The organism is Mesorhizobium sp. ANAO-SY3R2 (assembly GCF_042466635.1).
Lineage (GTDB): Bacteria > Pseudomonadota > Alphaproteobacteria > Rhizobiales > Rhizobiaceae > Aminobacter.
Genome location: NZ_CP159955.1, coordinates 903,687 through 959,743, shown reverse-complemented (window position 1 = coordinate 959,743; position 56,057 = coordinate 903,687). Strand labels below are relative to the sequence as shown.

Annotated in this window: 57 protein-coding genes (2 of these 57 cut by a window edge); 31 read left to right on the top strand and 26 right to left on the bottom strand. The window is 62.4% G+C overall.

Translation table 11 applies throughout. The features are described from left to right. Positions 1-165 carry the start of an aldo/keto reductase family oxidoreductase gene (locus ABSY17_RS09405; protein WP_378949682.1) on the bottom strand. Its footprint begins 756 nt before the window's first position, so only the first 165 of its 921 coding nucleotides appear in the window; its start codon is at positions 163-165; its stop codon lies off the left edge, out of view. Next, positions 166-1,068, bottom strand: a complete 903-nt coding sequence (locus ABSY17_RS09400) for a neutral zinc metallopeptidase (protein ID WP_378949680.1) — start codon at positions 1,066-1,068, stop codon at positions 166-168. Positions 1,069-1,541: 473 nt separating this feature from the next. Between ABSY17_RS09400 and carB the strand changes: the two genes are divergently transcribed. Next, entirely contained in the window at positions 1,542-5,036 is a 3,495-nt protein-coding gene (gene carB, locus ABSY17_RS09395; RefSeq protein WP_378949678.1) for a carbamoyl-phosphate synthase large subunit, read from the top strand. Between the two features lie 95 nt (positions 5,037-5,131). On the opposite strand, the gene ABSY17_RS09390 is transcribed toward carB, so the two are convergent. Beyond that, positions 5,132-6,025, bottom strand: coding sequence for an oxygenase MpaB family protein (locus ABSY17_RS09390; protein WP_378949676.1), 894 nt, complete (start codon positions 6,023-6,025; stop codon positions 5,132-5,134). Positions 6,026-6,168: 143 nt separating this feature from the next. On the opposite strand from ABSY17_RS09390, the gene ABSY17_RS09385 reads away from it, so the two are divergent. Further along, positions 6,169-6,537: a hypothetical protein gene (locus ABSY17_RS09385; protein ID WP_378949674.1), complete on the top strand. Its 369-nt coding sequence runs from the start codon at positions 6,169-6,171 to the stop codon at positions 6,535-6,537. A 15-nt stretch (positions 6,538-6,552) separates the two neighbouring features. Here the strand turns inward: ABSY17_RS09385 and ABSY17_RS09380 are convergent, their stop codons facing one another. The 3 genes from ABSY17_RS09380 to ABSY17_RS09370 all read right to left on the bottom strand — a co-directional run bounded on the left by ABSY17_RS09380 (position 6,553) and on the right by ABSY17_RS09370 (position 9,799). Next, a complete protein-coding gene (locus tag ABSY17_RS09380) occupies positions 6,553-7,710 on the bottom strand; it encodes a branched-chain amino acid ABC transporter substrate-binding protein (protein ID WP_378949673.1) in 1,158 nt (385 codons plus the stop codon). A gap of 535 nt (positions 7,711-8,245) precedes the next feature. Then, a complete protein-coding gene (locus ABSY17_RS09375) occupies positions 8,246-8,725 on the bottom strand; it encodes a GNAT family N-acetyltransferase (RefSeq protein ID WP_378949671.1) in 480 nt (159 codons plus the stop codon). A gap of 9 nt (positions 8,726-8,734) precedes the next feature. After that, positions 8,735-9,799, bottom strand: a complete 1,065-nt coding sequence (locus ABSY17_RS09370) for a transglycosylase SLT domain-containing protein (protein WP_378949669.1) — start codon at positions 9,797-9,799, stop codon at positions 8,735-8,737. 176 nt (positions 9,800-9,975) lie between these two features. Here ABSY17_RS09370 and ABSY17_RS09365 point away from each other — a divergent pair, with 176 nt between their 5' ends. Next, positions 9,976-10,557: a methylated-DNA--[protein]-cysteine S-methyltransferase gene (locus ABSY17_RS09365; RefSeq protein ID WP_378949667.1), complete on the top strand. Its 582-nt coding sequence runs from the start codon at positions 9,976-9,978 to the stop codon at positions 10,555-10,557. Positions 10,558-10,587: 30 nt separating this feature from the next. On the opposite strand, the gene ABSY17_RS09360 is transcribed toward ABSY17_RS09365, so the two are convergent. Further along, positions 10,588-10,917, bottom strand: coding sequence for a hypothetical protein (locus ABSY17_RS09360; protein ID WP_378949665.1), 330 nt, complete (start codon positions 10,915-10,917; stop codon positions 10,588-10,590). A gap of 314 nt (positions 10,918-11,231) precedes the next feature. On the opposite strand from ABSY17_RS09360, the gene ABSY17_RS09355 reads away from it, so the two are divergent. Next, complete coding sequence (locus ABSY17_RS09355; protein WP_378949663.1) at positions 11,232-11,441, top strand: cold-shock protein; 210 nt, start codon at positions 11,232-11,234, stop codon at positions 11,439-11,441. 464 nt (positions 11,442-11,905) lie between these two features. Here ABSY17_RS09355 and ABSY17_RS09350 read toward each other — a convergent pair whose 3' ends face one another. Both ABSY17_RS09350 and ABSY17_RS09345 read right to left on the bottom strand, forming a co-directional pair. Next, positions 11,906-12,745 (bottom strand): EAL domain-containing protein, encoded by an 840-nt coding sequence (locus ABSY17_RS09350; protein WP_378949661.1) that lies wholly within the window; start codon positions 12,743-12,745, stop codon positions 11,906-11,908. Beyond that, complete coding sequence (locus tag ABSY17_RS09345; RefSeq protein ID WP_378949659.1) at positions 12,742-13,650, bottom strand: EAL domain-containing protein; 909 nt, start codon at positions 13,648-13,650, stop codon at positions 12,742-12,744. Before ABSY17_RS09345 ends, ABSY17_RS09350 begins: the two co-directional genes overlap by 4 nt. A gap of 255 nt (positions 13,651-13,905) precedes the next feature. On the opposite strand from ABSY17_RS09345, the gene ABSY17_RS09340 reads away from it, so the two are divergent. From ABSY17_RS09340 to msrP, 6 genes are all read left to right on the top strand, one after another. Then, on the top strand, positions 13,906-15,108 hold the full coding sequence (locus ABSY17_RS09340) for a pyridoxal phosphate-dependent aminotransferase (protein WP_378949657.1): 1,203 nt from the start codon (positions 13,906-13,908) through the stop codon (positions 15,106-15,108). Between the two features lie 279 nt (positions 15,109-15,387). Further along, complete coding sequence (locus tag ABSY17_RS09335; RefSeq protein ID WP_378949655.1) at positions 15,388-15,723, top strand: hypothetical protein; 336 nt, start codon at positions 15,388-15,390, stop codon at positions 15,721-15,723. A 127-nt stretch (positions 15,724-15,850) separates the two neighbouring features. After that, positions 15,851-16,021, top strand: coding sequence for a hypothetical protein (locus ABSY17_RS09330; protein WP_378949653.1), 171 nt, complete (start codon positions 15,851-15,853; stop codon positions 16,019-16,021). 210 nt (positions 16,022-16,231) lie between these two features. Beyond that, on the top strand, positions 16,232-18,118 hold the full coding sequence (locus ABSY17_RS09325) for an MFS transporter (protein ID WP_378949651.1): 1,887 nt from the start codon (positions 16,232-16,234) through the stop codon (positions 18,116-18,118). 220 nt (positions 18,119-18,338) lie between these two features. Beyond that, positions 18,339-20,402: an elongation factor G gene (locus tag ABSY17_RS09320; protein ID WP_378949649.1), complete on the top strand. Its 2,064-nt coding sequence runs from the start codon at positions 18,339-18,341 to the stop codon at positions 20,400-20,402. A 182-nt stretch (positions 20,403-20,584) separates the two neighbouring features. Then, positions 20,585-21,544 carry a protein-methionine-sulfoxide reductase catalytic subunit MsrP gene (msrP, locus tag ABSY17_RS09315; protein WP_378949647.1) on the top strand — a complete coding sequence of 320 codons (960 nt, stop codon included), beginning with the start codon at positions 20,585-20,587 and terminating at the stop codon, positions 21,542-21,544. A 946-nt stretch (positions 21,545-22,490) separates the two neighbouring features. On the opposite strand, the gene ABSY17_RS09310 is transcribed toward msrP, so the two are convergent. Together ABSY17_RS09310 and trxB are read right to left on the bottom strand one after the other, a co-directional pair. Then, the gene (locus ABSY17_RS09310; RefSeq protein WP_378949645.1) at positions 22,491-23,387 is read right to left on the bottom strand and encodes a LysR family transcriptional regulator; all 897 of its coding nucleotides are present in this window, start codon (positions 23,385-23,387) and stop codon (positions 22,491-22,493) included. A gap of 31 nt (positions 23,388-23,418) precedes the next feature. Next, positions 23,419-24,393, bottom strand: coding sequence for a thioredoxin-disulfide reductase (gene trxB / locus ABSY17_RS09305; protein WP_378949643.1), 975 nt, complete (start codon positions 24,391-24,393; stop codon positions 23,419-23,421). A gap of 257 nt (positions 24,394-24,650) precedes the next feature. Here trxB and ABSY17_RS09300 point away from each other — a divergent pair, with 257 nt between their 5' ends. The 3 genes from ABSY17_RS09300 (at position 24,651) to ABSY17_RS09290 (ending at position 27,083) form a co-directional block, all read left to right on the top strand. Next, a complete protein-coding gene (locus ABSY17_RS09300) occupies positions 24,651-25,121 on the top strand; it encodes an Lrp/AsnC family transcriptional regulator (protein WP_378949642.1) in 471 nt (156 codons plus the stop codon). Between the two features lie 97 nt (positions 25,122-25,218). Beyond that, positions 25,219-25,932: a class I SAM-dependent methyltransferase gene (locus ABSY17_RS09295; RefSeq protein ID WP_378949640.1), complete on the top strand. Its 714-nt coding sequence runs from the start codon at positions 25,219-25,221 to the stop codon at positions 25,930-25,932. Between the two features lie 20 nt (positions 25,933-25,952). Further along, entirely contained in the window at positions 25,953-27,083 is a 1,131-nt protein-coding gene (locus ABSY17_RS09290; protein ID WP_378949638.1) for a hypothetical protein, read from the top strand. On the opposite strand, the gene ABSY17_RS09285 is transcribed toward ABSY17_RS09290, so the two are convergent. From ABSY17_RS09285 to greA, 7 genes are read right to left on the bottom strand one after another with little or no spacing between them, the layout of a single operon-like run. After that, positions 27,070-27,795, bottom strand: a complete 726-nt coding sequence (locus tag ABSY17_RS09285; RefSeq protein ID WP_378949636.1) for a class I SAM-dependent methyltransferase — start codon at positions 27,793-27,795, stop codon at positions 27,070-27,072. The two genes, ABSY17_RS09290 and ABSY17_RS09285, sit on opposite strands and share 14 nt — an antisense overlap. 9 nt (positions 27,796-27,804) lie before the next feature. Next, positions 27,805-28,632 carry a glycosyltransferase family 25 protein gene (locus ABSY17_RS09280; RefSeq protein ID WP_378949634.1) on the bottom strand — a complete coding sequence of 276 codons (828 nt, stop codon included), beginning with the start codon at positions 28,630-28,632 and terminating at the stop codon, positions 27,805-27,807. A 22-nt stretch (positions 28,633-28,654) separates the two neighbouring features. Then, the gene (locus ABSY17_RS09275; protein ID WP_378949631.1) at positions 28,655-29,461 is read right to left on the bottom strand and encodes a glycosyltransferase family 2 protein; all 807 of its coding nucleotides are present in this window, start codon (positions 29,459-29,461) and stop codon (positions 28,655-28,657) included. Further along, positions 29,458-30,222, bottom strand: coding sequence for a glycosyltransferase family 2 protein (locus tag ABSY17_RS09270; protein ID WP_378949629.1), 765 nt, complete (start codon positions 30,220-30,222; stop codon positions 29,458-29,460). Before ABSY17_RS09270 ends, ABSY17_RS09275 begins: the two co-directional genes overlap by 4 nt. A gap of 30 nt (positions 30,223-30,252) precedes the next feature. After that, positions 30,253-31,305: a glycosyltransferase gene (locus ABSY17_RS09265; protein ID WP_378949626.1), complete on the bottom strand. Its 1,053-nt coding sequence runs from the start codon at positions 31,303-31,305 to the stop codon at positions 30,253-30,255. Beyond that, complete coding sequence (locus tag ABSY17_RS09260) at positions 31,253-32,338, bottom strand: glycosyltransferase family 4 protein (protein WP_378949623.1); 1,086 nt, start codon at positions 32,336-32,338, stop codon at positions 31,253-31,255. The genes ABSY17_RS09265 and ABSY17_RS09260 overlap by 53 nt, the downstream gene beginning before the upstream one ends. Before the next feature lie 45 nt (positions 32,339-32,383). Further along, complete coding sequence (gene greA, locus ABSY17_RS09255; protein ID WP_378949620.1) at positions 32,384-32,857, bottom strand: transcription elongation factor GreA; 474 nt, start codon at positions 32,855-32,857, stop codon at positions 32,384-32,386. Positions 32,858-33,140: 283 nt separating this feature from the next. On the opposite strand from greA, the gene ABSY17_RS09250 reads away from it, so the two are divergent. Beyond that, positions 33,141-34,286, top strand: coding sequence for a PQQ-dependent sugar dehydrogenase (locus ABSY17_RS09250; protein ID WP_378949617.1), 1,146 nt, complete (start codon positions 33,141-33,143; stop codon positions 34,284-34,286). A gap of 120 nt (positions 34,287-34,406) precedes the next feature. On the opposite strand, the gene ABSY17_RS09245 is transcribed toward ABSY17_RS09250, so the two are convergent. Both ABSY17_RS09245 and ABSY17_RS09240 read right to left on the bottom strand, forming a co-directional pair. Further along, positions 34,407-34,940 carry a tetratricopeptide repeat protein gene (locus ABSY17_RS09245; RefSeq protein ID WP_378949614.1) on the bottom strand — a complete coding sequence of 178 codons (534 nt, stop codon included), beginning with the start codon at positions 34,938-34,940 and terminating at the stop codon, positions 34,407-34,409. A 62-nt stretch (positions 34,941-35,002) separates the two neighbouring features. Further along, positions 35,003-35,353, bottom strand: coding sequence for a DMT family protein (locus ABSY17_RS09240; RefSeq protein ID WP_378949611.1), 351 nt, complete (start codon positions 35,351-35,353; stop codon positions 35,003-35,005). 149 nt (positions 35,354-35,502) lie between these two features. On the opposite strand from ABSY17_RS09240, the gene ABSY17_RS09235 reads away from it, so the two are divergent. The 5 genes from ABSY17_RS09235 to ABSY17_RS09215 all read left to right on the top strand — a co-directional run bounded on the left by ABSY17_RS09235 (position 35,503) and on the right by ABSY17_RS09215 (position 40,312). Further along, a complete protein-coding gene (locus ABSY17_RS09235; RefSeq protein ID WP_378949608.1) occupies positions 35,503-35,928 on the top strand; it encodes a DUF3775 domain-containing protein in 426 nt (141 codons plus the stop codon). Positions 35,929-36,291: 363 nt separating this feature from the next. Continuing rightward, the gene (locus tag ABSY17_RS09230) at positions 36,292-36,876 is read left to right on the top strand and encodes an extensin family protein (RefSeq protein WP_378949605.1); all 585 of its coding nucleotides are present in this window, start codon (positions 36,292-36,294) and stop codon (positions 36,874-36,876) included. Between the two features lie 101 nt (positions 36,877-36,977). Continuing rightward, positions 36,978-38,000, top strand: a complete 1,023-nt coding sequence (locus ABSY17_RS09225; protein ID WP_378949602.1) for an extensin family protein — start codon at positions 36,978-36,980, stop codon at positions 37,998-38,000. A 104-nt stretch (positions 38,001-38,104) separates the two neighbouring features. Continuing rightward, entirely contained in the window at positions 38,105-38,812 is a 708-nt protein-coding gene (locus tag ABSY17_RS09220) for an LssY C-terminal domain-containing protein (RefSeq protein ID WP_378949599.1), read from the top strand. A 189-nt stretch (positions 38,813-39,001) separates the two neighbouring features. Continuing rightward, on the top strand, positions 39,002-40,312 hold the full coding sequence (locus ABSY17_RS09215) for a hemolysin family protein (protein WP_378949596.1): 1,311 nt from the start codon (positions 39,002-39,004) through the stop codon (positions 40,310-40,312). Positions 40,313-40,379: 67 nt separating this feature from the next. On the opposite strand, the gene ABSY17_RS09210 is transcribed toward ABSY17_RS09215, so the two are convergent. After that, positions 40,380-40,985: an NADPH-dependent FMN reductase gene (locus ABSY17_RS09210; protein ID WP_378949593.1), complete on the bottom strand. Its 606-nt coding sequence runs from the start codon at positions 40,983-40,985 to the stop codon at positions 40,380-40,382. An 88-nt stretch (positions 40,986-41,073) separates the two neighbouring features. Between ABSY17_RS09210 and ABSY17_RS09205 the strand changes: the two genes are divergently transcribed. Further along, positions 41,074-41,442 carry a winged helix-turn-helix transcriptional regulator gene (locus ABSY17_RS09205; protein WP_378949590.1) on the top strand — a complete coding sequence of 123 codons (369 nt, stop codon included), beginning with the start codon at positions 41,074-41,076 and terminating at the stop codon, positions 41,440-41,442. An 11-nt stretch (positions 41,443-41,453) separates the two neighbouring features. Further along, on the top strand, positions 41,454-41,807 hold the full coding sequence (locus ABSY17_RS09200; RefSeq protein ID WP_378949588.1) for a hypothetical protein: 354 nt from the start codon (positions 41,454-41,456) through the stop codon (positions 41,805-41,807). Positions 41,808-41,810: 3 nt separating this feature from the next. Here ABSY17_RS09200 and ABSY17_RS09195 read toward each other — a convergent pair whose 3' ends face one another. Next, on the bottom strand, positions 41,811-42,203 hold the full coding sequence (locus ABSY17_RS09195) for an acyl-CoA thioesterase (protein WP_378949585.1): 393 nt from the start codon (positions 42,201-42,203) through the stop codon (positions 41,811-41,813). A 187-nt stretch (positions 42,204-42,390) separates the two neighbouring features. On the opposite strand from ABSY17_RS09195, the gene ABSY17_RS09190 reads away from it, so the two are divergent. The 3 genes from ABSY17_RS09190 to ABSY17_RS09180 all read left to right on the top strand — a co-directional run bounded on the left by ABSY17_RS09190 (position 42,391) and on the right by ABSY17_RS09180 (position 45,611). Then, on the top strand, positions 42,391-44,007 hold the full coding sequence (locus ABSY17_RS09190; RefSeq protein WP_378949582.1) for a GMC family oxidoreductase: 1,617 nt from the start codon (positions 42,391-42,393) through the stop codon (positions 44,005-44,007). 40 nt (positions 44,008-44,047) lie between these two features. Next, positions 44,048-45,262: a mandelate racemase/muconate lactonizing enzyme family protein gene (locus ABSY17_RS09185; protein ID WP_378949578.1), complete on the top strand. Its 1,215-nt coding sequence runs from the start codon at positions 44,048-44,050 to the stop codon at positions 45,260-45,262. Positions 45,263-45,389: 127 nt separating this feature from the next. Beyond that, entirely contained in the window at positions 45,390-45,611 is a 222-nt protein-coding gene (locus ABSY17_RS09180; protein ID WP_378949575.1) for a DUF6500 family protein, read from the top strand. A 10-nt stretch (positions 45,612-45,621) separates the two neighbouring features. Here the strand turns inward: ABSY17_RS09180 and ABSY17_RS09175 are convergent, their stop codons facing one another. Next, positions 45,622-46,560, bottom strand: coding sequence for a diacylglycerol/lipid kinase family protein (locus tag ABSY17_RS09175; RefSeq protein ID WP_378949571.1), 939 nt, complete (start codon positions 46,558-46,560; stop codon positions 45,622-45,624). Between the two features lie 245 nt (positions 46,561-46,805). Between ABSY17_RS09175 and ABSY17_RS09170 the strand changes: the two genes are divergently transcribed. Next, positions 46,806-47,225: a hypothetical protein gene (locus ABSY17_RS09170; protein ID WP_378949568.1), complete on the top strand. Its 420-nt coding sequence runs from the start codon at positions 46,806-46,808 to the stop codon at positions 47,223-47,225. 128 nt (positions 47,226-47,353) lie between these two features. On the opposite strand, the gene ABSY17_RS09165 is transcribed toward ABSY17_RS09170, so the two are convergent. Further along, positions 47,354-47,596 carry a DUF1344 domain-containing protein gene (locus ABSY17_RS09165; RefSeq protein WP_378949565.1) on the bottom strand — a complete coding sequence of 81 codons (243 nt, stop codon included), beginning with the start codon at positions 47,594-47,596 and terminating at the stop codon, positions 47,354-47,356. Between the two features lie 474 nt (positions 47,597-48,070). On the opposite strand from ABSY17_RS09165, the gene ABSY17_RS09160 reads away from it, so the two are divergent. Beyond that, positions 48,071-48,328 carry a SemiSWEET transporter gene (locus ABSY17_RS09160; protein WP_378949563.1) on the top strand — a complete coding sequence of 86 codons (258 nt, stop codon included), beginning with the start codon at positions 48,071-48,073 and terminating at the stop codon, positions 48,326-48,328. Positions 48,329-48,382: 54 nt separating this feature from the next. Here the strand turns inward: ABSY17_RS09160 and ABSY17_RS09155 are convergent, their stop codons facing one another. After that, positions 48,383-49,519 (bottom strand): CapA family protein, encoded by a 1,137-nt coding sequence (locus ABSY17_RS09155; RefSeq protein ID WP_378949560.1) that lies wholly within the window; start codon positions 49,517-49,519, stop codon positions 48,383-48,385. Positions 49,520-49,658: 139 nt separating this feature from the next. On the opposite strand from ABSY17_RS09155, the gene ABSY17_RS09150 reads away from it, so the two are divergent. From ABSY17_RS09150 to ABSY17_RS09135, 4 genes are all read left to right on the top strand, one after another. Then, positions 49,659-50,168: an SH3 domain-containing protein gene (locus ABSY17_RS09150; protein WP_378949557.1), complete on the top strand. Its 510-nt coding sequence runs from the start codon at positions 49,659-49,661 to the stop codon at positions 50,166-50,168. Positions 50,169-50,277: 109 nt separating this feature from the next. Then, positions 50,278-53,268 carry an excinuclease ABC subunit UvrB gene (gene uvrB / locus ABSY17_RS09145; protein WP_378949554.1) on the top strand — a complete coding sequence of 997 codons (2,991 nt, stop codon included), beginning with the start codon at positions 50,278-50,280 and terminating at the stop codon, positions 53,266-53,268. A 119-nt stretch (positions 53,269-53,387) separates the two neighbouring features. Further along, on the top strand, positions 53,388-53,861 hold the full coding sequence (locus ABSY17_RS09140) for a nuclear transport factor 2 family protein (RefSeq protein WP_378949551.1): 474 nt from the start codon (positions 53,388-53,390) through the stop codon (positions 53,859-53,861). 185 nt (positions 53,862-54,046) lie between these two features. After that, positions 54,047-54,478, top strand: a complete 432-nt coding sequence (locus ABSY17_RS09135; RefSeq protein WP_378949548.1) for a VOC family protein — start codon at positions 54,047-54,049, stop codon at positions 54,476-54,478. A gap of 48 nt (positions 54,479-54,526) precedes the next feature. On the opposite strand, the gene ABSY17_RS09130 is transcribed toward ABSY17_RS09135, so the two are convergent. Beyond that, complete coding sequence (locus ABSY17_RS09130; RefSeq protein WP_378949545.1) at positions 54,527-55,012, bottom strand: Lrp/AsnC family transcriptional regulator; 486 nt, start codon at positions 55,010-55,012, stop codon at positions 54,527-54,529. A 99-nt stretch (positions 55,013-55,111) separates the two neighbouring features. On the opposite strand from ABSY17_RS09130, the gene ABSY17_RS09125 reads away from it, so the two are divergent. Then, on the top strand, positions 55,112-56,057 hold the 5' portion of the coding sequence (locus tag ABSY17_RS09125; protein WP_378949542.1) for a diaminopropionate ammonia-lyase. The gene runs 266 nt beyond the window's last position; 946 of the gene's 1,212 nt are visible here — the first part of the coding sequence; its start codon is at positions 55,112-55,114; the stop codon falls past the right edge of the window.

Here is a 56,057-nt window from a genome sequence, read left to right as displayed (position 1 = left end):
ATGATCGAAACTGGTGATGCCGAGATCGACAGCCGTGCCGATGAGCCGCGCCACGTCCTTGGGGCCAGGTTTCTCCGCGCCGTTCAAGAGCCGCCATGCGCCGAACACCAGTCGCGACAACGACAGGCCGTCAGGTGTCAGCGCTATGCGGGTCGCCGCGCCCATTCAGATCGGATTGTTGAAGGTGTCGCAGTCCGACAGCTTGCCGCTCTTGAAGCCTGTAGCGAACCAGCGCTGGCGTTGCGCCGACGTACCGTGGTTGAAGCTCTCAGGCACGACATAGCCCTGCATGCGCTTCTGCAGCGTGTCGTCGCCGATCTGCCGGGCAGCATTGAGCGCCTCTTCCACGTCGCCCTGTTCGAGCAGGCCCTTCTGGTCGGTGTAGTGTCCCCAGATGCCGGCAAAGCAATCGGCCTGCAATTCGACGCGCACCGACATGGCGTTGGCCTCCGCCTCACTCATGCGCTGCCGCATCTGGTTGAACTTGGGCAGGATGCCGGTGAGGTTCTGCACATGGTGGCCGACCTCGTGGGCGATCACATAGGCCTGGGCGAAATCGCCCGCCGCGCCGAATTTCCTGGCCAACTGGTTGAAGAAGGCGGTGTCCAGATAAACCTTGCGGTCGCCGGGGCAATAGAAGGGCCCCGCCGCCGCCGAGGCATAGCCGCAAGCTGACGCCACCTGTCCCGAAAACAGCACCAGCTTGGGATCCTGGTACTTTAGCCCTTCGGCCTGAAAGATGCCGCTCCAGGTGTCTTCGGTCTCGGCCAGCACGGTGGCGACGAACTGGGTCATTTCGTCGTTTGACCGGGGCCCGGTCTGGGTCACCTGGCCGCCGCCGCCCGACATGCCGCCCTCCTCAAGAATCTGCAACGGATCGATGCCGCAGGCGCGCAACGCAAAGAACAGGATGACGAGGATGATGATGCCCGACAGGCCGCCGCCGCCGGTCACGCGGCCCATCGGCAGGCCGCCATTGCCGCGGCCAAATCCGCCCGGCATGCCCGTGCCGCGCTCGCCGCGGACATCCTCGATGTTGTCACTCTGGCGGCGGCCTTTCCATAGCATCTATGCATTCCTCGATCTGTTGGTCGAAGGCTCGACCGTGCCGTCCGCTTCAACAGAAAACTAGCTTAATGCAGGTGGCGAGTCACAGGCTTTTTTGGTGTGAACCGGGACTGCAGAACACGTCGGATCAGCATTTGTGCTTGCCCTCGCGCGACATTCTTCCGCGCCTGTGGAGCGTTCCTCAAAACGCCTTTTGCCTCGCCGACCCGATCCAGCCACGACGCTAACGCGGGTTGCCAGCGCTGGTTCCGGCCGCCAAGCGATCGAGCCGTGACGGGCGGTTCACGCTCCGGTGCGTCATTTTGCGTGTCGATCGCTAAGATGCTGGGGGGATTCGCGAATTTTCGGGGTTCCCCCCTCCCCGTCCTTCCCCTATAAGGCCCGCCTAGCCTGACACTTGAATCTCCCTTGCGCACCGGCCCGGGCATGCCCCGTCCCGGTTCTTCGCGCAGGCCTAATGACGGACCGAACCCATGCCAAAACGCACCGACATCAAGTCCATCCTGATCATCGGCGCCGGTCCCATCGTCATCGGCCAGGCCTGCGAGTTCGACTACTCCGGCACCCAGGCCTGCAAGGCGCTGCGCGAGGAAGGTTACCGCGTCATTCTGGTCAACTCCAACCCGGCCACCATCATGACCGACCCGGAGCTGGCCGACGCCACCTACATCGAGCCGATCACGCCCGAGGTTGTCGCCAAGATCATCGCCAAGGAGCGCCCCGACGCGCTGCTGCCGACCATGGGCGGCCAGACCGCGCTCAACACCGCCCTTTCGCTGCGCCGCATGGGCGTGCTCGAACGCTACAACGTCGAGATGATCGGCGCCGACGCGCACGCCATCGACAAGGCCGAGGACCGCGCCCTGTTCCGCGAGGCCATGGCCAAGATCGGGCTTGAGACGCCCAAGTCGATGCTGGCCAATGCCACCGACGTCAAGGACGCCGACCGCAAGCGCCACGAGGCCGAGCGCGCCGCCCTCAAGCTCGAAGCACCGGCCAATCTCGACGCAGCGCTCGACGCGCTCGAGACCCAGTGGAACCTCGGCGAAGGCGACCGCAAGCAGCGCTACATCAATCACGGCATGGCTGTTGCCGCCCAGGCGCTCGACCATGTCGGCCTGCCGGCCATCATCCGCCCGTCCTTCACCATGGGCGGCACCGGCGGCGGCATCGCCTTCAACCGCGAGGAATTCTTCGCCATCGTCCAGTCCGGCCTCGACGCCTCTCCCACCACCGAAGTCCTGATCGAGGAATCGGTGCTCGGCTGGAAGGAGTATGAGATGGAGGTCGTGCGCGACCGCGCCGACAACTGCATCATCATCTGCTCGATCGAGAACATCGACCCGATGGGCGTGCACACCGGCGATTCGATCACCGTTGCCCCTGCGCTGACCCTGACCGACAAGGAATACCAGATCATGCGCAACGCCTCGATCGCGGTGTTGCGCGAGATCGGCGTCGAGACCGGCGGCTCCAACGTCCAGTTCGCCGTCAACCCGGCCGACGGCCGCCTCGTCGTCATCGAGATGAACCCGCGCGTGTCGCGCTCGTCGGCGCTGGCCTCCAAGGCCACCGGCTTCCCGATCGCCAAGATCGCCGCCAAGCTCGCCGTCGGCTACACGCTCGACGAGCTTGAAAACGACATCACCGGCGGTGCGACCCCGGCTTCCTTCGAGCCGTCGATCGACTATGTCGTGACCAAGATCCCGCGCTTCGCCTTCGAAAAGTTCCCCGGCGCCGAGCCGACGCTGACCACTGCCATGAAGTCGGTCGGCGAGGTCATGGCGATCGGCCGTACCTTCCAGGAATCGCTGCAGAAGGCGCTGCGTGGCCTTGAGACCGGCCTAACCGGCCTCGACGAGATCGAGATCCCCGGCCTCGGCGTCAATGGCGACAATGGCGACGACCGCAACGCCATCCGCGCCGCACTCGGCACGCCCACGCCCGACCGGCTGCGCATGGTGGCGCAAGCCATCCGCATGGGCACCTCGCTCGAAGACGTGCACGCCATGTGCAAGATCGACCCGTGGTTCCTCGAACAGATCGCCGGCATCATCGCCACGGAAGCGCGCATCCGCGAGCACGGCCTGCCGCAGGATGCCGAAAACCTGCGCATGCTGAAGTCGATGGGCTTCTCCGACGCCCGCCTCGCCTCCCTGACGAAGTCCGAGCCGGAAGCGGTTCAGAAGGCGCGCCAGAAGCTCGGCGTGCACCCGGTCTACAAGCGCATCGACACCTGCGCTGCCGAGTTCGCCTCGCCCACCGCCTACATGTATTCGACCTACGAGTTGCCCTTTGCAGGAGCGCTCGCCGATGAGGCGCAGGTCTCCGACCGCAAGAAGGTCGTCATCCTCGGCGGCGGCCCCAACCGCATCGGCCAGGGCATCGAGTTCGACTATTGCTGCGTCCACGCCGCCTATGCGCTTCGCGAGGCTGGCTATGAATCGATCATGGTCAACTGCAACCCCGAGACCGTGTCGACCGACTACGACACCTCGGACCGGCTCTATTTCGAGCCGCTGACGGCGGAAGACGTGCTCGAAATCTTGCGCGCCGAGCAGGCCGCAGGCACGCTCCACGGCGTCATCGTCCAGTTCGGCGGCCAGACCCCGCTCAAGCTTGCGGATGCGCTCGAAAAGGCCGGCATCCCGATCCTCGGCACCTCGCCCGACGCGATCGACCTCGCCGAGGACCGCGACCGCTTCCAGAAGCTGCTCAAGAAGCTCGACCTGACCCAGCCCAAGAACGGCATCGCCTACTCCGTCGAGCAGGCCCGCACCGTCGCCGGCGAACTCGGCTTCCCGCTGGTCGTGCGCCCGTCCTACGTGCTCGGCGGTCGTGCCATGCAGATCATCCACAACGAGGGCATGCTGCAGTCCTACCTGCTCGACACCGTGCCGGGCCTGGTGCCCGAGGACATCAAGCAAAAGTATCCCAACGACAAGACCGGCCAGATCAACACCTTGCTCGGCAAGAACCCGCTGTTGTTCGACACCTATCTGTCGGGCGCCATTGAGGTCGACGTCGACTGCCTGTGCGACGGCAAGTCGACCTTCGTCTCCGGCATCATGGAGCACATCGAGGAAGCTGGCATCCACTCGGGCGACTCGGCCTGCTCGCTGCCGGTGCATTCGCTGTCGTCAGAGCTCGTCGACGAGCTCGAACGCCAGACCGCGGCCATGGCCAAGGCGCTCAATGTGGGCGGCCTGATGAACGTCCAATACGCCATCAAGGACGGCACCATCTACGTGCTCGAAGTCAACCCGCGCGCCTCGCGCACGGTGCCTTTCGTGGCCAAGACCGTCGGCAAGCCGATCGCCAAGATCGCCGCCCGCATCATGGCCGGCGAAGAGTTGGACGCCGCCTTCGCCCACTACGGCGCCAAGCCCGACCCGCGCAATCCCGGCCATATCGCCGTCAAGGAAGCCGTGTTCCCGTTTGCACGCTTCCCCGGCGTCGACACGCTGCTTGGGCCAGAGATGAAGTCGACCGGCGAGGTCATGGGCCTCGACCGCGATTTCGCGCTGGCTTTCGCCAAGGCCCAGCTCGGCGCCGGCGTCGACCTGCCGCGCTCGGGCACGCTGTTCGTCTCGGTCCGCGACGAGGACAAGGCCGGCATCCTGCCCGCCGTCAGGCGCATCTCCGAGCTCGGCTTCAAGGTACTGGCCACCTCAGGCACCGCGCGTTTCCTCAATGAGAACGGGGTGCCGGCGGAGAAGATCAACAAGGTGCTCGAGGGCCGTCCGCATATCGAGGACGCCATCCGCAACCGCCAGATCCAGATCGTCTTCAACACCACCGACGGCCAGAAGGCGATGTCGGACTCGAAGTCGATCCGCCGCGCAACGCTGATGCAGAAGGTGCCCTACTACACCACGCTGTCGGGCGCGGCAGCGGTGGCCGAAGCCATCGCGGCGCTCAAGGCCGGCAGCCTCGAAGTCCGTCCGCTGCAGGATTACTTCAAGTAAGGCGACGACGCAGATTTAAGACCCCGCGGAAGGCGCCTTTGGGCGCCTTCCTGCTTTTTGTGGCTCCCTATGGGTCGTCCAGACGGCGCCGCCCCTCACCGATACAGAAAATCCGGGCCCAGCCCCAGGCGCACCGAGGCCTGCGCCGGCGGAGCCTGCTTGAGCGGGATGCGGTCGGCGGCCTTCGCCACCAGTGCCACCATCGCGCGCTGCGCCGGCAGCAGGCCGGCCTCGCGCAACCCCAGCCTGTCGCGCAGCGGCTGCGGCACCAGGTCGACCGCCGCGCGCACCAGCATGCGCTGCACCGGGCGCGCGGCCCGGGGCCCGACCGGCACATTGCGCATGATGTCGAGGAACTCGATCAAGATGTCGGAGCGCCCGAGCTGTGGCTCGGTATCCCTGAACAGCCGCTCCCAAGCGTCGAGCGAGGCTGGCGCCCCGAGCGCACCGTAGAGCCGCGACGTCGCCGCCCCTTCCGCGAAACCCTGCGAGCGCTGCTCGCGCGACAGCGGCGAAACGAAGCGACTATAGGCCTCGATGAAGCCATAGGAGGCGGTCGCCTGCACCCAGTCGAGCAGGCGCTGGTCGCTGGCGCGGTAGGGCGTGCCGTCGGGCGTGGTGCCGGCGATGCGGTCATGCAGGCGCACCACGCGAGCGATCATTTGCTCGGCCGCGCTCTTTGGCCCGTAAACCGTCATCATGGCCGCCGCTCCCGTCCGCCGCAACCGCGTCAATGCGTCCTTGCGAAACGTGCTGTGGTCCCACACGCCATGGCGCACCGAAGGTTCGGCCAGTTCCAGAATCACGGCCGCCACCCCGCCGACAAACAGCGACACCGGATTCTTGAAGATGCGCCAGGAGACGGAGCGCGGCCCGACCAGCGCTGGCTCGCCCTTCGGCTCGGAGAAATCGAAGTCCATGCCGGGCGGCGGCGCGATCAAAGGGCCGGCCGCAGCGGCGACTCGGTCGGCGATTGCAGCCGTGAACATGACACCTCGCAGCAACGGTTGCGATCAGGGATCATGTAGGGACACAGGGCCGATGCGCAAGCCTTCGCGACCGGGGCCGTCTTCCGCACCCTCGTCATCTCCACCCTACCCCGCTACCCTGCCCGCAAAGCAGGAATCGCCGCATGCCCATCCCCTACGACCCATTCGACGAAATCCGCCGCGAGGCTTCGGGCATCAGCCTCGTCCCGCCGCAGGTGGTCGCCGACAACGCCGCCAAGGGTCTGGCGCTCAGGAAAAAGTTCGGGCGCGGCGGCACCGAGATAGGCGTCGGCCGCGCCGAGGAACTGGTCGCCCGCACCGAGCTTACGCCCCACACCATCAAGCGCATGGTCAGCTACTTCGCCCGTCACGAAGTCGACAAGCGCGGCAAGAACTACGGCAACGAACAAAACCCCTCTGCTGGCTACATCGCCTGGCTTCTATGGGGCGGCGACGAGGGCCGCGCCTGGGCGCTGGAGATGAAGGGGCGGATATGCGCTCCTACCGACTAGAGATTATTTGCGCGGCTACTCCTGCATCGCAGGGGAGTAGCCGCCAGTACCATCCGCCTTCCACACGTACCAAGCGACATCTGGCTCACGGCGATCGCCATTGGCGTCGAAAGTCAGCGTCCCCAGTACTGTCGGAATCGGAGCGCCTGAGCGAATAGCCTTGGCGACGGCCTTCGGATCACACTTGCCGGCAATTTCAATGCCCTTTGCCACCACCTGCACAGCCGCGTACGCTTTGAGCGTGTAGGCTTCCGGCTCGAAGCCTTTCGCCCTGAATCGCGCAACGACGGATTGCGCATCCGCGTGCTGGCGATCTTCTAGCGAGAACGCAAACATCGTTCTGGCCACACCAGCGCCTGCCGCATGGGGAAAATCGGCTGTAAAGATTCCATCTCCCGCGATGAACTGCGGCGTGAAACCGGCCTCGCTGGATTGGCGCACAAGCGTTGCCATCTCATTGGCCAGACCGCCGAAGAAGACCACATCGATCTTCTTATCGTTCATGCTGGCAATCAACCGAGACATATCCTTCTGTCCGACCTTGACTTTGGACATCAGCTTCTCTGCTTGCCCGGCCGCGTTCAAAGCGGCTTTTGCCTTGATGGCCAGACCGTCGCCGTATGGGGTACCGTCGCTCAGGATGGCGGCATTCCTGCCGGCAAATGCCTTGGCGATGTACTCTCCAGCCAGACGGCCCTGAACATCGTCTCGCCCCGCTGTCCGGTGCGTGTTCCAAAGGTTTTTTCCCTTGCCGCTGCGCTCGGTTAAAGATGGATTGGTCGATGCTGGACTGATCATGAAGACGCCCATCTTGGCGTACACTTCCGAAGCAGGGATCGACGCCCCGGAATTGAAATGGCCGACCACGAACCGCACGCCAGACTTGGCAAGATTCCTAGCCACCGCTTTCGCGGTCATGCCATCTCCCTTGTCGTCCACAACATCGATCTGGAGCTTCTGGCCGCCAATGCCCCCACTGGCGTTGATATCTTCGATCGCCAATTCCGCTCCTTGACGTATCTGTTCGCCCATTTGAGCAAACTGACCGGACATCGGAGCAGCGACGGCGATCCTTAAAGTAGCCTTTTCCTGCGCTATGGCGGGGAAGACCAACGCGCTAAGGATTGCCAGTATCACAGCAATCCACGCCCCGAATCTGTGCGAAAAAGTCATAGATCTCTGCTGCACTTCCATTGCCCCCAAGCCTTTGACGCGCCATCCAGAATAGACAGTCTGATATCGTTCTGCTTAGTTGTCTCATTTCACCATCGCCATTGTTGTCTGTCACCACCTGTCAGCATCCTGCGTGGGAAGACCGACCCGTTTTTCCACGCTCCCAAAACCTCCCGTGCAATCAATGCCAGTTCCTCCCGCGACGGCGATCTATTGGGAGGAGCCGGCGCCTCCGATCATGGGCTAACGTGGCTCATGGTCAGGGAAGATTCCGTCCGAGGGGTGAGAGCGGTTAGCGAAGCGGACGAAAAGCCAATTGCTTGGCTTTTCGAATGACGAACACCCGGAGGGTCCCTCCGGGCAATACAGCCCGAGTGCGATGTTTTTTGCCTCCCCTACCCCTCGACCGGTGAAGCCAGGTCGAGAAGGCGAGTCATGAGCACTTAAAGAGGGAGCGTTCCCTGACAAGGCCGGGCGCAAAGCTCGGGTGTGGCAAAGGAAAGGCACCGGCTATCCGGGTCGCCTGCGAAGAAAACTACCCGGCCCATCCGACCTCGACCATGCCGAGCTTGCGGTACAGCCTGACTGCGGCGGCACTGTCGACCAGATTAGTCTTGAGGTCGACATGCGCAGCACCGCGTGCCCTGAAGGCGGAAAAGACCTGCCGCAGCAATGCCTCGGCGATGCCCCTGCCGCGAAAGTCGGGATGCACCGCCAGATCCTTGATGAAGGCGCTGGTCCAGCATTGCGCCGCCCCGGCAAGCCGGCCGTCTCGGTCGAAGACCAGGAAACAAAGCGCTGGATCGAACTCCTCGTCGCCCGACAGCCAGCGCCACCATTCGTCTAAGGGCTGGTCGAAATCGTCGAAAGCAGTTTGCCAGAGCGCATGCAGCGCCGGCGCGTCGGAGGCTTGCAGCGTCCGCATCGAAAATCCGCCGGGCCATTCGGGCGCCTTGAGCGCAGCGCCGAGCATCATGCGCAGGCGAACGTCGTTTTCGCCCGGCGCCGAAGTCATCCTTGCGTCTCAGCCGCGATGGCGGGCGCGGTCGCGCCCCAGCCCGGTCTCGTCGAGCAGGCCCTTGCGCTTGGCGTGGTAATAATAGCCGCTCTGATAAAGCTTGTCGGCGCGGTCTTCGTCGCCGTCGGCGACCAGCCAGGCGCCGCGGAGATATTTCACGGCGAATTTCAGGTTGGTTTCGGCATCGAGCAGGCCGTTGGCCGGGCCATCATAGCCCATGCCGCGCGCGGTGGAGTGCTTGATCTGCATCAGGCCCCAATGGCCCCTGCTATAGGCTTGCGGGTTGAAGGTGCTTTCGCGGCTGACCACGCGCCGCACCAGTTGCTCCGGCACCTCGTAGAGCGCCGCATATTTCGAAATGAGCTCGTCGATCTTGCCGCGCGAGGCCAGGGCCGGGCTGTCGGGAGCGGCAAAGGACGCAGGCGAAAAATCCTCAAGCGCGACATTGCCCAGCGAGGCGACCTGGTAGCTGCGCGGCACCGGCGCCTTGGCCGGCAGGGCATATTCGGCGATCGTCGGTGCGGGCGGAAACTCGCCCTCAAGCTTCGGCGCATCGGCAGCGGCAACGACCTCGCCGCCGGCCATCGGTGCATCGAGGCCGGAAGCCGAGGATTTGGCTGCGGCAGCGGTCGCACCCGCCGCTGGCGCGGCGACGGCGGCAGCCACGGTCGATGGCGCGGTGATGGTTTCAGTTGCCTGGGCAGCCGGTGTCTGTGCCTGAGCGGTGGCGACCGGCGCTGCGGCAGCGGCTGCCGGAGCCTCGGGCGCAGCGGTGGCGGCAGCCAGGATCGCGCTCGCTGGCGCGCTCTCGGTGGCTGCATACGAAACCGGCACCACCGCCACGGTTTCGGGCAGCGCGAGGTCGGCTTCGGCCACCAAAGCAACATTGGTTTCGGAGGCCGAGGCAACGTCGGTTTCGGCGACCGAAGTTGGGTCACTGGTCGCGTTCACCGCGACATCCGTGCCGGTGGAAAGGTCGGTGCTGAGCACGGCCGTATTGGTCTGGCAGCCCGAAAGAAGGGCCACGGAGAAAGCCGCCGTGATCAGCAGTTGGGTCTTTATAACCGGCAAATCCACCCTCTGGTTAACGATTTTCGTCCCGCCCGTCCCTCCTTACAACAAGGACCCCGTCAGGGGCAATCCACAGACGAATGCACGTTTCGGGTGGAATATGGTCGTATTTCGTGCGAAAATGTTCATGTTTCGTACTAGTTTTGCACCAAAAACCGCGAATCGAGGAGACAGCCATGGACACCGCTATCTCCATCCCGCTGCCCGGAAATGCGGTCTTCGAAACCGCCCTCGGTTTCATGGCGCTGGCCTGGAGCGAAGCCGGCCTGACCCGACTATGCCTGCCCGAAAAATCCTGTGCCGCAGCCGAGCGCCGCCTGCTGCGCCTGACAGACGGAGCAGAGACCTTTGGCGGTCGGGTTTCACCCGACTGGATTGTCCTGCTCGTCGCCGACATCCGAAGATATGCCGAAGGAGCGAATATCGATTTCTCGGCCGTGCCAATCGATCTGGCCGGCGTCGATGATTTCCGCCGCGACATCTACGCCGCCGCGCGCAGATTGCACCATGGCGAGACCACCACCTATGGTGGACTGGCGGAAATGGCCGGGCACAAGGGGCTTTATCGCGAAACCGGATCGGCTTTGGGCAGCAACCCGATACCGCTCGTCATCCCCTGCCATCGCATCCTGGCGGCCGGGGGCAAGATCGGCGGCTTTTCGGCGACCGGCGGCGCAGCGATGAAGGAAACGATGCTGGACCTCGAAGGCGTCCGCCTCGGCCCACCCCCGTCGGCTCAGGCTTCTTTTGGCTTTTGAGGCATTTCCTCCGCCTCAGTTTCCTCCGCCTCAATAGTGCCAGAACAGCCGCCGCCTGTATGGAAACCAATCCCGTTCGATCTGCTTGCAATTGTAGACAGGGCAGGATTTGGCGTCGGAAGTAGGCACCGAGGTGATGTTTGCCTCCTCCCCCGCCTCGCAGAAGCCGTCATTCCTGACAAAGCGGTCGTAGCGCTGCACGCCCGAGCCTGGGGATTTCCAGCGCAGGATCACAGCGCCTTCGTTTCGAACGGCACGCTGGGCCTGCGCACAGCTCATGCTCGTCGAGTTGTAGCGCGAGATGGCCTCAGCCTCGACGGAGAGCATCATCAGGCAGATCGCCAGAAGAATGGTTTTCATCAAGAACTCCGAAGACTACCCGCGAGGGGCCCCACGCCACCTACACTCAACCGACATTCATCGATCGATCCCAATAAAACCGCCTTTGCGCGCCGCGGTTGCATGCCATTGGACCCCATTGAACCATCGTCTATTTGGCAGGGCTTGCATTCTCTGCCAATCACTCATATATGGGGCACGTTGATATTTCGGCCGACAGATCCGTGCCCCGCGACACACTCGCGTTTGCAGACGTCTATCTCCAAAATTTCGATACCACAGATCTGGCATTCACGCTCGATCAAGACCAACTGCAGACGACAAGGATTATCGCAATGGCAACTGGCACCGTTAAGTGGTTCAATGCAACCAAGGGCTTCGGCTTCATTCAGCCCGACGCAGGTGGCGCGGACGTGTTCGTCCACATCTCCGCTGTCGAGCGTTCGGGCATGGGCTCGCTGGCCGATGGCCAGAAGGTTAGCTTCGAGATCGAGCAGGACCGTCGTACCGGCCGCTCGTCTGCCGGAGCTCTCAAGGCAATCTGATTTTAAGGCGCGCGGGAGCGTAAGCTTCAATCGCGCCGCAAGTCACGGATGTACTGGCGGCAGCGCGACAAGCGCGCCGGAACTGAAACCGGGCAGACGATGCGGCAGATTGCCGTGAGCTGCAGGAATTCAGGATCCAGGATCGATTGCTGACAGGAAGGCGGGGTCTGACCCCGCCTTTTTCTTTGCCTGGTGGTTGGTGAATGCTTGGCCCGTTTGCTTTCAGGAAAAGCGGATGCGGGACAGCAAGCGGCAGATCGCCGGGATCGGTGTGGCGGCCCACGCAGAGCCACCAGCGGCCACATCATATGCAAAGCTGGCGCCCAACCATTACCAGCGCCTATGGTTGGCTGAGCTCAGAGTGCGACGCGTCCAATCGGACGCGCAAAGGACGCCCTGCCCATTTGTACCTGCGCAAGATGCGTTCTCTAGAGCAATTCCGATCTAGAGGGTTATGCGCGGGCCTATCCGAACAGCGGGATCACCACGCATTCGCCACGGCGATAGTGGGAAGCCTCGCGCGGACCGTCCTCGAAGAAGCTGCCGACCAGCATGGCCGGCTCGAGCAGGTCGCCCTTGACGAGATCGACGCCTGCGCCAAGCGCCAGTTCGAGGCGGCTTTCATCGTCGATGCCCTCGACCAGGACTTCGGCCCCTTGCGCCTTGAGTTCGGTAACCACCGGGCGCAGCAGCCGCCCGGTCGCAGCGTCGGCACAAAACCGCTCGAACGAGGCCCGGTCGAGCCGGACGATGTCGGCATGGATCCGTCTTGCAGTATCGACTTCAGGCTGGCCTGCGCCGTGATGGCCAAGGGCCACGCGCAGCCCCAGAGCGCGCAGTTCGTCGGCGAGCTTTTCGTCAGTGCCCTCGATCTCGCAGATCAACTGGCCCGCCTCAAAGCCTTCCTGGCCGAGCCTTTCCACCATGAAGCGCAGATCCTCGAGCCGCGGCGCATCGCCGTTGAAATTGTGCGAAAACAATAGCGAAATGCCTTCGACGCCGATGTTGTGGACATTGGCCAAGGGAAGCACTTCGCACATCCGAGCGATCATCACACGATCGTCGGCAGCCACTTGCGCCACAAAATCCGCCTTCGCGACCGGGCGGCCCCGCCGATAGGGCACAACCTCGGCGTCCACGGCCACGGGCGTCAGGCGGCCAGCCTCGTGCCTGAACACCGGCTGGATGACGCAGCGCAAACGGAAGTCGCCGTGAATACCGAACTCCAGGCCCACCTCGTCGGCCACGATCTTTCCGGCAAAATCCACCGGCAACGCACCAAACCCGAAAAACTCGTCACTCATGATAGCGTCCTTTTGCCGAAATTGCGGCTTGATCTCTGCGCGCGGCTCGCCGGTGAAGCTAGCTCGACGGATGCCGTAGTTCTGGTGCGCTGCCGGGTAACAACTTCCGGCAAGGAAGGTTCAAATTGGGTAAAACTGGCCGGAACGATTTGAGGCAAAGCCAACGCGAAGCCCTGCACCATCGAAGCACCTGAGCGTTCAGCCAACTGAACCTGCCAGCTTTCCTCAAGCCCTTCGAAGACGGTGCGAATGCCCTTGCCCTCGAAATTCGCCACCATCTCCTTGAGCAGCGCGAAGCCGGAACCCGATTCCATCAGCCGGCCGATCCAGTGGGCATCGAATTTCACTATGTCGGGCTCGATGTCCCTGATCCGCTTGATGTCGGATTCGTCGGACCCGAAATCATCGACTGCAATACGAAAGCCGTTGGTCTTGAGCACGCTTACGAAGTCGAAAAGCGCCTCCTCGGATGCGGGCTTCTTTTCGGTGACTTCGCAGACGATTCTGCGGGGGTCGATGCCCGCCTCGTTGAGCACCTGTCGCATGTCGCGCAACGCGTGCTCGGAAATCGAACGGTCAACAAAGACCGATGGATCGAAGTTGATGAAGATCGCTGCTTCCCTGGGCAGGAAAAGCGCGGCGTTGAGCAGATGCAGTGTCCGCGTCAGCGTTTCAACCTGGAAGCGTTCCGCAGCGTCGATGGAGTCAAAAAAGGCACCCGGCGCCACCGGTTCCTCATCGCGGAATGCGCGTATGAGGCCCTCGAAGGCGGTGACCAGCAGCTTGCCGGACTGGAAGGCGAAAATTGGCTGGAAGGCGCTACGCAGCGCATGGATGCCCCATACGCCGGACACAGATCCGTCGTCGTGCCGGATGATATGGGCGAGCCCGATGCTCTTCGACACGGTCCGTCCTATTCCGGCATGCTGGCGAGATTGCTCCGCCAAATTCCCACCTAAGATTTGATCGGCGGTTAACGTGACGTCTCAAAATTGATCAATTCTAGCGCAGGCATCAGGTTATGCACAGGCGTCCATCGCAACCGAAATGCAGATGAACCGGCGCCAAAGCGTCAATCCGCTTGCGATTCCCTGCGTCATGCGACAATAGAAGCCCGCGGTCGCGCGACCGCGTATTTTCCGAACCGGAGACTTCCAGTCATGGCCTTTCTTGCCGATGCCCTTTCCCGCGTTAAGCCTTCCGCGACCATCGCGGTCACGCAGAAAGCGCGCGAGCTGAAAAATGCCGGGCGCGACATCATCGGCCTGGGCGCTGGCGAGCCCGATTTCGATACGCCTGACAATATCAAGAATGCGGCGATCGAGGCGATCCGCCGTGGCGAGACCAAGTACCCGCCGGTTTCTGGCATCGCGCCGCTGCGCGAGGCCATCGCCAAGAAGTTCAAGCGCGAGAATAATCTCGACTACAAGCCCGAGCAGACCATCGTCGGCACCGGCGGCAAGCAGATTCTGTTCAACGCGTTCATGGCGACGCTGAACCCTGGCGACGAGGTCATCATCCCTCGCCCCTACTGGGTCAGCTATCCCGAAATGGTGGCCATCTGCGGCGGCACGCCGACCTTCGCCGAGACCAGCATCGACAACGGCTTCAAGCTGACGGCCGAGGCACTGGAGAAGGTGATCACGCCGAAGTCGAAGTGGCTAGTGATGAACTCGCCCTCCAACCCTTCGGGTGCGGCCTATACCGAGGCCGAACTGCGCGCCATCGCCGACGTGCTGCTCAAGCACCCGCATGTCTGGGTGCTGACCGACGACATGTACGAGCACCTCACCTATGGCGACTTCGTCTTCAAGACCATCGCCGAGGTCGAGCCGGCGCTCTACGACCGCACGCTGACGATGAACGGCGTCTCGAAGGCCTATGCCATGACCGGCTGGCGCATCGGCTACGCAGCCGGCCCGATCCAGCTGATCAAGGCAATGGACATGATCCAGGGCCAGCAGACGTCGGGCGCATGCACCATCGCGCAGTGGGCGTCGGTCGAAGCGCTCAACGGTCCGCAGGACTTTATCGCCAAGAACAAGGCGATCTTCCAGGCCCGCCGCGACCTCGTCGTGTCGATGCTCAACCAGGCGCGCGGCATCACCTGCCCGTCGCCGGAAGGCGCCTTCTACGTCTATCCGTCCTGCGCCGGACTGATCGGCAAGAAGACGCAAGGCGGCACCGTCATCACCGACGACGCCGTCTTCACCTCGGAACTGCTGGAAGCAGAAGGTGTGGCGGTGGTCCAGGGTTCGGCTTTCGGCCTCGGGCCCAACTTCCGTATCTCCTACGCCACCTCGGAAGCGCTTCTGGAAGAGGCCTGCACGCGCATCCAGCGCTTCACTGCCTCGCTTTCGTAAGCTCGAACAATATCGCGCGTCCATTCGGCGCGGATGGAAAGAAAAACCCGGCTCCGGCCGGGTTTTTCATTGCCGACATGCCCCGCCCAACGCCAACCGGCATGCAGCAGCGGCGAGGATTCTTTGAATCTCATACGCTGTTATAGATTTGCATGTTGCCGCTTCGGCCCGATTGCTGCTACCTTGAGACCAACTATATCCGCCGTCGGTGGCGGAGATGTGCAGAGGCAGCAATTGTATCAACGTAGACAGCAGCGGCAGGGGCTAAGGAGCACAAACATGCTCGCGCACCTGTTCTTTCTGCTGTTTTCTGCCTTTGCTGTGCTGACCGCCTCGGTTGCATCGGGTCTTGCGCAGCAAGGCATGGCGGACGCGCAAGCACAACTGGCACAGGGCAATTCTGCCGCTTGCTACGACAACCTGCTGGTTTTCCTCGCCGAAGATGACCACCGCCTCGCGCTTGCCGAATGCGACGGCGACGATGGTCCACCAATCCAGTTCCGGCACGACCTGCCGACTGAAGCAATAAATGCCGCCGGCTCCCCGGTCCCGTCGAGCTTCAATCTTCTGCGCGCGCGAACCAGCGCCCCGCGCGCGCCGCCAGTTCAGGTCTGACGGCGCAACGCGCCTTATCTGCGCCGCCTGGCTGGCCGACTAGCGACCAAAGCAAGCAAGACTGTCGCCATCTGCCGCTCATCGTAAACGGGACATGCGCGTCCCGGCACAGTTTCAGGAAATTGCCATGTCGAAGACCCATCCTCTCGGATTCCGGATCGAGCGCGACCTCAAGGAAGCACTCGTCAAGGCGGCCAAGGACGATCACCGCTCGGTGTCGTCGATGGTCGAAATCATCATCGCCCGGTGGCTGCGTGACCGCGGCTACCTCGTCGAAAAGGAAGAAAAGGCGGCCTGAGCCCGTCTTTCACTGAGCCTGGCACCGAGCCCGGCGGCACCGCGAATGCCGCCGCCGGGCGTCCTTCTACGACTAAGGTCATAATCCCAAAGCAGCGATGGATAACGGCCGCCTCCCGGCGTTATCGTTTTCACCGTCGTTAGGTTCGGCGGTTCCTGCCGAGATTCGTCTCCAGGCCCGAGACCGCCGACACTCTGGGAGGAGACATCTATGGCAATCTCGGCAACCGCCGGCGCCTCGCGGCGCGGCATGACGCGAGAAGAGAAGAAAGTCATCTTCGCTTCGTCGCTCGGTACCGTCTTCGAATGGTACGATTTCTATTTGTACGGCTCACTCGCCGCCTTCATCGGCGCGACCTTCTTCGCCTCTTATCCCGAGGCGACACGCAACATCTTCGCGCTGCTGGCTTTCGCCGCCGGCTTCCTCGTGCGCCCGTTCGGCGCGCTCGTCTTCGGCCGCATCGGCGATCTTGTCGGCCGCAAATACACCTTCCTTGTCACCATCCTGATCATGGGCCTGTCGACTTTCTTCGTCGGTCTACTGCCCGGCTCGGCCACCATCGGCATTGCCGCCCCGATCATCCTGATCGCGCTGCGCATGCTCCAGGGCCTGGCGCTCGGCGGCGAATATGGTGGTGCTGCGACCTATGTCGCCGAACACGCGCCGGACGATCGCCGCGGCTACTACACATCATGGATCCAGACGACGGCTACGCTTGGTCTGTTCCTGTCGCTGGTCGTCATCCTGGTCGTGCAGACCTGGCTCGGCAAGGAGGCCTTCGCCGCCTGGGGCTGGCGCGTGCCGTTCCTGCTTTCGTTCGCGCTGCTCGGCATTTCTGTCTGGATTCGTCTGTCGCTGTCGGAATCGCCTACCTTCAAGCGCATGAAGGAAGAGGGCAAGGGCTCCAAGGCGCCGCTCAAGGAAGCCTTCGGCCAGTGGAAGAACGCCAGGATCGCGCTGCTTGCCCTGTTCGGCCTGACTGCCGGCCAGGCCGTGGTGTGGTATTCGGGTCAGTTCTACGCCCTGTTCTTCCTGCAGAACGTGCTCAAGGTCGACGCGCAGTCGGTCAACATCATGATCGCGATTTCGCTGCTGCTCGGCACTGGCTTCTTCGTGCTGTTCGGCTGGCTGTCCGACAAGATCGGCCGCAAGCCTATCATCATGGCCGGCCTGGCGCTGGCGATCGTCACCTACTTCCCGCTGTTCAAGGCACTGACCTGGGCAGCGAACCCGGCACTCGCCACCGCCCAGCAGAACGTGCGTGCAACCGTCACCGCCGCGCCTAGCGACTGCAAGTTCCAGTTCAACCCGGTCGGCACGGCGAAATTCACCACATCCTGCGACATCGCCACCGCCTTCCTTACAAAGAACTCGGTGCCCTACGACGTCGTCGCCACGGCGGCAGCGGGCACTGCGGCCACCGTCAAGATCGGCAACGAAACCGTCGAATCCTATGACGCCATCGCTGCCGGCGATCAGGCCAAGGCCAAGGACGCTGCCTTCGTGAAGGCGGTCAACATCGCCCTTCACGACAGCGGCTATCCGCTGGTCCGGGCGACGGTCAAGGTTGCCGACCCGAAGCTGGATGCCTTCATCGCCGCCAACCCCGAGCTCAAGCTCGACGCTGCCGCTATCCGCGCCGGCGAAAAGGTGACGGTGCCGACGGAACAGGCGATCAAGGACAAGCTGGTCACTGCCGAAGAGGCAGCTGGCGCCCCTGAAGTCGGCTTCTTCAACATCCCCAATGGCGGTGCCTTCTCGATGGTGGCCGACCCGGCCCAGGTCAACTGGACAATGGTCATCGCCATCCTGTTCGTGCTCGTCGTCTACGTGACGATGGTCTACGGTCCGATCGCCGCGATCCTGGTCGAGATGTTCCCGACCCGCATCCGCTACACCGGCATGTCGCTGCCTTATCACATCGGCAACGGCTGGTTCGGCGGCTTGCTCCCGGCGACCGCCTTTGCCATGAGTGCCGCCAAGGGCGATATCTACTACGGCCTGTGGTACCCGATCGCGATTGCGGCAATGACGCTGATCATCGGCATGATCTTCGTCAAGGACACACTCGGCACGGATCTCCACGCCAAGGACTGATCCGCGATCATCAACGCAAGGCCCGGCAGGTGAAAACCCTGCCGGGCCTTTGCTTTTTGGGGCCGCGATCGCCACGCGCAGCCGCGCCCTTGCCCTGACTGCAAAGCCGTGTGACGATGCGGCCAATTGGGAGGAACAGACACGACGACACTGCCCGCGACGGCCGAACAGGCCGGCCGCCGCATTCAGGGAAAAGCGCCTGAGTGGAGGTCAGATCGCCATGGGTACTCGCGCCGGAGGAAGACGCACGGGACCGAAATGCATCGCCATCGTCGGTCCCTATGCCAGCGGTAAAACCACGCTCTTCGAAGCCCTGCTCGCCCGCACGGGCGCCATCGCCAAACAGCAGCCGGTGTCGTCCGGCAACACGGTCTCCGACCATTCGCCCGAGGCCAAGGCCCACGCCATGAGCGTCGAGGCGGTTTTCGCGACCACCGAATTCATGGGCGAAAGCATCACCTTCGTCGATTGCCCTGGCTCAGTCGAGTTCGCCTTCGAGGCAGAACCGGTGCTGGCCGCCTGCGACCTGGCGGTCGTGGTTGCCGAGCCCGACGAAAAGAAGCTCCCTGCCCTGCAGCTCATCATGCGCAAGCTCGACGATCTGGGAGTGCCGCGCATGCTCTTTCTCAACAAGATCGACAAGGCCGATGCCGGCGTGCGCGACACGCTCAAGCTGCTGCAGCCGGTCAGCCGCACCCCATTGCTGCTGCGCCAGATCCCGTTGCGCAAGGATGGCGTCGTCGTCGGTTCGATCGACCTGGCCCTGGAGCGCGCCTACATCTACCGCGAATATGCCGCAAGCGAGATCGCCGAAATCCCCGGCGACGAAAAGGCGCGTGAGATCGAGGCGCGCTTTGCCATGCTCGAGACATTGGCCGACCACGACGACCAGTTGATGGAACAGTTACTCGAGGAGATCGAGCCACCCAAGGACAAGGTCTTCGACGACCTCGCCGCCGATCTGCGCGACGGCACCGTCACCCCGGTGCTGATCGGCGCCGCTGAAAAGGGCCATGGTGCGCTCAGGCTTCTCAAGGCCATCCGCCACGATGCACCCGACATCGAAGCGACGCGGCAGCGCCTCGGCGTCGCCAACGGCAACGGCAACGGCAACGGCATGATCGCGCAGGTCATGAAGACGATCCACACCTCCCATGCCGGCAAGCTTTCGGTGGCACGCATCCTGACCGGCCAGGTCGCCGACGGCACCGAACTATGGCTCAACGCCACCGACACATCAAAGGTCTCGGGCATCTACCGCATGCTCGGCAAGGACCAGTTCAAGCTCGCCTCGGCAGCGGCCGGCGACACGGTCGCCCTCGGCAGGCTCGACAATGTCGTCACCGGCCAGACCTTGACCACGACCAAGGGCGGCACGCAGCAACTGGTCAAGCTTATGCCGCCGAAGCCTGTCTATGCCTTTGCCCTGCGTCCCAAGGAACGCAAGGACGAGGTCAAGATGTCGGCTGCCATCCAGCGGCTTGCCGAAGAGGACCCCTCGCTGACCCTCCACCACAATCAGGATTCCGCCGAGACCGTACTTTCCGGTCATGGCGAAATGCATCTCAGGGTCATCCGCGAACGGCTCGAGGGCCGCAACCAGATCCCTGTCGAGGGCCATGCGCCGGCCATCCCCTATCGCGAAACGATCCGCAAGGGCATCCAGCAGCGCGGCCGCCACAAGAAGCAGTCGGGCGGACACGGCCAGTTCGGCGACGTCGTCATCGAGATCAAGCCGCTGCCGCGCGGCACCGGCTTCGAATTCACCGACAGCATCACCGGCGGCGTTGTGCCCAAGCAGTATATCCCGTCAGTCGAGGCCGGCGTGCGCGAGTTCCTGAAGATCGGCCCGCTCGGCTTCCCCGTCGTCGATGTCACGGTCAACCTGTCGGACGGCTCTTTCCACACCGTCGATTCCTCCGACATGGCTTTCCAGATGGCTGCCAAGATCGCGATGAAGGAAGGCATGGCGGCATGCTCGCCGGTGCTGCTGGAACCGATCATGAAGGTCGAGATCTTCACCCCGTCGGATGCCACTGCGCGCATCATCGCACTCGTGCCGCAGCGCCGCGGCCAGATCCTCGGCTACGACGCCCGCGACGGCTGGCCCGGCTGGGACGTGGTCGAGGCAACCATGCCGCAGGCCGAGATCGGCGATCTCATCATCGAACTGCGCTCGGCGACCGCGGGTGCTGCCACCTACCGCGCCGAATTCGACCACATGGCTGAACTCACCGGCCGTCTCGCCGACGAGGCAATGGTATCGGCCGGCAAGGCGGCCTGAGGGCAGGAGCAGGTCACCGGACGGTGCTGGGCATCATCCGGTGACCGCTTTCACAGACTGTTGATCCCGAGATTTCGATCAAGGCGCAACAACGCGGCCTCCGCATCCGTATATCGCCGCGGGAGTGTTGATTTTGTTTCCCGCAACGTTGAACCTGCGCCGCTCGAGTGGAGAATTCGCCAATGCCCTTTATTCATCGCCGTCCATCCTGGGCGATTGCCGAAACACTAGCGACGCCCGAACAGGTCTTCCTCGACCGCCGCACCATCCTGGCCGGCATGGGACTCGGCCTTGCAGCCGCCGCCCTGCCCCACAAGGCGCGCGCTGAGGAAGCCGACCCAACGGGCGACCTTTATCCGGCCAAGCCGAACACGACCTACAAGCTTGACCGCTCGCTGACCCCGGAGGCGATCAACGCCAACTACAACAACTTCTACGAATACGGCACCTACAAGGAGATTGCGGCCTCCGCCCAACAGCTCAAGACGCGGCCGTGGGAGATCGAGATCGGCGGTCTCGTCGACAAGCCGATGACGATCGGCATCGACGACCTAATCCGGAAATTCCCGCTGGAGACGCGGCTCTATCGCCACCGCTGCGTCGAGGCCTGGTCGATGACCATTCCGTGGAGCGGCTTTCCGCTCAAGTCTCTGGTCGCATTGGCGAGCCCGAAGGCCGACGCCAAATTCATCCGCTTCGAAACCTTCCTCGACCCCAAGATGGCGATTGGCCAGAACGACTTCGTCTATCCCTGGCCCTATGTCGAGGGCGTCACCATCGAGGAAGCCGCGCTCGACCTGCCCTTCCTCGTCACCGGAGCCTATGACAAGCCGCTGGCCAAGCAGTTCGGTGCGCCGATCCGGCTGGCGCTGCCATGGAAGTATGGTTTCAAGTCGATCAAGTCGATCCGCAAGATCGACTTCGTTGCCGAGCAGCCGGTAGGCCTGTGGGAGGCGATCCAGTCGAGCGAATACGGCTTCTGGGCGAACGTCAATCCCGAGGTGTCGCATCCACGCTGGAGCCAGGCCAAGGAGCGCGTGCTGCATACCGGCGAGCTTGTGCCGACCCAGCTGTTCAACGGCTATGCCGCCGAAGTTGCCCACATCTATGCCGGCAAGGACCCAGCCAAGCTCTACATGTGAGCCGGCGGATCAAATCCCGAAAGGCGGAAAACGAAAGCGGCGCTCGGTAGGAGCCCCGAACGCCGCCTCTTGCGGACCGTCCCGCGCCAGGCGGAACGGCAGGTCCGCCGCTTCGTGGCCGAGCGGTGTACCGTCGGCAATCCAATGGACGCGGCGAATTGCTGAGCCTGGCGCGTTCGGGTGATGCCCCCATCTCCCGGCGCGTCATCGCCGCGTCCACGTAAAAGTTAGGCGCGCCAACCTCCGCGAGGAACGTTACCCGAGGTTACATGTCACTGTTACGCGGGTGAGATCAGCTGTTTTTGCGGTGAAACATGCCTGCACATCTGCGGCCGTGATCGAGGCAAGCAGAATTCAGGCAACAAAAAAGCCGGATCCAAGAAGATCCGGCTGAGTTTGATTGGAAGTGCCGATTAAGGCTAACCTCCAGAGGGGAACACTCAGGGGCGCTAATGGGAGGAGGAACGCGCCCCGGAGATGGCTGTTATATGTGCTCTCGCTGCCCAACAAACAAGCATCTATTTTGCAATGCACTCATGCAAAAAGACAAGAGCTGTGGCCCAGCAATGCTTCATTTGCATTAGTGCCACCAAAATTGCCTGCTGTTGGCCAGAATTTGGGCCGAGAAGCGCGTTTGCTGGCGCATTTTGCGTGCAAGGAGGCGAGTTTTCACGCTGCAGTGCAATGACGCCAAGTCGGGCAGGCTCCGCCTGCCTTTGCCGCGAAATCGAGCCGCTGGCCAAAGTACTGGCATTGCGCCGAGGAAACGCGCAGCGCTGGCGCAAAACACCGGCAGCGTCCCGGCCCTTCCCGGAAGCCGATCCGGCGCCCAGCGAGCCCTCGCGGACGCAAGGGATGCGCTGCGCGGCGAGGCATCGCCGACTGGCACTACATGCGCCAGTCGGCTCCTGCCGTTCTCACGACGTGAGGAAGTCTCTGCAGGAGGTCAGTAGGCCCAGCTGCGGGCCTTGGAGATGACGAAGTCACGGAAGGCATGCAGCTTCGCCTGGTCCCGCATCGTGTCGGGATAGGCAAAATAGGTGTCGAACGACGGCACCTCGGTCTCGGGCAGCAGCTGCACCAGCCCGGAATCCTTGCTCACCATATAGTCGGGCAGCATGGCGATGCCGACGCCCGTCTGCACCGCCCGCTTGATCGACAGGATGTCGTTGATCTGCAGCGTCGGCACGCGCTGGCCACCGTCGAAATCGCCCACCGTCTCGAGCCAGTTGAGCTCGCTCAGATGCGTCGGCACAGGCAGGCCGAAGGTCACGATGCGGTGGTCCTTGAGATCGGCGATCGAAGTCGGCTTGCCATACTTGGCGACATAACCCGGCGAGGCGTAGAGATGGAAATGCACGGTGAACAGCCGACGCTGGATCAGATCCGGCTGCTGCGGCTGGCGCAGGCGAATGGCGCAATCGGCTTGGCGCATCGTCAGGTCCAGCTCTTCGTTGGCGAGGATCAGCTGGAGCTGGATGTCGGGATAGAGCTCGAGGAACTCATGCACGCGTTCGGTCAGCCAGCCGGCGCCAAGGCCGACCGTGGTCGTTACCCTCAGCACGCCAGACGGCCGGTCCTTGGTCTCGGTCAGCCGCGACTTGATGGTTTCGAGCTTCATCAGCACGTCATGCGCCGTGCGGAACAGCATCTCGCCTTGCTCGGTCAGCACCAGCCCGCGTGCGTGGCGATGAAATAGCGGCACGCCGATCTCGTGTTCGAGCGCACTCACCTGGCGCGAGATCGCCGATTGCGACAACCTCAACGTTTCCGCCGCATGAGTGAACGAGCCAGCCTCCGCCGCCGCGTGGAACACGCGCAACTTATCCCAATCCAACGCCATATCCCCCTCTTATGTAAGGCGTTTGGCCGGCCTATTCGGCCGCTTCACGGTGTACTTCGATCCCGGCCAGGTATTTCTCTGCTTCCAGCGCCGCCATGCAGCCGAGCCCTGCAGCTGTCACCGCCTGGCGGTAGACATCGTCGGTGACGTCGCCCGCGGCAAACACGCCGGGCACGTTGGTGCGCGTCGAGTTCGGCTCGGTCCACAGATAGCCGTTCGGCTTCTGCTTGAGCTTGCCGACGAACAGTTCGACCGCAGGCGCATGGCCGATCGCCACGAACACGCCATCGGTCGGCATCTCGGTGATGGCGCCGGTGTGAACGTTCTTGAGCCTCACCGCATTGACCGACGGCGGCAGCGGCTTCTGCGCCGGCGCCCCCACGATCTCCTCGACCGCGTGATCCCAGATCACCTTGATGTTTTCCTTGGCGAACAGCCGCTCCTGCAGGATGCGTTCGGCGCGGAAATGGTCGCGGCGATGCACCACCGTCACCGTCTTGGCGAGGTTGGCAAGATAGAGCGCCTCCTCGACGGCCGTATTGCCACCGCCGACCACCACCACGTCCTTGCCGCGGTAGAAGAAGCCGTCGCAGGTGGCACAGGCGGAAACGCCGAAGCCCTGGAACACCTGCTCGCTCGGCAGGCCGAGCCACTTGGCCTGGGCGCCTGTGGCGATGACCAGCGCGTCGGCAGTGTAGAGCGTGCCGGAATCGCCTTTGGCACGGAACGGCCGCACGTCGAGGTCGACCTCGGTGATGATGTCGTTGATGATCTCGGTGCCGACATGCTCGGCCTGGGCCCGCATCTGCTCCATCAGCCAGGGGCCCTGGATCGGCTCGGCGAAGCCGGGATAGTTTTCGACCTCAGTGGTGATCATCAACTGGCCGCCTTGCTGGATGCCGGCGACCAGCACGGGCTTCAGCATGGCGCGCGCCGCATAGATCGCCGCCGTATATCCGGCGGGACCCGAACCGATAATGAGAACTGGCGCATGTTTGGCGGTCATCGAAGAGCCTTCACGGTCAATGGAAAAAAGCATCGCCCCGTCAGCTAGGGCGTAGATCGGCCCTAATCTAGGTGTTCGGCCATGCCCCGCGCAAGGCGACAAGATGTTACTCCCCCGAAAGCTTCGCAGCAGGACGGATCGAGCCCCACCGTCACGCCATCCGCACCGGCATTTTGTCGGCCGCGGGTTTCCCAACGCGCGCGGCTAGTTTAATTACAAGAATACGAAAGATTCTTGCGCGAGCACGCGGAGCGCACATGCCCATCAAGGCCGACATCGACGCCATAGACTGGAAGATCCTGCGCGAGTTGCAGGATGACGGCCGCATGACCAATGTCGAGCTGTCGCGCCGCGTCGGCATCTCGGCGCCGCCCTGCCTGCGCCGCGTCAAGCGGCTCGAGGACGACGGCATCATCCAGCGCTATCGGGCGCTGCTCAATGCGCCCGCACTCGGCATGGATGTCGTCGCCTTCTGTCTCGTCGGCCTCAACCGCCAGTCGGAGGTCGACCTCAAGGCCTTCGCCGACCGCACCCGCAGCTGGCCGATCGTGCGCAGCGCCTGGATGGTGTCGGGCGAATCCGACTTCATGCTCCACTGCGTCGCCTCCGACCTCGGCAGCTTTCAGACCTTTGTCATCGAGGAACTGACGTCCTCACCCAATGTCGACACGGTGCGCACCGCACTCACCATCCGCCAGGTCAAGGACGACGGGCTGGTGGCGATTTAGGGCAGCTTGCTCCGCGGCAAGCAGCTTGACGGATCGCATTCAATTCTGCTGAAAGCCAACACGCATTCGGCATGCATATATGGTTGGGGATACAATTGTGGCGCCTTATAGAAAGCTTCGAGAAACGCTTGGACTTCGCAAGAAAGGTGCACCGGCAGCCCCGGTCCGCCGGGCGACCGCTGAGTATCACCTCCATAACGAGCTGTTGAACCGATCGGTCGCCACATCGGCGGACTTTATCCAGCCGCAACTATCGGATGCCCTCATATTTGCGGACGCTGGAGAAATCAGGCAGTACGCTTTCAAATCGGCGCCACCTGAGGGTCTTCTGCTTGAATTTGGGGTCTATACAGGCGGTTCCATAAACCAATTTTCTCGCAATTTGGCTGAGCGCAATGACACTCGGCACATTCACGGGTTCGATGCCTTTTTGGGTCTCTCGGAAAAGTGGGCCGGCCATTCCTACGACAAGATGGATCGATTCAACCGTGGCGGGCAGGCGCCAGAAGTAGGGACTAACGTAAAGCTAGTGAAGGGTTGGATAGATGACACCCTCCCTCCGTTCCTTGAACGAAACCGTGGCCCGGTAGCCTTTGTTCATATTGACACGGATACGTATTCACCCTGCAAAACCATCCTGACCGCCTGCCGCGACCGCATGATTTCAGGCACCATTATCCTTTTCGATGACATGTTCTGCTATCCGGGCTGGCAACATGGTGAGTTTAAAGCCTTGGTGGAGTGCCTCGACCCCAGCGAATATACGTGGAGTGCCTTCGCTGGCCATTGCGCCATGATTATAATCAAATAAACCTGAATTCCGACAAATAAATGGCAACAATAGCTACAAATATTATTCGACATGCTTTAGCCCCGCTCAAGTTTGCAGCTTTCAGACGGGCTGCGAAAATAAAGCTGGATGAACATCGAGATGCAAAAGTAATGGTAGCTGTGTGCCTATCTCCTGACAAAATGGATATATGTAGGCATATCTGCGGCGACGATACTATGATAGATTTGAGTAAGCTTACATACGAGCGTTTCCGCGCTCGACCTGAATACATTCAGGATTGGCTCCACTCATTGACTTCAAATATACGCGACGTTGGATTCTTAACCGTCGGACGTCGCGATCGTGCATTACTTGGCCTGGATCTGAACACCCTCGGAAACCCAGTTACAAGATTTGAGGTTTGCCTTCTCCCAAATCTCTTCAAAAATTCGCCCAGGCCATTCATCGGCTACATGAAAGACCATATTGGTCCGTACTTTGATGGTAGCGGCAATACTGAACTAGAAAGCGCTCTGAATGATCTCAGCCCTGGCTGGTGGCACGAAGACCCGATCGCGGTCGACTTTCTGGAAGACTATAAGAAGTCACGCATTCAAAAATATCTTCCGATCGACTACGGAAAAGTAACAACATCACTACGTGAAACAGACATAGTCGTACTTGGGCAATGCACCGGCGATCAAGCGCTTGTATACACTGACGGCGTCGCCAAAACAAACTTTGACCTCGTGTCAAGAGTAATTGAAGATTACTCTTGCAAAAAACGACGGATATTTTACAGAGCCCACCCACGAAATCCAAAAAACACTGAAGAGATTGCGCAACTAGCAGCACGGCATCCCAGAGACCTAACGATTCTGGAGCCGACAGTGCCTTTTCTAGACCTCATAGAGAGGAGACCGACCGTTGCAACAATGACATCCGGAGCTGCCCTTGAAGCGGCAATCCGCGGATGTCCGGTTGTCACTTACGCAACCTCTTTCTTCTCGAACTGGGGATTCACCGAAGATGCTCTACATTGCACTCGGCGAACGACTACCCTCTCCGTTGAAGATGTTTTCCTGTATGTGTATACTAAGTATAGCACATACATGAACCCTTATGGTGACGGATCGATCACAGCGCTTGAAGCGCTGAGGGGATTCCTCAATGATTCTAAAAGCCCATAACCTTCGGTTCCGGGCCATAGAAGCGGCGATTTATTCGCGACCCGTCGATACCATGGTAAAATCCGGCAGGGAAAAATTCTGAGAGCATTTCGATGTCCCCTATGTCAAATGACATATTCTCGGGGAGCTCTATTTCCTTTTTTCTTATTATCAAGGTAATATTATAACCGTATTTAAAAAACTCAGCATGCCGACAATCTAAACCAGCCATGATAAATTGATAAAGAAGCATCCCCTGATTCCAAGCAGATACATGCCCGCCAACTATATTGTTCTTGAAGGGCGGTACGGTTACGGCCAGGATGCCCCCTTCCGCCACGAGCGAACCAAGTTTCTTTATACACCTGTTTGCGTCCACTTGGTGCTCGAGCACATGTGATGCCCACACGCAATCCCAGACCCGAGAGGGCTGATATGTCATCAGGTCAGCGACAATGACGTTGTCGCTGTCGGTATCTTTATCAAAATAAGCTGACTTTCCCAAATCTAGGCGCGTTACTTTCTTTCCAACTCCCTCCAAGACGAGCGCATGAGCGCCCTCCCCTGAGCCCACGTCGAGAACCGTGCTAAACCTATAATTATCAATGAGATATTGGAGACCAAATCCCGAACGAGGCAGATGTGAGAATTCGGGACGAGTGACAAGTGACGGAACTATATCCGCCTTACGGGGCGAAAATATACCGTTGAAAACTCTGCTAAACCTTGACATTCTGAACACCTACTGCCCCGAGAAACTTACACTTTCGAATTTTGAACGGTTCGTACGGACCGATATCAGCCTACGCACGGCCGCAGCCAATTGCCGCCCAACCCGGCCCACCTCATGCATCACCTTTGCCGCCCCTCGCCTTCTTGCTGAACGGGGGTCGGAACGGTGAAACTGATGGCGAATCTGGGCGATCTCGCTGACCAGAGCGCCTTGGTCGCTCTGCGGTGTGATCCACACGTCCTGCACGCAAATCGCCGGGCTCATCTGTAGCGACACCAACTCGTGCAGCAAGCCGGCGACAGGAGCGAACAGGATCACGTCGGCTGGCTCAAGATGCCGCTCGGTATGGGCGAGCAATTTGCGTGCGGCTTGGCGTGAGATGAAATAGCCGCCCGAGCCGAACTGTTTCGACTTCATCCTGCGCAGTTCATGCCCAAACGGCTCGCCCCAGATTTTGTACGACATCTCCTGCCGGCGCAGGTCCGTCTCCGCCCGCACGATTTCAGCGCCTGCGGGAAACCAGCGATCGTGCTTCAGGAACTCTGGCGCATCCGCCGCAAAATGGATGTCATCCTCGGCGACGAATCCCCACTCGTCCTCGCCTTCCGCAATGAGCTGCCACACCTTGCGATGACTCAGCAGGCAGCCCATTTCCGCCGGCGACATGGAATTTTTGCCCGAAGTCAGCTTGAGCAAACGATCGAATTCACTCTCGTCCAGAAGCCGCGCATCAATGGCTGGCACGCGCACGACCTCAAGTCCCTTGCCCTCGACCTGGCCCATGAACCATGTGAGGCGCTCTGGCGAACGGTCGAGGTTTATCAAATAGATCTTCATTTAAACTGCACGATCTTCCGCGTCATTGCCGTACTGACTTCTTCATCCGCTCCAGGACGATCTGCCAGTTTCCGTCGGCCTTACTGCGATCTGCCATCTTGTGCCAGATATGAAGCACCTCGGTCGCCCAGGTCCCGGACCGGCGCTCAACGCCTGCCTCATACATCCGAAAGACGAAATCCACGTCCTCATGGCCCCATCCGGTAAGACCTTCGTCATAACCGCCGATCTTCAGCGCGTCCTGTTTCCAGCAACCGATGTTGCAACCCTTCACGCGACGCCAAGTGAATTTCCGATAGTTGCGAAATGATGCATCCGGAAGCCTCACGAACAACGGAATGACCTTAGCGAGATCTCCGCTGGCACGATAACGAAGCGCGTTGCGGCGTAGCGCGCCGAAATCGACCGCTCCACGCTCGCAAAGTGCTGCACTGAGATCGGGGCCGAGCATGATGCGGCTGCCTGTGACCAGATAGGATGGCTTGGCCAACTGACGATGACGACGGATGAAGTCCGGCTGAGTGATGCAGTCGCCATCGAGAAATATCAGGTAGTCACCGCGCGACGCCTGGATGGCTTTGTTCAATATCTGGGTACGCCGAAAGCCGATGTCCTCATGCCACACATGCGTTACCGTAAGGTCAGTCTCCGCCGCGAGACTGTCGACGAGACGCTTGGTTTCGTCTTTGGAACCATCATCTGCGATGACGATCTCGAAGTCACGGTCGGTTTGCCGCATCAGCGAACGAACGGACAGATTGAGCGCTGAAGCCCAGTTATATGTGTTCACTATGACAGTGACGCTTGGTGCACGAGACGTAGTTGTCATTTCGGCGCCTTTGCGCCTTCCTGCCCGCCGTTCCAGATTTTCATATAGCGATAGTAGGTCCCCTGTGCGGCTGAAGCGGCCATGGCAAAGCCGTGAGCACCGTCCAAAAATCCACGTTTGAGCACATAGGTACGGAAAAACATCCAGAGGCTCCGGCCGACGGCCTTGCCAACTGAGGATGTGCGACCATCATCGAGAGCCTGTTTGGCCGACGCAGTCGTATAGCCGTCGATCTTCTTCAGCACATCGGAGAAATTCATGAAGCTGTAGTGCAACAGCTTGCCTTCCAGTCGGCCGACCGGACCGTCAGGCAACAATCGTTCGTGAACCAGATTGTCGGAGAACCGCGCCGTACCGCGCCGGAACAGCCTGAGCACATAGTCGGGGGCGGTGCCGGAGTGACGGAGGAACTTGCCGCAGTACCAAGTCATGCGCGACATTTCGTAGGCGTCGCGGGAAGAATTGCCGCCAACGAATGCAGCGATCGATGCAGCCAATTCCGGCGACACACGCTCGTCGGCATCGAGTGACAGGACCCATTCCTGCGTAGCGAGCGCTAATACCCGATTCTTCTGCACGCCGAACCCTTGCCAGTCGCTGGCAATGTGTACCCTGGCGCCCATTTCGGAGGCGATTTCGCGGGTTCGATCGGAGCTGCCGCCGTCGAGAACGACGACTTCATCGGCGAAGCTAACGCTTTCCAGGCACGGTCCGATGTTGTGCGCTTCGTCCTGGGTGATGATGATGACCGAAAGCCCCATATGCTGGCCCCCCTTATTGTACTTGCGCGATCAGGAATGCGAGATCGCCGGGGTATGCTGCCTTGCCTCATGAGGGGCTTGGATGCTGAGACCCAGATGGTTCGAGATGTTCTGGCTGAAGGATTCGCCGATCTTCTCGTAGCGTTCGCGCGCCTGCATGCCAATCGTTCGTTTGGTCGCGCTGTCCATGGCCAACAAGCCAATGATCGCCGTTTCCAGGGCTTTGCGATCGACGAAGAAGCTCTCGCCAAGATGCCGCCGCTCCGAGCGCTCGACCTCGACCAGCACGCCACATGTCGCATCGATATGCTCGTTCATCGGCGGCCCGTCCGTGGTGACGACAACAGCACCGACCGACATAGCTTCAACGATATGGTGTCCCCAGCCTTCAGCCCGCGACGGGCAAAGATGGATGCCGCAGGCATTCTGCAGGTGCTTCAATTCCCAGTCGTCGATATGGCCGGAATAGAGGGTCACATTGTGAGGCACGGACCTGGGCGCATTGGCTGCTTTTTGCACAAGAAACAGTTGCGGCCACTCAGGATGCGCCCGCCACAGGGCAAGGATATCTTCCGTCCCTTTCAGCGTGCTTCCGCCCGCAAGATGCAGAATGCTGTTCCAGTTCTTCTCGACGGTGATGTCCTGCCGATCTTCCGACGTGAAGCCGATATGGGTCGTGGGCACACCGATGTGGGAAAATATCTGTTCCGCATGTAGCGTCTTGGCCAACACACGATCGATCTTGCGCAGCCGTCCGGCATGCCGGCGCGGAAAGCGTTCCTGGTTCGGTATCAGCCAGTTCTTCGCGCCGGCCGACAGCCAGCGGGGAAACACCCGCTCGATATGAACGATGTTTTGGGCGGCCTGCCGCCGCATCACCCAATCTATCAGCGAACGGTCGCGGATCGTGGCAAAGTCGGCGCTACCGCCGGCCTTGACGATTGCCGCCATGAGCAACTCGACATCGCGCGTCAGCCCATAGTTGTTGTCGCGCGCGACAAATAACCAATCCGGATTCCGCCCTCTCCTGCTAACCATTCGCCCACACTGTTTCATAGACGGCGCGCAACCCAGCGGCCTCATTCTCAAGCCGGAAGCGCTGCGTCACGTCCTTGAGCCCGGCTGCGCCATGCGCCGCCGCCTGCTCGGGATTCTCGAGATAAGGCCGGATCGCCTCGCGCAACGCTGCGCCGTCGCCGGCCGCAACCACAGCACCCGTGTTACCGGGCGTGACGATCTCGGCATATGAGCCGGCGTCGCTCGCGACTACCGCGGTGCTCGACGCCATCGCTTCAAGCGGCGTCAGCCCAAACCCCTCGTTGCGCGACGGCGCGACATAGAGCGTCACCCGCCGATACCATACGGCAATGTCAGGCACCTCGCCGAGGAAAAGGATGCGGTCGGAGAGGCCGGCGGCGGCAATCTTGCGCTCGAGCTCCTTGGCAAACCCTTCGTGTTCGGCCGTCACCCGGCCGGTGATGACCGCCGTCCACTCCGGATGGTCGGGCAAAAGGGCGATCATCGCCTCGACGAAAAGATCCGTGCCCTTTTGGTGGCGGACACGGCCGAAACAGCCGATGGCATATTTGCCCGGCAGACCTGCAGCGGAATATTCATCGTCGGCAGTGCGCGGCGGATGGAACTTCTCAAGGTCCACGCCGTGCATGACCACCTTGTGCGGCACTTCAAGGAAACCGCCAGAAAGCCGGCTCGTCGCGATCACGCCGTCCATGCGGCGGATCAGCCATTTGGTGAATGGCTGATGGTCACGCTGGCCAGCAGACGTGAAAACCAGACGCAAGGGCGCGCGAAAGATTTGGCGCAGTACCAGACCCGCCACCATCTCGACATTGCGCCGGGCATGCCAGATGCGGGCGCGTTTGGAGGCGGGACGCAACAGCAGTGCGGGCAGTTGCCACCACCTGATCCTGGGCAGGCTGTCGGGCAGCCCAGGTCCTACGACGGCAATGCCGAGATCACGCGCCTGCACCGGAACCAGCTGCACGATGGTGCTGGTAACGCCCGAAAGCCGCTTCTTGAGATTGGGCGCAACCACATCGATCTGCGCCATATCGACCGCGCCGGAATCTCTGGCGCGGTTTTTCACTTCTGTCATCTTAGCCAAATCCGGTACCGCGACGGCCAGGGGCCGTCCCGCACCTCAGATGAACTGCACCTGGACGATCTCGTAGCCGCGCGCGCCACCGGGCGCGTTGACCTCGATGGCATCGCCAACTTCCTTGCCGATCAGCGCACGCGCGATCGGCGAGGAGATCGAGATGCGGCCCGATTTCACGTCCGCCTCCTGATCACCGACGATCTGGTAGGTCTTTTCTTCCTCGGTGTCCTCATCGAGGAGAACGACGGTGGCGCCGAACTTGACCTTGTCGCCGTTGAGCTTGCTGACGTCGATCACCTCGGCGCGCGCGATCAGATCCTCGAGTTCGTTGACGCGGCCCTCGTTGAGGCTCTGCGATTCCTTGGCGGCGTGGTACTCGGCATTCTCCGACAGGTCGCCATGCGAGCGGGCCTCGGCGATGGCCTCGATGATGCGCGGACGCTCTTCCTGCTGGCGCCAGCGCAGTTCTTCCTTCAGCGCAGTGAACCCACCGGCAGTCATCGGAACCTTGTTCATAGTCGACCTCTCCTGGCCATTGCCACGCGGCTTTCCTGTTGCAGCCGCGAGGCACAAAAAAGAAAACGGTTCGGTGGCCTGCGCCAACGGAACCGTCTCACCTCGATTTCTGATCAATATAGCAAGCCTGCGGAAGAATTCACGTCAAAAAATGCGGTGCGCCCATCAGCCTGTTGGCAATGAGGCCACAATGGCGCCCCGGTTCACCCGCTTGTGATTGGCTTTGCAACCTTGCGATGCTGTGTGATGGTGGCGAAGGCGACACGAAACCTGTGCGGTACCGATGAGCTTCAGGACATCCCTCTGTGCGATCGCGCTCGCTTTGGCGCTGACACCGGCAGCGGCCGAGAGCCGCAGCTTCGACACGCAAAAGGTGAAACTGCGCGCCGACATCGTCACCCGCGGCCTGGAGCACCCGTGGGGCCTGGCCTTTCTGCCCGGCGGCGACGCGCTCGTCACCGAGCGGCCGGGCCGGATCCGCATCCTCACCAAGACCGGTCTTTCCGCCCCGGTCAAAGGCGTGCCCAAGGTCGCTGTCGGCGGCGAAGGCGGGTTGCTCGACATTGCCATCGCCCGTGATTTCGAGCGCTCGGGCACGATCTTCTTCAGCTATGCCAAGCCCGCTCGGCGAGGCACCGGTATCGCCGTCGCCCGGGCCCGACTGAACCGCGAAGGGGCAAGCCCTCGCCTCGAAGACGTCAAGGTAATCTTCGAGGTTGCACCGAAGTCGAAAACCAAATGGCATTTCGGCTCGCGCATCGTGGTCAACGACGACGGCACGCTGTTCATCACCACTGGCGACCTTAGCCAGGAAATGCGGGCGCAGGACATGCACGACGCGGCCGGCGCAGTAGTCCGCATCAAGCCGGACGGGTCCATTCCCGCCGACAATCCTTCGCCCGACGGCAAGAAGATGGCACCTGAAATCTGGTCCAAGGGCCATCGCAACATCCAGGGCGCGGTCATCGATCCGGTTATGGGCGGACTGGTCACCGTCGAACACGGCGCCAAGGGCGGCGACGAGGTCAACCACCCAGAAGCCGGCAAGAACTATGGCTGGCCGATCATCTCCTATGGCACCAACTACGATGGCACGAAGATCGGCATAGGCACGGCCGCTCCGGGCTATGAACAGCCGCTCTACTATTGGGATCCCTCGATCGCGCCCTCGGGCCTCGTCAGCTACCAGGGCAATATGTTCCCCGAATGGAAGGGCGACCTGCTCGTTGGTGCCCTGAGCTTCCAATTGGTCAGCCGCCTTCACCGGGACGCCAAGGGCAAGATCCTTGACGAGGAGCGCATGCTCGAGGGCGAGTTCGGCCGCATCCGCGACGTGATCGAGGCTCCCGACGGCGCGGTCTGGTTGCTGACGGACGAGGATGATGGCGCCGTCGTCCGCCTGTCGCGGGGTGATAAGAAGAGCGAATAGCGAATAGCGAGTAGTGAGTAGTGAGTAGTGAGTAGTGAGTAAAAATGGGGAGAGATTTTCCCTATTCCCTACTCCCTATTCCCTATTCCCTATTCCCTATTCGCCATTCGCTACTCCCACCTACCCCCTCAGATAAACCTCTATCTGGTGCTCGAGCATGTCGTATTCACGGCAGCCCTTGCCGCAGCGCCTTTCGATTTCGGACAGTTGCACGCGCGCGGCGGCGACGTCACCGAGCATCAGATGCGCCTCGCCCATATATTCGCGCACCAGCGTGTAGTCGGGATTGTTGCGTAGCGCTTCCTGGTAGTAGCCGAGCCCGACGAGGACCCGGCCGGCCTTGCGGTGTGAGTAGCCGAGATAGTTGAGGATGCGCGGATCGGTCTTGTCGGCAGCGAGGGCCAGAACCTTGATTGCCTCGTCATATTTGCCGTCCATGGCGAGCGCCCGGCCGGCTTCGTAAAGGCTGTCGTCGTCGATCATGCCCGCCTTCGGCGGTTCGCACTTCTTGGTCTTCTTGTTGTAGACGAGGCCGTCGGCGCATTTGGTGTCCTGCGCCGGCGGACTGTCGCTGCCTGCGGCAAGAACCGGCGCCACGAACATCGGCAGCGACACCATCGCGCCGGCCAGAAGCTTCACATATCGGGACTGCATCGCTACCTCCTGAGCTTGCCCACGCAGAGGCTAACGCATCGGAAGTGGTATTTCATCCGCAATTACCCGCGGAAGATGAGAGCCGCCCCGCCTGCGATGAGCATGAACCCCAGCGCGTGGTTCCAGGTGATGCCTTCCTTGAGATAAAAGACCGAAAAGATGACGAAGACACTGAGCGTAATCACCTCCTGCATCGTCTTGAGTTCGGCGGCCGAATAGACCTGGTGGCCGACGCGGTTTGCCGGCACCGCAAGCCAATATTCGAAAAAGGCGATGAGCCAGCTGAAGATCACCGCCGCATAGAGCGGGGCAGCCTTGAATCTCAGATGCCCGTACCAGGCGAAGGTCATGAACACGTTCGACGCGATCAGCATCAGAATGGGGAACACCTTCGGCGAAAGCAGCATTGCCATGAAAAAAACCGTCTTGGAGGGAGGAAGGGGCACTTTTTCCGCCTGCTGCACGAGCGTGTCAATCTTCCCGGGCCGTCTGCCGTAACGAGTTCGTGACCTTGTCCGCAAATGCGCTATCATCGCGTAGGGGGCAGAGCAGGAGCGCTATCGTGCAGCAACGGCCCACAAGAGAGTGGGACCTGACCATCGGTCCGGATACCGTTCGACTCTTCATCCTCAAGGCCAAGGCGATCAGCGCCGGCGTCAACGAGGATTATGAAGACGGTGCCGAGCACGAGATCGAATATGACGGCGGCATCCGCGACAACCATCTTCACGACGGGCTTGCCGAGGAAGAGGAAGAAAACCTCACCGAAAAGGAACTGCGCCAACTCATCAACGACCTCAATGTCGATGAGGCCGCCGAGCTCGTGGCCCTCGCCTGGGTCGGCCGGGGCGACTATGACGCCTCGGAATGGCAGGACGCGGTCGCCGAAGCCAAACAGCGCGGCAACCGCCGCACGGCAAGATACCTGCTCGGCATGCCGATGCTGGGCGACTGGCTGGAGGAAGGCCTCGAGGTGCTCGGTGCCTGAGGTGCCTGTTCCATTGGCCACCGTCGCGTGACAGCTCCGTCACCGAAAGTGATGTCTTGATCCCGCCCGCCAGGCAACCGTCGGCGCGCTGTGCCGTTGACCCCGATGATCAACGGTCGCCGTCACGGATCGCTGGCATTTTTCCTCGTCGTCGCGCTGCAGGTCGACACGGCGTTTTCCCAGGAGTTGGTCCTGCCGGCGCGTGCGCCCGTGCCACAGTTCGCACCTCAGCGCACGGAGACGAAAACCTCGCGCTTGAAGCTCCCCGCCGACCAAGCCTCCATACCGATCCCACAGGCCCGCCCTAACCGATCTGTCGAGGGACCGCCCGACAGGGAGATGTTCGGCCCGCCCGCGCCAAAAATGCTCCCGGACAAGCGCTCCACTGCCAAGCGCCCAGCCATCATGCCGCCAGAGGAAAAAGCCTGCCGCGCGCGCCTGAAAGTGCTCGGCGGCGACTTCGAGGAGGCCTCGCCGCAGGCAAGCGCCGAAGGCTGCGCGCTGCCCTTTCCGATCAGGCTCAAGCGCCTGTCGGCAACGATCGACCTGGAACCCGACGCCGTCATCAATTGCACCGCTGCGGAAGCCACTGTCCGTTTTGCCACAACCGTAATCACGCCGACCGCGAAATCGGCCTTCGGGGAAGAGCTGGCGACAATCGACCAGGCCTCTGCCTATGTCTGCCGTCCGCGCAACGGGACGCGCAAACTGTCCGAGCATGCCTTCGGCAATGCGCTCGACATTGCTCGCTTCACCCTCGCAGGGGGCAGCGCCATCGATGTCGAGCCCGCTCCGCCCGGCAAAAATGCAGAATTCCTTGCCGCCATACGCAAGGCGGCTTGCGGGCCGTTCAAGACAGTGCTCGGTCCCGGCAGCGACGCCGACCATTCCCTGCACCTCCATTTCGATCTCGCGCCGCGCCGCAATGGCGGCACCTTCTGCAAGTGACGCCCCATTTCGGCCGCAGCCGTTAACCGTGCTGTGCTGCTGATCTTTCCTTTACCCTTGCCGGCTAGACTCTGCCCCTTCAGGGGACAGGAGCCTTCCGCATGGCCGCAGATTGCCGCGCCGCCATCGCAGCAGCCAACATCGCACGTCAGGTGTCGCACAAGCGCTTCCTGATCGTTGCCGTGGCACTTGCCGCGGCCGGCCTTGGCGTCAGCGCCTGCACCACCGGCGATGTCTTTACGCTCCAGCCAGCCGTCGATGTCGGCTCGCAGACCGCATCGTTGCAGCGTGTCGAAGTGGCGCCGCAATATGCCCCGATGCCTGTGGCCGTCGCACCCCAACCGGACGCACAGATGATGGTTGCTGCCCCCGAGCCGATCGAACCGACACTGGATGCCCAGGCGCAAAGCTTGGGAACGATAACGCCAGCCTCGCCGCCGCCCGTCCAGACGGCCTCGCTCGTGCCGACGCGTGGCCTGCAGGCGCTCGTGCCCTCCAACCCGCAAATGGTCGCCTACCCAAAACTCGACAACCCGTCGAACCTGCCGCAGACCGCTCCCTTGCGCGTTCCAAGCGCCATGCCGGCCGACGAGCTCGACTGCCGCAAGGACCTGAAGAAGCTCGACGTGCAATATAGCGACCTGCCCCCGATCCAGGACGGAGCCGCCTGCGGCATCGACTATCCCGTCAAGGTCTCGGCCATCGGCTCGGTGCAGATGAAGCCGGCTGCCACGGTGACCTGCGCCATGGCGGCCAGCTTCGCCGCCTGGACCAAGCGCGAACTGGTGCCTGCTGCCCGTATGCGCTACTTCTCCGGCGTCAAGACCATCCATCAGGGCTCGAGCTATTCGTGCCGCAAGATCGCCGGCTCACGGACCCTTTCGGAGCACGGCAAGGGCAACGCGCTCGACATCATGCGCATCGAGCTCAACAGCGGCCGCGACATCGAGGTGGAAAAGCCCGGCCTGTTCGCCTTCCGCACCCGCGGCTTCCTGAACACCGTGCGCGCCGACGGCTGCAACTATTTCAACACGGTGCTCGGCCCCGGCTACAACTACGACCACCGCAACCATTTCCATTTCGACGTCAAGCAGCGCCGCAACGGCTACCGCGCCTGCCGCTGAGGTATGGCGCCCAGCCACGCGGCAATGACGGAAAGACAGCCTTTCGTTGCGAGCTCTCTCGAAACGGGATAAAAATATTCTGCATCTAACGGCGATGGCACCCAATGGCTCGGGGGAGACTGCACAGGCAGGCAGCCTTATGGTTCGCCGCCATCTGCGCGGGTTACCTGTCGCTGGCCTATTTTGCTGCCCCCGAAATCTGGTCCTTTCGGATCCTGCGTGACGGCATCAAGCCTGCCGCTTTCGTGACCACCACCCCGCAGGGCATTCCGGGCGACCCCATCAATATCGGCCTGGTCGGCTCCGAGAAAGATGTGACCAGCGCCTTCGCCGCCGCTGGGTGGGACCGAGCCGACCGGCTTTCGCTGAAATCATCGCTCAAGATCAGCGAAAGCGTCGTACTCGACCGGCCCTACCCGGATGCCCCGGTCAGCACCCTGCTGTTTGAAGGCCGCCCGCAGGATCTCGCCTTCGAAAAACCCGATGGGAACAGCCCCGATGTGCGCCACCACATCCGCCTGTGGCTGACTTTTGCCATTGCTTCCGACGGCCGGCCGACCTGGTACGGGGCGGCGACCTTCGACCGCAGCGTCGGCTTGAGCCACGACACAGGTGCTGTCACCCACCACATCGCCCCCGACGTCGACGCCGAGCGCGATTCGCTGATCCGCGATCTTTCACAAGCCGGCCATGTCATCTCGGCCGAGGCGATTCCCGGCATCGGCCTGACCAGGAACGGGCGCAATGGCGGCGGCGATCCCTATTTCACCGACGGGAAGATACTGGTCGCGCTACTTGCCAAGGCACCTTAGAGCGCCGTGCGTCCGAATGGACGCATAAAGGACGCTCTAAATTGTTGAATCTGCGCATAGCGCTTTCCGAAAATCGATTCCGATTTTCGGGCCGATGCGCTAGCGGCAACGCGAGCCCTCGTGACGACAAAACAGTATTTTCGATGCCGTCTTTTCGAAACGCCAGGCGGAATGCTATGAGCGGTCATTATGCTATACGCTGAAATCGGTATCGTGGTCGTCCTCATCTGTGTGAACGGCCTGTTGGCAATGTCCGAGCTTGCCATTGTTTCTTCACGCCCGGCACGCCTCAAGGCGATGATCGACCGCAACGTCAAGGGGGCTGGGCGTGCTCTCGACCTTGGTGCGGACCCCGGCAAGTTCCTGTCTTCGGTTCAGATCGGAATCACGCTTGTCGGCGTGCTTTCCGGCGCCTTCTCCGGCGCCACGCTCGGCGAACGGCTGAGTTCATTTCTGGTCGAGAACGGCATGAGCGCGGGCGCCGCCAACGCCCTGGGCGTCGGCATCGTCGTCGCCATCATCACCTATGCATCGCTGATCATCGGCGAACTCGTGCCCAAGCAGATTGCGCTCCGCGATCCCGAGGGCGTGGCCGTCCGCGTCGCACCGGCAATGTCGCTGCTGGCCAAGGTCGCGCTGCCCCTGGTGTGGCTGCTCGACATCTCCGGCCGCACCGTGCTGTGGCTGCTCGGCCAGCACGGCGAAAGCCAGGAAAAGGTCACCGACGAGGAAATCAAGATGCTCGTCGCCGAGGCCGAGCATCACGGCACCATCGAATCCGACGAGCGGCGCATGATTGCCGGCGTCATGCGGCTCGGCGACCGTGCCGTGCGCGCCTTGATGACACCGCGCACCGAGGTCGACTGGATCAACCTCCAGGCCGACGATGCGGCGATCCGCAAGCTCTTGATGGAAACCCAACATTCGCGCTTGCCGGCCGGCGAAGGATCGGTCGATGCCATGGTCGGCGTGGTGCAAACCCGCGAACTGCTTGCTTCACTGCTTGCCGGCCGCGCGTTCGATGCGCGCAAGCATGTGCGAACCGCCCCGATCGTCCACGACCAGGCCGACGCGCTCGACGTGCTGGCAACGCTGAAGCAGTCTGACGTGCCAATGGCGCTGGTCCATGACGAGTACGGTCATTTCGAAGGCATCGTCACGCCGGCGGATATCCTCGAGGCCATCACCGGCGTCTTCCGCTCCGATCTGGACGAGGACGAGGACGACACGGCGGTCCAGCGCGAGGACGGCTCCTGGCTGCTCGCCGGCTACATGCAGGCCGACGAGATGTCCGACCTGCTCGGCATCGACCTGCCTGACAGCCGCGACTACGAGACCGTCGCCGGTTACGTGCTGTCGCACATGCACCACCTGCCCGCGACCGGCGAATGCGTCGATGCGCAAGGCTGGCGCTTCGAGGTGGTCGATCTCGATGGCCGCCGCATCGACAAGATCCTGGCAAGCCGCCTGCCCGGCTCCCAGCGCGAACCGGTGCGCTGACAGGAACAAAAAGGGCGGCTCCAGGCCGCCCTTGATTCCCTTGGGAGGAATTTCTCTCAGTCTCTGCTCAGGCGGCCTTGGCCTCTTCGGCGAGCACGTCGGCTTCGCGCGCCACCTTCAGCGCCTTGGCCCACCAGGCGATCTCTTCGATCAGCCCGTTGGCAGCCTGGTTGAGATGTTCGATGTCGGCGAGCTTCTTCTCGCCCTGGCGCACCGCCAGGAAATCGGCCCAGACAATATGGACGGCAGCCTTGGTCGGCGCCATCTGCAGCTCCACGGCATGCATGCGCAGTTGCTCGACGGCGCGGGCGCCACCGACACCACCATAGCCGACGAAACCGGCCGGCTTCTTGTTCCATTCCTTGGCGGCGTAATCGAGCGCATTCTTCAGCACGGCGGTCGGGCCGTGGTTGTATTCAGCTGCGGTGAAGATGAAGCCATCGAACTCAGCCACCTTCTTCTGCCAGCGCTGGGCAACTTCGCTCTGGGAGGGCGCCCAGGCGGAGGAGGCGACTTCGTCGAAGAACGGCAGAGGGAAATCTCTGAGATCGACGACTTCGACCTCGATGCCGGCATGGGACCTTGCGATCTTGGCGATCCATTCCACCGGCGTGTCGGCGAAACGGGTGGCACGCGTCGAGCCGACGACGATGGCAATCTTGGGTTTGGGCATGGCAGGAACCTTTCAAGCGAAGCTGGTATCAAATAGATACCAGCGCTATATAGGTGACTGATTTTTGCCCGCACAAGGAGGCACTTTTTTGATACCGAGGCACCCGCACCGCACCGAGGACTGTCGCGCGGTGAGCGATATCCTGCAGCGGATCGGCGACAAATGGACCGTGCTGGTCGTCGGCAGGCTGGGTGACGGACCGATGCGCTTCAACGAGTTGCGCCACGCCATCGGCGGCATCTCGCAGAAGATGCTGACCACGACGTTGCGCGGGCTCGAGCGCGACGGTTTTGTCACGCGCACCGTCTTCCCGACGATCCCGCCCCGCGTCGACTACGAACTGACCGAGCTTGGCCGCGAGCTTTTGGTTCCGGTCTTTGCACTTGGGGAATGGGCGCGCAGGAATCAGGACCGCGTGGCCGAGGCAAGGATGAAGTTCGACACCGCAGCGGGGTGAAGGAAACCGAAATGAACTTCGGATGGAACGACGTCGCAGAAGCCATACAGCAACTGGTTCGGTCGCAGGAACGTGATTTCTCGCCTGATACGATTAGGAATGCAGAAGACTTCATCATGCATGCGAGAGAGCGCCTGATGCCGCCTGATCATATTGTGCCAGGATACTGGGCGACGTTCGAGCTTGGATGGGACTGCTCACCAGCAATATCGGTGGAGATATTCGACGACCGGTATGAATTCTATCGAATGCGCGAAGGCAAGACCGATATTTTCGAATTCGCCCACCGCCCCGGAGAACCCTTTTCGGGGAATCTGGACGAACTGCTAGCATTAGCCTGCGCGCAAGTCCCGAAAGCAGACTGAAGCTTACTCCGCCGGCACCGGCTTCGGTCGGCCTTGTCCATCCAGCGCCACCATGACGAAGTCGGCGTCGGTCACTTTCTCCATCCATTCCGACAAATAGCGCTGCGCCCAGGCCTCGACCTTGAGCGTCATCGAGGTGCGGCCGACGCGCTCGACATGGGTGTAGATGCACAAAGTGTCGCCGATCTTCATCGGCTTGGCGAAGGCCATTTCCTTGACCGCCGCCGTGACCACGCGGCCCCGGGCGCGTTCGGCCGCACGGATGCCGCAGGCAAGGTCCATCTGCGCCATCACCCAGCCACCGAAGATGTCGCCGGCGGCATTGGCATCCGATGGCATGGCCAAAGTCCGCAGAGTCAGTTCGCCGTGCGGCTTGCCATCAGCATATCGGACCATTGCCAGTTCCTCGGATTCGCTTGATCCCTCACCCGTATCGTCCGAGCTGGCGATGCGTCAACGCGCTTTACCGATCACCAGCAGTCGCATATTTCACAAGCCATGCCGGAACCTCCGGCGACGCGCTCTACAAGCCGGCGCTAGTCTGGCGCGGACCTTCATTCTGACCGGACGGTTAGCCGTTTCCATGCAGACATTCGACTTCATTGTGGTCGGCTCGGGCTCCGCCGGTTCGGTGGTGGCCGAGCGGCTGTCGGCCAGCGGCCGCCATACCGTCCTTGTTCTCGAGGCCGGCGGCAGCGACCGGCGCTTCTTCGTCCAGATGCCGCTCGGCTATGGCAAGACCTTCCATGACCCGGCGGTGAACTGGAACTACTCCACCGAGCCCGACCCCGGCCTTCTCGGCGCCTCCGACCATTGGCCACGCGGCAAGGTGATGGGTGGTTCGAGTTCCATCAACGCCATGGTCTGGATCCGCGGCGCGGCGGAGGATTTCGATGCCTGGCGCGACGCCGGCAATGTCGGCTGGGGCTGGAGCGACGTGCTGCCCGCCTTCAAGGCGATCGAGGAGAACCAGGCCGGTGCGACCGATCTGCGCGGTCGGGGCGGCCCGGTCCATGTCACCGACAACAGCAAGAACATCCACCCGCTCACCCGCCGCTTCCTCGCTGCTGCCCAGCAGGCCGGCATGGTGCTGAATCAGGACTTCAACGGCTCCTCCCAAGAGGGTGCCGGCGTTTATCAAATCACCACCCGGGACGGCCGCCGCATGTCGGCCGCCCGCGCCTTCCTGCGCCCGGCCATGAAACGCGCAAACGTCCGCGTCGAGACGCACGCGCTGGCGACAAAAATCCTGTTCGAAGGCAGCCGCGCTGTCGGCATCGAGTATCTGCAGAACGGTCAGAAGAAATCTGCCAGAGCCGGGAGCGAGGTCATCCTGTGCGGCGGCTCGGTCAACTCGCCGCAACTGCTGCAACTCTCCGGCGTAGGCCCGGCAGGCCTGCTCACGGGGCTCGGCATCCCGATCGTCCACGCCAGCGATCAGGTCGGCCGCAACCTCCAGGACCACCAGGGCATCAACTACACCTGGAAAGCCACGGTGCCGACGCTCAACCAGATCCTTCGCCCCTGGTGGGGCAAGCTTGTGGTCGGCGCGCAATATCTGCTGCTGCGCTCGGGCCCGCTGTCGATGAGCATGAACCAGGGCGGTGGCTTCTTCCGCACCGATGCGGCGCGCACGCGCCCCAACATGCAGCTCTATTTCCAGGTATTCTCGACGGTCCTGCCCAAGCGCGGCGAACGGCCGATCCTGTCGCCCGACCCCTTCCCCGGCTTCTCCATCGGCCTGTCCAACTGCCGGCCGTCGAGCCGTGGCGAGATCATGATCCAATCGGCCGATCCGACCGTCTATCCGCGCATCACCGTCAACGCGTTCTCGACCGAGAGCGATGTCGCCGAAATGCTCGACGCGGTGAAATATCTGCGCAAGCTGGCCGCGATGCCGCCGATTGCGGACATCATTTCGGAAGAGGTTTTGCCAGGCGCGTCAATCACTTCCGACGCGGACTTGATTCAGGATTTCCGCAAGCGCTCGGGCACCGTCTACCATCCGGTGTCGACCTGCCGTATGGGGTCCGACCCGGCGACGTCGGTTGTCGGCCCGCGCCTGCGCGTGCACGGTCTCTCAGGCCTTCGCGTCATCGACGCCTCGATCTTCCCCGACAACATCACCGGCAACACCAACGCCACCTCGATCATGACCGGCTGGAAGGGTGCAGGGATGGTGCTGGAGGACACGCAGTAGTCAACAAGCCGACGGCGGCTTTTCTGGGAGTGGAGAACCGATGAAAATCACCGACGTCAAAACCTTCGTGGTCAACAACCCGCCGCCGCAGACTGGCGGGCGCTACTTCATCTTCGTCAAGCTCACCACCGACGGAGGCGTAGTCGGCTATGGCGAAGCCTACAACGCCACCTTCGGCCCCGACATCACCGCCAGGATGATCGAGGATTGCGCCGCCCGCCACCTCGTCGGCCGCGACCCACACGACATCGAGAGCTTTTTCCGCCGCGCCTACTCGTCCGGGTTCAGCCAGCGTCCCGATATTTCCATGATGGGCTGCGTGTCGGCGCTCGAAATGGCCTGCTGGGACATCATCGGCAAGGAGGCCGGCAAGCCGGTCTACAAGTTGCTCGGCGGGCAGGTTCACGAGGCGCTGCGCTCCTACACCTATCTCTACCCGCGATCGGGAAGCGTCTTTCCGAACGAAACGGAGAGTGCCAAAAACGTCTACAATGACCCCGACCTCGCCGCCGAAACGGCCCTTGCCTATGTCGCCCAGGGTTTCAACGCCGTAAAGCTCGACCCCGCCGGCCCCTACACCGCCTTCGACGGCCACCAGCCGCGGCTGATCGACATCGACCTTTCGGTGCGCATGGTGAAGGCGATCCGCGAGGCGGTGGGCACGTCGGCCGACATATTGTTCGGCACGCACGGCCAGTTCACCGCCTCGGGCGCGCTGCGCATGGCTCGCGCCATCGAGCCCTACGATCCCCTCTGGTTCGAGGAGCCGGTGCCTCCCGACATGCCCGAAGTCATGGCCGAGGTGGCGCGCGGCACCAAGATCCCCATCGCGACAGGCGAACGCCTCACCACCAAGTGGGAATTCGCCCGCGTCATCGAAAATCGTGCCGCCACCATCCTGCAGCCCGATCTCGGCCGTTCGGGAGGCATATTGGAAACCAAGAAGATCGCCGCCATGGCCGAGGCCTACCACATCCAGATAGCACCTCATTGCTATTGCGGGCCGATCGTCGGTGCGGCCAACATCCAACTCGCCGCGACGCTGCCCAATTTCCTGATACTGGAATCAATCAAAACCTGGGACGGCTTCCACGCCGAGCTGTTGAAAAAGCCGCTCGAGTGGCAGGACGGGCGCGTCATCCCCTCGAAGGAGCGCGGCCTCGGCGTCGAGCTCGACGAGGCGGTGTGCGAGGCACATCCGTGGAACGGCGGACCGCTGCACCTCGAAATGACACCGGAGCCGCTATTTCCCTGAGCCAGGCAATTGGCTAACGACAACAGCGGCTTGGATCGCCAAGCTGAATCAGGATGGCAGCTCCGCCTCGTCGCGCAGATGCGTCGGAAGCCGGATGTATCCGTGGCGAATTGAATAGGAAAGTACCGTGCGGGCGAGCCTGAGAGCGAAAATACTGGACGTTTGCGCGCGCAAGATCGCCGCCAAGGGCCCTGATGTGGGCCTGTCGTTCTATGCGTTCTTCGCCAACAAGAACGACGACCCCGAGCTTCTGATGGAAGCCGCGGAATGGTGGATCCGAACCCACAAGCTCGACCATTTCGAGAAAGCGGCGAAGATCGAAGCGCTGGTCAGGGCAATGGATACCTAGCCCGACCGCGTCAGCACCTGATCTTCAGCGCCTTCGGCAGCATCTCGTAGGTTGCCGGAATATGCCCGGGCGATTCCCCGTCGATGTCGACAAGTGCTGCATTGGCCAGCGGATCACCCAGCGGCTCGACCACGACCTTGCGGCCGCGCAGAATGGTGATCGCCGGATGATTGCGGTGGCGTCCGCCATAAAGCAGCCTGAGATCGAAGATCAGCCTGAGCTTGCCCGCCGCGCGCAGGATGACGATGTCGAACAGCCCATCGTCGGGTACGGCGTCTGGCGCGATCATCATGCCGCCGCCGAAGAATCTTTCATTTGCCACCGCCACCAGCGCCACCCTGGCCTCGATCGGCTCACCGTCGTCGACGGTGATGCGTACGTCCTGGAAACGGTAGCGCAGGAATTCCCTCACCGTGCGCCAGAAGAACAGGGCCTTTGCCGACATGCGCCCCTTGCGCTTGTCGGCATTGACCGCCCGAACCGTCGCACCCGACATGCCAAGGCTCGCGATGTTGACGAAATGTCGGCTCGCCAGCCGGCCGTGATCCTCGATGAAGGAGATGCGACCGGCGTCGATGAGGCGGTCCCTCCCATCGGTGATCCGCGCCACCGCTGCCATCACTCCGGTCGGAATTCCCATGCCACGGGCGAAGTCGAGCCCCGTGCCACAGGGCAGAATGCACAGAACAGCGCCCTTGCCGGTCTCCACCTGCATCTGCAGCAACCCGTCGGCCACCTCACTGACCGTGCCGTCGCCGCCCGCGGCAACCACCATTTCGCAACCCAGGGCCACGAGATCGCGCGCCAGAACCGCGCCATCGCCTGCCTCTTCGGTTTCGCGGAATTCGACATTGCCGAAGCGCGTGACCAATGCCGCCGCCACCTCCGACCAATGCGTGTTGAGCCGGCCTCCGCCAGCCGCCGGATTCCTGACGACGCCGATTTTCACCAGGCAATACCCTCCACGGCAACCTACTGCCGCGTGCATTGTTCGCTGCGGCGGCGAATGCGCAAGGGAAAGCTTTTAAAGTTCACATGATGTGTGGAACGCGCTTCACAGGAGCCGGGCACCTGGACCCGCCACAGCAACCCTACCGCGAGCAAGCCGCGCCAAAATCATGCCATGATTGCGGCCAAATGGCGCCGCGATCGCAGCGGAGAGATCGTCACGGGAACAAACGAAGGATTCGGACCGTGATCAAGTCTGCCCTTGTCGCCATGACCATCGTCGGCTGCGACTGCGACGCCAAGCTCTGCGAATATATCGGCGAGACGCCGGCGCAATGGACATCGGTCGCCGATTGCGAGGCGGCAATGAAAAGCCGCATCTTGCGCGAGGGCAATCACGACTACCCGCTGGTCACCGGCATTTGCCGCACCAGCGAGTTCACCGAGCCGCAGCTTGCCTCGGTGTCGCCCGCCCCTGCCATGCAGCCTGATATCGCGCCTGCCGCATATTCCGGTGTCATCAAAGGCGGCCGCTCGATACTCTACCGGACCGCCAACGGCTATGCGCTGGTGCGTAACGGCCTCGGCCATGCAGCCGGCAGCACGCTTGCCGCCGCAAAGCGCTCGTCGGCCTGGTTCGCACAGAACCTGCCGGTCGGCTTCTGACATACCGAAATGAAAAAGGCCGGTCCCGAGGGACCGGCAGTTGGCTGCCTTGGAAGGGAGCCGTTTGAGTTCGAACGCGCCCGGCCGGGGAGAATGGCGAAATCCGGCCGGGCGCGTTCGACAGGCCTTTAGGAGGCCTTGTCGACGGCGGTCACCGCGCCAGTCGTGTCATCAACGGTCACCTTGACCTTGGCGCCTGCGGCCAGTCCTTCAATCGAAATGCTTTCGGGTACGACATAGGTCTTGCCGTCCTCGAGCGTGATCGACTTGGTCGCCGGATCAACCGCCTGGACCGTGCCTTCCACATCAGCGGCATAGGCCGTACCGATGAAAGCGAGCGAAGCGATGGTCGCAGCAAGGATCTTGTTCATGTCTGGTACTCCCGTACTTTCTTCGTCCTCGCGGTGCCCTACCCTCGTAGCGGGGCCCGCCGAACGAGTTGGAGATTGCCCGCCAGCCTGCCTCGACGCAAATCACGTTCCGTGAAATTATCGAACAGAATCATAAGCTTAATTCTGCCATATTCGAACGCAGCGCATCTGCTTCGGCCCCTGCGGGCTCAGACGAGATCAGCCGCCAGCCCATGCCATTGAAGGCATTGAAGGCGTCACGCCCCGGTCATCGCCCGGCCACCCGACTGCCAGAATTCGATTTCGGCGATCACGAAGCTCTGAAAAATGCCTTCACTGGCATTTTCTCCCGCAGATTCTGCGCGCGATAGCCTGCCCCTGCGTCGTTTGGCTCTGGCGTTCCTTTGGTCCAGTCCGCCGCGACCGCTTCACAGCGAGTGATGGTTCTGGCATAGCTCGCGCCGCACAATGCGTGCTGTTTCGAAAGCTCCTGCCTTGCACCCCCTGTTCGAAATCGTCGGCGCCGTGGCCGCCATCCTGACCACGCTTGCCTGGCTTCCGCAGATCCTGAAGATCCTGCGTGAACGCAAGACCAGCGACATCTCGCTCGGCACCAACGCCGCGCTCGCCACCGGCATTTCGCTGTGGATCGTCTACGGGATCGCACTCGGCTCGCTGCCGGTGATCCTGTCGAACTCGGTGACGCTGCTGTTCATCCTGATGATCGTCGGCCTGAAGCTCCGCTACGGCTGAGCGGGGGATTGGCCGACACCTCGCCAACACAACGACTTGGCGCGAAAAGCCGATTCAGTTCGTGAGACTGGATTGTCCGGCACCGTAGACTACTGCCCAACGCTCCCGCGCCTTGGCGCCCAGACGGCCAGCCACCTTGGCGAGCGGCACCAGATGCTCGCGATCGCCTTCGCGCAGGCGCATGAACGGCACCATGCGATAGCTGGCCACACGTCCGCGCGTCGAATGATCGGCGCTGACATCGACGACGAGCACCGCGCCGATGCGTCCCGGCCAAGGCTGGCGAACGAATGCGGTGCCAAGGAAATCGCCGAGCCCGTAGGCGACCAGCGTCTCGCCGATCCGCTCGACCGGTTGCACCACATGCGCGTGATGCCCGGCAACGAGCCCGACGCCAAGCCCGGCCAAGCGCCGCGCCCACACCCGCGTTTGCGGACGCGGAAAATGGCGGAACTCCCAGTCCCAGTGCGGCACGGCACAGACGAGATCGATGTCGGTCACGCCCTGCAAGCCGCCCCTGCTGGCGGCGAAAAAGTCTTCGACCATCGCCACCCGACCGGAAAAGTCGGCGGCACCGGCATTGCGCCATTGCGTGAATGCCACCAGCCCGATGGTCAGCGGTCCGACCGCCATTCGGGCGATAATGGTGTCGGTTCCAACAGTAGCGATGCCGAGGGCATCAAGCGTCGCGCGCGTCTCCTCATAACCTTCGACGCCCTGGTCGAGCACATGGTTGTTGGCGAGGGACAGCACCAGTCGGTCGCGCGCGATGCCTGTCGCTTCCAGCGCGGCTGACAGGAACTCGCGCGTCATCGCATGGTGCGTGCCGATCCTGGTCCCCAGCCGTGCGCTCGGTTGCCGCACGACGGGGCTCTCGCAATTGCCGACAATAAGGTCGGCGCTGGCCAGCAGCGCCGCCAGATCCGCATCGCAGATGGGCGCCCGGCGGTTGGCCTCGGCCGAGATGTCCCCGACGAAGGCCAGCCGCACGCCTTTGCCCACCACCGGCAGGAATTCGCCATGCGCCGGCATGAAACCTTTGGCGCCGCCAAGCGACGGCTTCAGGAACCGAACAGGCCAGGAAATCTTGTAGGAAAATGGATAGTTGGACACGCGCCGCCCGAAGTTTCGCTGCTGTAAGCATAACAGCAATTTGCGCCCGTATCCGGCGACGCGCGACCGCCCCGGCAAATTTTTGCAATGAACGGAGCCGTCGGAACGCGCCGCGTTACACAGGCGTAAAGCATAACGACATCGGCGCTCTGGCCGAGGCTGCAAAGGGCGTTAGTTTGGCGACGTTCGGAATACGATTCGGCCTGGAGAACTGCCCATGATCTTTCGAAGACTTGCCGCTGCCGCCTTGGTGGCGGCCGGAGCGATGCTGCTTCCGGCGCTTGCCATGGCCGCGGATGCCTTCACAACCGGCAATGTCAACGTCCGCGCTGGCCCGGGCGTAGGCTACCCCCGCGTCGGCACGCTGGCGGCCGGCACGGCCGTTAGCGTGCGCGGTTGCGACATGAACTGGTGCAACATCCGTCGCGGCGGAATTCACGGCTGGGTATCGGCCAACCTGCTGGCCGACGCGTCGTACCGCCCATCCTACCGTCCACCGGTAGTGATCGTGCCGCCGCCGATCGTCGTGCGGCCGCCGCATTGGAACAGGCCCCCGACGCATCGTCCGCCACACTGGAACCGTCCGCCGGACAACCGTCCTCCGCAATGGGACCGTCCACCGCATGGCAGGCCGCCGCATGATGGCCGCCCGCCACGGCCTTCGAGACCCGGCGGTCCGGCCGGTGCCAACTGCAGGATCGGCGGCGGGCTGCCCTGCCCCCGGTGACAACCTCCTGACAGCCTGCTGTCAGCAGCACGATCGCGCGAGGGCGCGGGTGCCGGCTTTCCGGCCCCGCGCCCTTTCCATTTGCACGGACTCTGCCCATATTCCCGCCATGGCCAAATCCCCTGAGAAAAAATCGCCCATTTCGGCGAGCAACGACCGCGCCGGACCGCGCAAGCGCGGTGGCAATGGCGTAACCGATTTTCTCGACGCGTCCGAACCGCTGCATCATCAGGGTTTCAACGAGGCGCCGCAGGCGGAACTGTCGGGCACGCCGCTTTCCGGCTCGATTTCCGACTGGGCCGAAGAGATTGCACGGGAAGCCGACAAGCCGCACCCCAAGGCAAAGAAGATCCCGGAAAAGAGCTCAGCCCCCACCCGCTCGGCGCGCGGCACCTCGATGGGCGGCGCTGCCTCGGCCAAGGAGCGCGCCGCCGCCGGCCTCAACCCGGTCGCCGGCCTCGACATCAGCCTGGAAGACGCAGCCTCGCTGTCCAATTCCGGCGTCACCGCCACCGTCGCAGCACTTTCAGCACTGATCGAAAGCGGCAACCCGCTGCACAAGGACGGCGAGATCTGGGTGCCGCACCGCCCTGCCCGGCCGGAGAAATCCGAGGGTGGCATCCAGATCGTCATGCAGTCGGAGTTCGAGCCGGCGGGCGACCAGCCCACCGCCATCAAGGACCTCGTCGAGGGCGTCAATTCGGCCGAGCGCACACAGGTTTTGCTCGGCGTCACCGGCTCGGGAAAAACCTTCACCATGGCCAAGGTGATCGAGCAGACGCAGCGCCCGGCGCTCATCCTCGCACCCAACAAGACGTTGGCCGCACAGCTCTATTCCGAGTTCAAGAAATTCTTCCCCGACAACGCCGTCGAGTATTTCGTCTCCTACTACGACTACTTCCAGCCCGAGGCCTACGTCCCGCGCACCGACACCTATATCGAGAAGGAATCGACCATCAACGAGCAGATCGACCGCATGCGCCACTCGGCGACGCGTTCGCTGCTCGAACGCGACGACGTCATCATCGTCGCCTCGGTGTCCTGCATCTACGGTATCGGCTCGGTCGAGACCTACACGGCGATGACCTTCCAGATGCAGGTCGGCGACCGACTCGACCAGCGCCAGCTGCTCGCCGACCTCGTCGCCCAGCAATACAAGCGCCAGGACATCAACTTCGTCCGCGGTTCGTTCCGCGTGCGCGGCGACACCATCGAGATATTCCCGGCCCACTTGGAAGACAGCGCCTGGCGGATTTCGCTGTTCGGCGACGAGATCGACTCGATCACCGAGTTCGATCCGCTCACCGGCCAGAAGACCGGCGACCTCAAGTCGGTCAAGATTTACGCCAATTCGCACTATGTGACGCCGCGCCCGACCTTGAATCAGGCCATCAAGTCGATCAAGGAAGAGCTGCAGCATCGTCTGCAAGAGCTTGAAAAGGCTGGCCGCCTACTCGAGGCGCAACGACTGGAACAGCGCACACGCTTCGACTTGGAGATGCTCGAGGCGACCGGCTCCTGCGCCGGCATCGAAAACTATTCGCGCTACCTCACCGGTCGGCGCCCCGGCGATCCGCCGCCGACTTTGTTCGAATACATCCCCGACAATGCGCTGGTGTTCATCGACGAAAGCCACGTCACCGTGCCGCAGATCGGCGGCATGTATCGCGGCGACTTCCGGCGCAAGGCGACGCTGGCCGAATACGGCTTCCGCCTGCCGTCCTGCATGGACAACCGGCCGCTGCGCTTCGAGGAGTGGGACGCCATGCGCCCGCTCTCGGTCGCCGTTTCGGCGACGCCCGGCAACTGGGAGATGGAGGAAGCCGGCGGCGTCTTCGCCGAGCAGGTCATCCGCCCGACCGGCCTGATCGATCCGCCCGTCGAGGTCCGACCCGCAAAAACCCAGGTCGATGACGTCGTCGGCGAGATCCGCGCCACCACCCAGGCCGGCTACCGGACGCTGGTAACGGTGCTGACCAAGCGCATGGCCGAGGACCTGACCGAATATCTGCACGAGAACGGCGTGCGCGTCCGCTACATGCACTCCGACATCGATACGCTGGAGCGTATCGAGATTCTCCGCGACCTCAGGCTCGGCGCGTTCGACGTGCTGGTCGGTATCAACCTTCTGCGCGAAGGCCTCGACATTCCCGAATGCGGTTTCGTCGCCATCCTCGACGCCGACAAGGAAGGTTTTTTGCGCTCGGAGACCTCGCTGATCCAGACCATCGGCCGCGCGGCGCGAAACGTCGACGGCAAGGTCATCCTCTATGCCGACCAGATCACCGGCTCGATGGAACGCGCCATGGCCGAGACCACGCGCCGCCGCGAAAAGCAGATGGCGTGGAACGAAGCCAACGGCATCACGCCCGAAAGCGTGAAGTCGCGCATCTCCGACATTCTCGAATCCGTCTACGAGAAGGACCACGTCCGCGCCGACATCTCACAGTTCACCGACGATGCGGGCGCGATGATCGGCAACAACCTCAAGGCCCATCTCGAGGCGCTGGACAAGCAGATGCGCAACGCCGCCGCCGATCTCGACTTCGAGAAGGCCGCCCGTATCCGCGATGAGATCAAGCGCCTGCGCGAGATGGAGCTGGCCATCTCCGACGACCCGCTGGCGCGCGAGGTCGAGGGACAGAGCCCGTCCTCTGGCCGCGAGAAGGGCAAGCACAACAAGGGCGTGGCCAAGCATCGCACTGCCGAAGAGCAGGAGCGCTTTCGCAAGCTCGACGAAGCACGCGCAGCGGAAGAGGCGGCCAAGGCCGCCCGGCCGAACCTGTTCCGCAAGCCCGACATCGACGACATGGGCCCCGGCACCGACATGGCGACGCCGGCCGGTGCGATCTCGCGCCCCCTGTTCAAGAAGCAGTCGGCGGCCGAAGCCCACGGTTCGGACTATGGCGTACCCGACGATGGAAGAAGCCTGTTCAGGAAGAACACCCTCGACGAGATGACGGTCGGGCGCACCGAAAAGCCGGTCGAGGGGATAAAGCCGATCAAGCGCGCCAAGATCGGCGCCGGCTCCTATGAAGACCCGGCCGAGGCCGCGCGCGCAAGGAAGAAGCCGGGCAAGTCGGGGCGTCCGGGGCAGTAGAGCATGTACGCCCAATAGATGAACCCAAGGGAGGCCAGCGACGAGACCGGCGGAGAAGCGTCGGCTTTTCGTTTGTTCTGAATGGGCGCATTCTGTCTCCGCAACAGGAGGACAGGGCCATGCAGTCTGAAGACATCGTGCGCACCTTCTACGCCGACTACCTCAAACGCGACATCGACGCCGCGGTCGCGCAGATCGCCGATAATGTGACTTTCGACTGGAAAGTAGGCGCCGATCACATCAAGGAATACACCGGCTCGGTTGTCGGCAAGCAGGCTTTCCGCGACCGACTGAAGGCGCTCGACGCCGAGTTCGACTATATCGATATCGATATCTTCGATTTCGTCGCCTCGGAGGATCGCGCCGCCGTACAGATCAAGCTGACAATGAGGCACCGGAAGTCGCAAAGAGAATTCGTAATCCCCATTGCCGACTTCTGGACGCTCCGCGACGGCAAGGTCGTCGAATTTGCGGAATACTACGACACCGCGCTCGCTCAATCGATTTTGGCCGGAGCACCCGCCGAAGCGGCACCGATGGTGCAGACCGGCGAACCAGCTGTCGAATATGACGAACTCCTGCGCCGAGATTGATTGAGGCCTCGGACAGCTATCCGTTTGACTGCAGAAAAACGTCGCCGACCCTGTCGATTTCGACCAGCTTCGTTCGTCTTCAAGGCGAGGCATCGGATCGGGCCAGGGCCGCGACGGATGTCTGACCATGGCCTCATCGCTGCAATCAGCAGCAGCCGGCTCCAACACCAAGAACGGAGAGTGAAATGTCGGAATCCACTGTACAGTCGATGGGCTACCCCGCGCCCCCGGTTCATGGCGGCCTGGTCGCCTATCTGCAGGTCGACGGCGCCTTGAAGGCGGCCGAGTTCTACAAGCGTGCCTTTGGCGCCGAGACCGCCTTTGCCGTCCCCCCGGACGAGCAGGGCCGAACCATGCACGTCCATCTCTACATCAACGGCAGTTCGATGATGTTGTGCGACGCCTATCCGGAGCACGGCCATCCGCACGAAAAGGCGCAGGGCTACACCATGCAGCTCATTCTCGGCGACGACATCGACGTTTGGTGGAAGCGTGCGGTGGACGCCGGCTGCGAAGTGGTGGTGCCACTCGACGTGATGTTCTGGGGTGACCGCTGGGGCCAGCTGCGCGACCCGTTCGGCGTCAGTTGGGCGATGAATGCGCCCGTCAGGAAGTAGCGAGCCGGCGAGCGGATCGGGGCCGTCCGCCGTGTCCAGCGGGCGGCCTCATCCGAGTGGCACTGCCATTCCGGTCTTGACCCGGTCCATCGCCACCAGCGTGCGGAACCGCCTGATATTGGGATTGGCGAAGAACAGCCGCCTGGTCAGCGCCTCGTATTCGGCCATGCTGGCAACCGTCACGATGAGGACGAAGTCGGCCTCGCCGGTGACGTAGTAGCACTGCTGCACCTCCGGCGCGGCGGCGAAGCTCGCCTTGGCGGCGTCGAGCAGTTCGATCTGCTCGCTCGCCACCTCGACCTCCACGACGATGGTGATCGGCCGCCCGACCTTTTCGGGATCGACCACCGCGACATTGGCGGCGATGACGCCGCTTTCCTCCATGCGCTTGATGCGCCGCTGCACCGCCGGCGCCGACAGGTTGACCGCCGCGCCGATCTCGCGCTGCGGCACCGCATTGTCTCGTTGGAGGATGCCAAGGATCTTCAAGTCGAACTCGTCGAGTTCATTCCCCTGCAGCGACAGCCTAACCATGCGTCCTCGCGAAACAAACTTGCATCTCTTCGACCGGAATAGAGCGCTTTTCTCGGAGCTTCTGCAATATCAATGCGTCGCAACAGGAGGACCGACGCAATGCTCATCCGCAACCAGCATCCCGACTACCGCAAGCCGCTCGATCCGGTCGACGCCGAGACCCTTGGCATCGACGCCGCCGAAGCGGTCGAGCGCTTCCTGTCGCACCGGCCGAACCATCGCCCGACACCGCTGCGCGCCCTGCCCGCGCTTGCCGCCGAGTTCGGTGTCGGCGCAATCCACCTCAAGGATGAAGGTTGTCGGCTCGGACTCGGCAGCTTCAAGGCGCTCGGCGGCGCCTATGCCGTCATCCGGCTGGTGCTTGAGGCGGCCGAGGATGTGCTTGGGCGAAAAGTCGACGTCACCGAACTGCATAGCCCCGACGTGAAAAAAATCTCCGCCGCCATGACCTTCGGCTGCGCGACCGACGGCAACCATGGCCGCTCGGTCGCCCAAGGGACGCAACTGGTCGGCGCGAAATCGGTGATCTTCGTCCATGGCGGCGTCAGCGATGCCCGCGTCGCGGCCATTTCCCGCTACGGCGCCGAAATCGTCCGCGTCGCCGGCACCTATGACGACTCCGTCGCGGAGGCCACTCGGGTCTGCGCCGAAAACGGCTGGACCGTCGTTTCCGACACGTCGTGGCCAGGCTACGAGCACATCCCGGGACTGGTCATGCAGGGCTATACGGCGATCATGCGCGAGGCGTTGGAAAAGCTGCCCGAGCCGCCGACCCATGTCTTCGTCCAGGCCGGCGTCGGCGGCATCGCCGCCGCCACCGCCGCCTATCTCGCCTGCCGCTATGGCGAGGCCCGCCCGACCCTGGTCGTCGTCGACCCGGCGCGCGCGGCCTGCATCTTCGAGACGGCGCGGGCCGGCAAGCCGGTGAAGCTGCAGCATGGCGAGCCGACTGTCATGGCGATGCTCGAATGCTTCGAGCCCTCGCTGCTCGCCTGGCGCATCCTGTCACGGACGGCCGACGCCTTCATGACGGTGGAGGACGAAC

Bases quoted from the DNA above. Each gene is read 5' to 3' on its own strand.
- ABSY17_RS09165 (WP_378949565.1), bottom strand. From the start codon at position 47,596: ATGAACAAGATCCTTGCTGCGACCATCGCTTCGCTCGCTTTCATCGGT.
- ABSY17_RS09225 (WP_378949602.1), top strand. From the start codon at position 36,978: ATGGCCGCAGATTGCCGCGCCGCCATCGCAGCAGCCAACATCGCACGT.
- uvrB (WP_378949554.1), top strand. From the start codon at position 50,278: ATGGCCAAATCCCCTGAGAAAAAATCGCCCATTTCGGCGAGCAACGAC.
- ABSY17_RS09375 (WP_378949671.1), bottom strand. From the start codon at position 8,725: ATGACTTCGGCGCCGGGCGAAAACGACGTTCGCCTGCGCATGATGCTC.
- greA (WP_378949620.1), bottom strand. From the start codon at position 32,857: ATGAACAAGGTTCCGATGACTGCCGGTGGGTTCACTGCGCTGAAGGAA.
- ABSY17_RS09215 (WP_378949596.1), top strand. From the start codon at position 39,002: ATGCTATACGCTGAAATCGGTATCGTGGTCGTCCTCATCTGTGTGAAC.
- ABSY17_RS09140 (WP_378949551.1), top strand. From the start codon at position 53,388: ATGCAGTCTGAAGACATCGTGCGCACCTTCTACGCCGACTACCTCAAA.
- msrP (WP_378949647.1), top strand. From the start codon at position 20,585: ATGCCCTTTATTCATCGCCGTCCATCCTGGGCGATTGCCGAAACACTA.
- ABSY17_RS09250 (WP_378949617.1), top strand. From the start codon at position 33,141: ATGAGCTTCAGGACATCCCTCTGTGCGATCGCGCTCGCTTTGGCGCTG.
- ABSY17_RS09195 (WP_378949585.1), bottom strand. From the start codon at position 42,203: ATGGTCCGATATGCTGATGGCAAGCCGCACGGCGAACTGACTCTGCGG.
- ABSY17_RS09390 (WP_378949676.1), bottom strand. From the start codon at position 6,025: ATGTTCACGGCTGCAATCGCCGACCGAGTCGCCGCTGCGGCCGGCCCT.
- ABSY17_RS09185 (WP_378949578.1), top strand. From the start codon at position 44,048: ATGAAAATCACCGACGTCAAAACCTTCGTGGTCAACAACCCGCCGCCG.
- ABSY17_RS09280 (WP_378949634.1), bottom strand. From the start codon at position 28,632: ATGAAGATCTATTTGATAAACCTCGACCGTTCGCCAGAGCGCCTCACA.
- ABSY17_RS09230 (WP_378949605.1), top strand. From the start codon at position 36,292: ATGCTCCCGGACAAGCGCTCCACTGCCAAGCGCCCAGCCATCATGCCG.
- ABSY17_RS09285 (WP_378949636.1), bottom strand. From the start codon at position 27,795: ATGTCAAGGTTTAGCAGAGTTTTCAACGGTATATTTTCGCCCCGTAAG.
- ABSY17_RS09335 (WP_378949655.1), top strand. From the start codon at position 15,388: ATGCTCGCGCACCTGTTCTTTCTGCTGTTTTCTGCCTTTGCTGTGCTG.
- ABSY17_RS09365 (WP_378949667.1), top strand. From the start codon at position 9,976: ATGGACACCGCTATCTCCATCCCGCTGCCCGGAAATGCGGTCTTCGAA.
- ABSY17_RS09400 (WP_378949680.1), bottom strand. From the start codon at position 1,068: ATGCTATGGAAAGGCCGCCGCCAGAGTGACAACATCGAGGATGTCCGC.
- ABSY17_RS09150 (WP_378949557.1), top strand. From the start codon at position 49,659: ATGATCTTTCGAAGACTTGCCGCTGCCGCCTTGGTGGCGGCCGGAGCG.
- ABSY17_RS09210 (WP_378949593.1), bottom strand. From the start codon at position 40,985: ATGCCCAAACCCAAGATTGCCATCGTCGTCGGCTCGACGCGTGCCACC.
- ABSY17_RS09260 (WP_378949623.1), bottom strand. From the start codon at position 32,338: ATGACAGAAGTGAAAAACCGCGCCAGAGATTCCGGCGCGGTCGATATG.
- ABSY17_RS09355 (WP_378949663.1), top strand. From the start codon at position 11,232: ATGGCAACTGGCACCGTTAAGTGGTTCAATGCAACCAAGGGCTTCGGC.
- ABSY17_RS09240 (WP_378949611.1), bottom strand. From the start codon at position 35,353: ATGGCAATGCTGCTTTCGCCGAAGGTGTTCCCCATTCTGATGCTGATC.
- ABSY17_RS09275 (WP_378949631.1), bottom strand. From the start codon at position 29,461: ATGACAACTACGTCTCGTGCACCAAGCGTCACTGTCATAGTGAACACA.
- trxB (WP_378949643.1), bottom strand. From the start codon at position 24,393: ATGACCGCCAAACATGCGCCAGTTCTCATTATCGGTTCGGGTCCCGCC.
- ABSY17_RS09380 (WP_378949673.1), bottom strand. From the start codon at position 7,710: ATGACTTTTTCGCACAGATTCGGGGCGTGGATTGCTGTGATACTGGCA.
- ABSY17_RS09360 (WP_378949665.1), bottom strand. From the start codon at position 10,917: ATGAAAACCATTCTTCTGGCGATCTGCCTGATGATGCTCTCCGTCGAG.
- ABSY17_RS09330 (WP_378949653.1), top strand. From the start codon at position 15,851: ATGTCGAAGACCCATCCTCTCGGATTCCGGATCGAGCGCGACCTCAAG.
- ABSY17_RS09300 (WP_378949642.1), top strand. From the start codon at position 24,651: ATGCCCATCAAGGCCGACATCGACGCCATAGACTGGAAGATCCTGCGC.
- ABSY17_RS09130 (WP_378949545.1), bottom strand. From the start codon at position 55,012: ATGGTTAGGCTGTCGCTGCAGGGGAATGAACTCGACGAGTTCGACTTG.
- ABSY17_RS09320 (WP_378949649.1), top strand. From the start codon at position 18,339: ATGGGTACTCGCGCCGGAGGAAGACGCACGGGACCGAAATGCATCGCC.
- ABSY17_RS09200 (WP_378949588.1), top strand. From the start codon at position 41,454: ATGAACTTCGGATGGAACGACGTCGCAGAAGCCATACAGCAACTGGTT.
- ABSY17_RS09135 (WP_378949548.1), top strand. From the start codon at position 54,047: ATGTCGGAATCCACTGTACAGTCGATGGGCTACCCCGCGCCCCCGGTT.
- carB (WP_378949678.1), top strand. From the start codon at position 1,542: ATGCCAAAACGCACCGACATCAAGTCCATCCTGATCATCGGCGCCGGT.
- ABSY17_RS09290 (WP_378949638.1), top strand. From the start codon at position 25,953: ATGGCAACAATAGCTACAAATATTATTCGACATGCTTTAGCCCCGCTC.
- ABSY17_RS09220 (WP_378949599.1), top strand. From the start codon at position 38,105: ATGGCTCGGGGGAGACTGCACAGGCAGGCAGCCTTATGGTTCGCCGCC.
- ABSY17_RS09245 (WP_378949614.1), bottom strand. From the start codon at position 34,940: ATGCAGTCCCGATATGTGAAGCTTCTGGCCGGCGCGATGGTGTCGCTG.
- ABSY17_RS09385 (WP_378949674.1), top strand. From the start codon at position 6,169: ATGCCCATCCCCTACGACCCATTCGACGAAATCCGCCGCGAGGCTTCG.
- ABSY17_RS09190 (WP_378949582.1), top strand. From the start codon at position 42,391: ATGCAGACATTCGACTTCATTGTGGTCGGCTCGGGCTCCGCCGGTTCG.
- ABSY17_RS09340 (WP_378949657.1), top strand. From the start codon at position 13,906: ATGGCCTTTCTTGCCGATGCCCTTTCCCGCGTTAAGCCTTCCGCGACC.
- ABSY17_RS09310 (WP_378949645.1), bottom strand. From the start codon at position 23,387: ATGGCGTTGGATTGGGATAAGTTGCGCGTGTTCCACGCGGCGGCGGAG.
- ABSY17_RS09270 (WP_378949629.1), bottom strand. From the start codon at position 30,222: ATGGGGCTTTCGGTCATCATCATCACCCAGGACGAAGCGCACAACATC.
- ABSY17_RS09265 (WP_378949626.1), bottom strand. From the start codon at position 31,305: ATGAGGCCGCTGGGTTGCGCGCCGTCTATGAAACAGTGTGGGCGAATG.
- ABSY17_RS09350 (WP_378949661.1), bottom strand. From the start codon at position 12,745: ATGAGTGACGAGTTTTTCGGGTTTGGTGCGTTGCCGGTGGATTTTGCC.
- ABSY17_RS09325 (WP_378949651.1), top strand. From the start codon at position 16,232: ATGGCAATCTCGGCAACCGCCGGCGCCTCGCGGCGCGGCATGACGCGA.